Here is a 56740-nt window from a genome sequence, read left to right as displayed (position 1 = left end):
GTGATTCCTGGCGGACAGTCGATTGGTGTAAAATTAAATACAGTTGGCGTATTAGTGGTTGGTCACCACCTAGTCAATACTGAAAACGGAAAGAAATCTCCAGGCGAAATTGCAGGAATAAAAATTGGCGATATCATTACAGAAATTAATGGAAATAAGATTGAAAAAATGGCTGATGTCGCGCCATTCGTTCAAAGTGCAGGGCAGGATGGAAAACCGCTTGAAATGGCAATCAGCCGTGAAAGCGGTAAATTTACAACGAAATTGACTCCTTTGAAGGATAAAGGAGAAAACAGCTATAAACTTGGTTTGTATATAAGGGATTCGGCTGCGGGCATCGGAACGATGACATTTATTCACCCGCAATCGAAGAAATATGGTGCGCTTGGTCATGTTATCTCGGATATGGATACAAAGCAGCCAATTGTCGTAGAAGATGGACAAATTGTCCGCTCTACGGTGACTTCCATTGAAAAGGGGAGCAACGGTGACCCCGGTGAAAAACTGGCCCGTTTCTCATCAGATCGTGAAATTGTAGGAAATATTAAAAAGAATAGTCCTTTTGGAATTTTTGGTGAATTGAACAAAGAATTAAAAAATGGAATATTGGATAAACCACTGCCAATTGCCTTATCCCATCAGGTAAAAGAAGGGCCAGCTAAGATTTTGACAGTGGTCAATGATGACAAAGTAGAAGAATTTAACGTAGAAATTGTTAGTACAATTCCGCAAAAGTTTCCGGCGACAAAAGGCATGGTCATCAAAGTGACCGATCCAAAACTGCTTGAAAAAACAGGTGGAATCGTCCAAGGAATGAGCGGCAGCCCAATAATTCAGGATGGAAAATTAATCGGCGCTGTCACCCATGTGTTTGTGAATGATCCGACCTCCGGTTACGGGGTTCACATTGAATGGATGTTAAATGAAGCCGGAATTAACATATACGAAATGCCGAAAAATAAAGCAAGTTAAATGATAAGCAAAATGGGATAACTTTCCTATTTTGCTTTTTCTTTGATATAGATTTTTCGACAAAAATTAGTTATAATTTGGAAAAATGGCGTTTTTAGTCGAATTAACGAGAAAAATTAAGAAAAGATAAGATTTTATCACTATTTTAAGAAATATTAAAAAAATGAGAGGATTTTTTGTTGCATTGTCGAATTTCTAATTTAGAATAGAATTAGAGGATTTTTGACATTTACAAGATAGAGTATTGTGATAAGTTGAGGAGGAACCGGAGTTGAAGAAGATAAAAGTATGTGTCGTGGATGACAATAGAGAACTTGTAGGGTTATTGGAGGATTACATTTCTTCTCAAGATGACATGGAAGTGGCAGGTGTAGCCCATAATGGCCAGGAATGCCTGGATATGTTAAACACGATTGACCCAGATGTGCTTGTTCTTGATATTATCATGCCTCATCTTGACGGGCTGGCAGTACTGGAGCGCCTTCGCGAGTTGAAAAAAGGAGTATTGCCAAATGTCATTATGTTAACAGCTTTTGGCCAGGAAGATGTTACGAAAAAAGCAGTGGAGCTTGGTGCCTCCTATTTTATCCTAAAGCCTTTTGATATGGAGAATTTAGGCAGCCACATTCGTCAGGTCAGCGGCAGCAGAAGCTCATTCTCCGCACGGAAGGGTTCCGCCTCCACCTATCGAACACAGCCGGATGCAAAACCAAAGAATCTCGATGCCAGCATCACAAGCATTATCCATGAAATTGGTGTACCTGCTCACATTAAAGGGTACTTATATTTGCGCGAAGCCATTTCGATGGTATTTAATGATATAGAACTGCTCGGCTCGATTACAAAAGTGTTATATCCTGATATTGCAAAAAAATATAATACAACCGCAAGCCGCGTGGAACGGGCCATCCGCCATGCCATTGAAGTAGCGTGGAGCCGAGGAAATATTGATTCCATTTCATCCCTATTTGGCTATACCGTCAGCATGTCCAAAGCAAAGCCGACTAATTCCGAATTCATTGCGATGGTGGCTGATAAACTGCGTCTGGAGCATAAGGCTTCTTGAAAGGAATAATAATAAAAAAGCCTCATTAGTTTGAGGCTTTTTATTGTGCAATTTTTCTAGTTCATTTTATCTTTTTCCAATTCTATTAATTTTTGAATGAGAATATGCTGTGGCATATGCATAATCTGTTCTAGTGGGACTTTTAGTTTTTCGGCCAGTTTGACTGCAGTTTCAGGTGATATTTGTAAAGGTTTCATACAAGACCCTCCAATCTGTTTAAGGAAGTGAAAAAATGACACAAATATTTGCTCACCGCGGTTTTTCCGCAACGCATGCTGAAAATACAATGAGTTCCTTTCTGGCGGCTGAAAAAGCGGGTGCTGACGGGTTAGAGCTTGATGTCCAATTAACAAGTGATGGCGAAATCGTTGTTATTCATGATGAAAAAATTGATCGGACTACAAATGGGAATGGCTTTGTGAAAGACTTTTCATACAAAGAAATCAGGAAATTTAACGCCAATAACAAAGGATTTAAAAAAGAACCAATTCCAGCTTTGGAAGAAGTTCTGGAATGGATGAAAACAAACAAGCTCTTATGCAATATTGAGTTTAAGAACGGTCTTATTCCATATGAAGGAATGGAACAAAAGGTGATAGAAATGGTAAGGAAATATAATCTGTCGGATCGGATTATCATTTCTTCCTTCAACCATTATAGCATTGTTAACACATATCGTTTAGCGCCGGAAATTGAAACAGCCCCTCTTTTTATCGAAAGCATATACATGCCGTGGATTTATTCGCAATCAATAAGGGCCAGTGGAATTCATCCAAAGCATTCTACAATACCGGATCAAATTGTCAAAATGACAATGGAAAATGGTATCGCTGTACGACCGTATACGGTTAATCGCGAGGCGGATATGCATCGTTTGTTTAATGTGAATTGTACAGCAATTATCACAGATAACCCGGTTAAGGCTAGAAAGGTTCGAAAACAGTATGAAAAGAGACCGTGACCACGGCCTCTTTTATTTTTTAGTTCTCGCATCCTTAAATCGAGCCTGTACCTTATTTCGTTTACGGTCGCGATAAAGGATAAATCCTGCTACAAAACCTAAACCGCCTAAAAGTAAGAGTAATCCGACGATAAATTGAAGCCATAATTTCGGAAAGGGTGCTTGCAGAACCCCAAAGGTCATGTCACGCATTAATTTAATTCCAACCGCTGCCAAAAATCCAGGGATGACTAAAATGATGAGGGCAATAATCCGCTTCATAAAAATATCCTTCCGCTTTTTATTTAAGCATATCACATAAAAATAATAGTACATGGTTTTAATTTGTCAAGATGCGGGTTACGGTTTACAATTAATCTGAAAAAAATTGCATAATAATCAATCTAGAATAGAAAAATTTTGCGTACTTTGATACATAGGGGCGGATTTCATGCAAAATATCATGATAGTCGGGGCCGGAAAAGGCGGAAGTGCCATCTTAAAAATTTTAAAAGAATCGGAAGTGCTTAATGTCTCTGTCGTAATTGACCGGAACTTAGACGCCCCCGGTATCCTTTTAGCCCAAAAGGAAGGAATCAAAACCGGAACGGATTGGCAGCCATTTATAACCGAAAACCTTGACATCATCATTGAAGTAACAGGCGATGAAAACGTTTTTCAAAAATTACGAAACGAAAAGAGTCAAAAAACGATTTTAATCCCAGGCAGTGTCGCCTTTCTTGTCTCTAAATTAATGGAAGAAAAAGAAGAGCTAATTGAAAAGCATCAATATGAATCCTATCTTCAGGAGCTTATCTTTAATTCGACCAATGATGGAATGGTGGTTATTGACCATCATGGATATATCATTCTTTTTAATCGAAGAGCCGAAGAAATGATGGGGGTAGACAAAGAGGAGACAATCGGGCAGTATGTCACAGAAATCATCCCCCATAGCCGGCTGCCGATTATTTTGCAAACTAGAAGAATCGAAACAAATCAGGAGATGGTCTTGGGGAATGGCCGCAAGATTATCACAACTAGGATTCCGATTGTTGAGGAGAATGGAACTTTAATCGGTGCTCTCGCCGTTTTTAAGGATATAACCGAAGTGGTAAAGCTTGCAGAGGAAATCACTGATTTAAAAGAGATTCAGACGATGCTCCAAGCGATTATTCATTCTAGTGACGATGCCATTTCCGTCGTGGATGAAGAGGGCCGGGGAATCCTTATTAATCCCGCCTACACAAGATTAACAGGCCTCACGCAGGAGGAAGTAATCGGAAAACCTGCAACAGCTGATATTTCCGAAGGTGAAAGCATGCACATGAAGGTACTGCAAACGAGAAGGGCTGTGAGAGGTGTGCCAATGCGGGTAGGACCGCACAAACGGGAAGTCATCGTCAATGTGGCGCCAATCATCGTAACCGGAAAATTGAAAGGCAGCGTCGGGGTCATCCATGATATGTCAGAAATGAAATCGCTAAGCAGGGAATTGAACAGGGCCAGGCAGTTGATTCGTAAGCTTGAAGCAAAATATACATTTGAGGACATTATCGGAAAATCGGATGAAATGATGCTTGCCATTGAGCAGGCCAAATTGGGAGCAAAAACCCCTGCAACAGTTCTGCTGCGCGGTGAATCAGGGACAGGTAAAGAATTGTTTGCCCATGCGATCCATAATGCGAGCGACCGAAAATATAACAAGTTTATCCGAGTGAATTGTGCAGCTATATCCGAATCGCTGCTTGAAAGTGAACTGTTTGGCTATGAAGAGGGGGCGTTTTCAGGAGCGATAAGGGGAGGGAAGCGAGGGCTGTTTGAGGAAGCTAATAACGGAAGTATTTTTCTTGATGAAATAGGCGAGCTGTCGGCCAATACCCAGGCGAAGCTCCTCCGAGTTCTGCAGGAAAATGAAATTATCCGTGTAGGTGGAACTAAACCAATGACTATCAACGTACGAATCATTGCAGCTACTAATGTCAATTTAGAAAAGGGTATTGCGAAGGGAAGCTTTAGGGAAGACTTATACTACCGTTTGAATCGTATGCCTATCCACATTCCCCCATTGAGAAAACGGAAAGAGGAGATCCCCTCATTATCAGAACGGCTGATTCAAAAAATTAACCGTGATTATGGCCGGAACGTAGAAGGGATTACGCTTCCTGCTTTACATTTTTTGATGGAATATGACTGGCCGGGGAATGTCAGAGAACTGGAGAATATACTTGGCAGAGCGATTATTTTTATGAACTATTCCGAAACGCTCATTGATGTCCCTCATTTGCCACAACTAACAAGTAATATGGTACATAATGATCATTCCGATGATTGGATACAGGGTTCCATCTCTTTGGAGGGCACATTATCAGAAATGATAGAAAAACATGAGGCAAAGATTATCCTGCAAACATTGGCCCGTCTCAACGGAAATAAAACACAAACGGCGAAAGCCCTTGGACTTTCAGTGAGAAACTTATATTATAAGCTAGAAAAATACAATCTTGAAAATAATAGCATGCAATAAATTTCAAGGTGTGAAATTTTTTGCATGTTTACATTCTGTTAAATAAAGCGTTTTCATAAAAAGAGCTTTGGCATGATTATTGCATATTAAATATATGGAGTTGCAGGAAAGGTGAAAGGGTTGATGATAGCTTGCTGCTTGAAACATTGATTGACAAAGCAACCCAAAATGATGCTAAAACAGTTGCAGTTGCGGCTGCAGAAGACAAGGAAGTGATTGAAGCAGTCCTTGATGCGCTAAATCGTAACTTGGCACATTTTTTACTATTTGGTGATCAAGAAAAAATCAAGTCCATCCTTCAATTGAAAGGAATAGATGCAAATAGCGAGAATCGTCTTACGATTATCCATACTGCCTCATTAGCCGAAGCGGCTGATTCCGCTGTTAAAGCGGTCTCAAGCAAAGAGGCTCATGTGTTAATGAAGGGGAATCTTCCTACTAATATTATTTTAAAGTCAGTTTTAAATAAGGAATTTGGCTTACGGACAGGGAGTGTGCTATCTCACACGGCTGTATTCGAAGTGCCCGGATTTGAACGGTTTATTATCGTAACGGATGCAGCTATGAACATTGCTCCTGATTTACAGCTGAAAGTACAAATTGCCAAAAACGCTGTTGCCCTGGCTAAGGCTATTGGGATTGAAACCCCAAAGATCGCGCCCATTGCGGCAGTCGAAGAAGTAAACCCTGCCATGCAGGCAACCTTGGATGCTGCTGCGTTAACCATGATGAACAGAAGGGGACAAATAAAAGGCTGCCTTATTGATGGCCCGCTTGCATTGGATAACGCCATCTCTACACTTGCTGCCGAGCACAAAGGGATTCAAAGCGAGGTTGCAGGGGAAGCTGACATTCTATTGGTACCTGCGATTGAAGTGGGAAATGCCTTATATAAATCATTAATTTATTTTGCAAATGCCAAAGTGGGTGCCGTCATCTCTGGAGCAAAAGCACCAATCGTCTTGACTTCAAGAGCTGATTCGGCTGAGAGCAAGCTATATTCGCTGGCATTGGCATTGTGTTCTGTATAGTACAAGTACGCTTATTTTTCAGAGGAGGAATTAATATGGAAATTTTTAAATACCTAGAGCAATATGATTATGAGCAGGTAGTGTTCTGCCAGGATAAACAATCCGGATTAAAAGCGATTATTGCCATTCATGATACAACCTTGGGACCAGCACTTGGCGGTACACGGATGTGGACATATGAATCAGAAGAAGCGGCAATCGAAGATGCGCTAAGACTTGCTAAAGGGATGACATACAAAAATGCGGCAGCAGGATTAAATCTTGGCGGTGGTAAAACGGTTATCATCGGCGACCCGCGCAAGGATAAAAACGAAGAAATGTTCCGTGCTTTCGGGCGTTATGTTCAGGGCTTAAATGGACGCTATATTACAGCGGAAGACGTTGGAACAACTGTTGCGGACATGGACTTGATCCATGAAGAAACCGACTATGTTACTGGTATTTCTCCCGCATTCGGTTCATCGGGAAATCCTTCTCCGGTAACGGCATATGGTGTATACCGTGGAATGAAAGCCGCAGCGAAGGCAGCATTTGGTTCTGATTCCCTTGAAGGAAAGGTAGTCGCAATCCAAGGGGTTGGAAATGTAGCTTATAGTCTTTGCCGTCATTTACATGAAGAAGGTGCCCAGTTAATCGTTACTGATATAAATAGGGAAGCCGTTAACCGTGCAGTAGAAGAATTTGGCGCCCGTGCAGTGGACCCAAATGAAATCTATGGAGTAGAGTGTGATATTTATGCTCCATGTGCGCTAGGTGCAACGGTTAATGACGATACGATCCCACAATTGAAAGCAAGAGTAATTGCTGGTTCTGCTAATAACCAATTAAAGGAAACTCGTCATGGCGACCTCATTCATGAAATGGGAATCGTATATGCACCTGATTACGTCATAAATGCGGGCGGAGTCATTAACGTTGCGGATGAATTATATGGCTATAACTATGAGCGCGCTATGAAAAAAGTAGAAACCATCTACAACAGCATTGAAAAAGTGATTGAAATTTCTAAGCGGGATGGTATTCCAACCTACGTGGCAGCAGACCGCATGGCAGAGGAACGGATTGAAAGAATACGCAATTCCAGAAGCCAATTCCTGCAAAATGGCCACAATATTTTAAGTAGAAGAAGAACCAGATAGAAACAACTGAAATACTTTAGCAAAGCGCTGAATGGGGAAATTCAGCGTCTTTGCCTTTAATATTCGAAAGTCAAGTGTTTCAGAAGTAAATTGGAGGTTTATCCGTTGCCAAATAAAGAATATCGAATTCTCGTCATTAACCCCGGTTCCACCTCCACAAAAATTGGAGTATTCGATAATGAAATTTCCATTTTTGAAAAAAACCTTCGACATGACATGGAGATTCTTAATACTTTTGCTAATATTATTGACCAGTATGAATTCAGAAAAAATGTGATTTTGGAGACACTGGATCATGAAGGAATCAATCTTTCGAAATTAAATGCTGTCTGTGGTAGGGGCGGCTTGCTTCGTCCAATTGAGGGCGGAACATATGCAGTTAACAGCCAAATGCTAGAAGACCTTAAGAAAGGTTATTCCGGTCAGCATGCATCTAATCTCGGCGGTATCATTGCCTTTGAAATAGCTTCGGGACTTAATATTCCTTCCTATATCGTCGACCCGGTTGTTGTCGATGAGCTTGACCCCATCGCCAGAATCTCAGGCTTTTCATTAATCGAAAGAAAAAGCATTTTTCATGCGTTAAATCAAAAAGCTGTCGCCAGACGGGCTGCCAAAGAGCTTGGAAAAAAATACAACGAATTAAATTTGATTGTTACCCATATGGGGGGCGGAATTACTGTCGGAGTACATAAACAGGGCAGGGTCGTCGATGTCAATAATGGCCTCCATGGCGATGGCCCCTTCAGTCCGGAGCGTGCCGGAACAGTTCCGGCGGGTGATTTAGTTGCTTTATGCTATTCAGGTGAATATTTCAGGGAAGAAATGATGAAAAAGCTGGTCGGCCAAGGCGGGCTTGTCGGATACCTTGGTACAAATGATGCACTGCAGGTTGAGCAACGAATCGCGGTTGGAGATCAGGAGGCAAAGCTGATCTATGAGGCAATGGCATACCAGGTGGCAAAAGAAATTGGCTCTGCCAGCGCTGTTCTGTCCGGAAAAGTAGATGCTATTTGTTTAACAGGCGGCTTGGCATATGGTAAAGAATTTGTAAAATCAATTATTGATCGGATTAAATGGATTGCAGACGTAATTGTCCACCCGGGTGAAAATGAGCTGCAGGCGTTAGCGGAAGGGGCACTTCGTGTCTTACTCGGCGAAGAAGAGGTTAAGGATTATCCAGGGAAATTTAAAACAGTGAAAATTTAGGGGAATTTGGGAGGGAACCAAATGGCACAAGAATATGATTTAGTCATACTTGGCGGAGGGACCGGCGGCTATGTAGCGGCGATCCGCGCCTCACAGCTTGGTTTGAAAACGGCAATTGTTGAAAAAGGCAAACTTGGAGGTACCTGTCTTCATAAGGGCTGTATTCCAAGTAAGGCACTGCTCAGGAGTGCGGAAGTGTTTGCAACAGCAAAGCGCAGCGATGAATTCGGTGTGATCACTGGAGAAGTTTCGGTTAATTTTGGCAAGGTTCAAGAACGAAAAAACAAAATTATTGACCAGTTGCATAAAGGTGTCCAGCATCTAATGAAGCAGGGGAAAATCGATGTATTTGAAGGAATTGGCCGGATATTGGGACCTTCTATTTTTTCGCCGATGCCAGGGACCATTTCCGTTGAAATGAACAATGGTTCTGAAAATGAAATGCTCATCCCGAAGAATGTCATTATCGCGACCGGGTCAAGACCGCGGACATTGCCAGGTCTTGACATTGACGGCGAATACGTCATGTCCTCTGATGAAGCCCTTCAGCTTGAAGCCCTTCCCAGCTCGATCATTATTGTGGGGGGGGGAGTAATTGGAATTGAGTGGGCCTCGATGCTTTCCGATTTTGGCGTAGAGGTAACTGTTCTTGAGTATGCAGACCGAATTATACCGACGGAGGATCACGAGATTTCGAAAGAAATGCAGCGTTTGATGAAGAAGCGGAAGATTAATATTATCACAAGCGCAAAAGTTCTTCCTGAAACATTGGTGAAAGATAATGGAGTGGCCATCTCGGCAGAGGTAAAGGGTTCGGTGAAAGAGTTCAAAGCGGAAAAGCTGCTTGTATCAGTAGGGCGGCAGGCCAATACAGAGGGCATTGGACTTGATAATACAGAGATTCAAATTGAAAAAGGTTTTATTGTAACGAATGAGGTTTTTCAAACAAAAGAATCCCATATATATGCCATTGGTGATGTGATAGGCGGGCTGCAGCTTGCCCATGTTGCCTCCCATGAAGGGATTATTGCTGTGGAGCATATTGCTGGTGAAAAAACGTCACCGCTTAATTATGACCTAGTTTCCAGATGCATTTACAGCAGTCCCGAGGTTTCCAGTGTCGGTATTACAGAGAATCAAGCAAAGGAAAATGGGCATAAAGTAAAAGTGGGGAAATTTTCTTTCCGTGCTATTGGGAAAGCCCTTGTATTCGGTGAAGCAGATGGATTTGTTAAAATTATTGCTGATGAGGAGACCGATGATATTTTAGGGGTGCATATGATTGGTCCTCATGTTACTGATATGATTTCGGAAGCCGGCCTTGCAATGGTGCTTGATGCTGTACCATGGGAAATTGCCCACACCATCCATCCTCATCCAACCCTTTCGGAAGCAATTGGCGAGGCGGCATTGGCTGTTGATGGGAAGGCCATACATGGATAAGTTTTTGGGAGAGAAATGATTTAAAGCGAACAAACGGGAGGAATGAAGTTAATGGTGGAAAAGCGTCATGAAGCTTTAGGCTTAAGAGATGAAAAAGTGCTGGAAATGTTTGAAACGATGCTTTTGGCCCGCCGTATCGATGAGCGGATGTGGCTGTTGAACCGTGCAGGTAAAATACCATTTGTAATATCCTGCCAAGGGCAGGAGGCTGCACAAGTAGGTGCTGCCTTTGCCCTAGACCGGGAAAAAGATTATGTATTGCCCTATTATCGTGATATGGGTGTCGTATTAACGTTTGGGATGACTCCAAAAGAGTTGATGCTGTCAGGTTTCGCCAAAGCAGAAGACCCTAACTCCGGAGGGCGGCAGATGCCGGGACATTTTGGGCAAAAGAAGAATCGGATCGTCACCGGTTCATCGCCTGTAACTACGCAAGTTCCTCATGCGGTGGGGATTTCACTTGCCGGTAAAATGGAGAAGAAGGACTTTGTTTCCTTTGTTACGTTCGGGGAAGGATCCTCAAACCAGGGGGATTTCCATGAGGGTGCCAACTTTGCTGGTGTTCATAAACTACCGGTCATTTTTATGTGTGAAAATAATAAATATGCGATATCTGTGCCAATTGAAAAACAATTGGGTTGTGAGAAGGTTTCTGACCGTGCCATTGGTTACGGCATGCCCGGCTATACAGTAGACGGCAATGACCCGTTAGAGGTTTATAAAGTTGTTAAGGAAGCGGCCGAGCGCGGGCGCCGCGGCGAAGGTCCGACTTTAGTTGAAACTGTTTCTTATCGTTTAACTCCGCATTCTTCTGACGATGATGACCGCTCATACCGGGCGCCTGATGAGGTTGCAAAGGCAAAATCGCAGGACCCAATCATCACCTTTGGTGCATATCTGAAGGAAACCGGCGTGTTGAATGATGTATTGGAGCAGGAAATCAATGACCGCGTCATGCAGATCGTCAATGAAGCCACTGACTATGCAGAAAATGCACCTTATGCAGCGCCAGAGGATGCATTGAAATATGTATATGGGGATCGTTAGGGGGAAGAAATATGGCAGTTATTTCATATATTGATGCAGTTACTATGGCCATTCGCGAGGAAATGGAGAGAGACTCACGAGTTTTTGTTCTTGGTGAAGATGTGGGGAGAAAAGGCGGCGTTTTTAAGGCTACACAAGGACTGTATGAACAATTTGGTGAAGATCGCGTAATTGATACGCCGTTGGCGGAATCAGCGATAGCCGGTGTCGGAATCGGGGCCGCCATGTACGGAATGCGGCCAATTGCGGAAATGCAGTTCGCTGATTTTATTATGCCCGCAGTAAACCAAATTATTTCCGAGGCGGCAAGGATCCGCTATCGTTCTAATAACGATTGGAACTGTCCAATTGTCATCCGCGCTCCATATGGCGGCGGCGTTCATGGAGCTTTGTATCATTCACAATCAGTTGAGGCCGTATTTGCAAATCAGCCAGGCTTAAAAATTGTGATGCCATCCACCCCATATGATGTAAAGGGACTTTTAAAAGCGGCCATTCGCGATAATGACCCGGTGTTATTTTTCGAACATAAACGGGCCTACCGCTTAATTAAAGGTGAAGTGCCTACTGAAGATTATACCCTGCCAATTGGTAAAGCTGATGTAAAGCGTGAAGGAGAGGACATCACTGTTATCACTTACGGGCTTTGCGTGCATTTTGCCCTGCAAGCGGCAGAGAAATTAGCCAAAGACGGCATATCTGCGCATATTTTGGATTTGCGTACCGTTTATCCGCTAGATAAAGAAGCGATTATCGAAGCAGCATCGAAAACAGGTAAGGTACTGCTCGTCACGGAGGACAATAAAGAAGGCAGCATTATGAGTGAGGTTGCCGCCATTATTGCCGAGAACTGCTTATTTGAACTGGATGCCCCGATTAAAAGGTTAGCCGGCCCAGATGTTCCAGCAATGCCATATGCGCCAACAATGGAAAAATTCTTTATGGTCAATCCGGATAAGGTCGAAAAAGCAATGCGCGAGCTTGCGGAGTTTTAGGTTTAGGAGGATGAAATAGTGGCAGCTGAACAAATTAAAATGCCGCAGTTAGGCGAAAGTGTAACGGAAGGTACAATCAGCAAATGGCTAGTCTCTGTTGGAGATAAGGTAAATAAATACGACCCTCTGGCAGAAGTCATGACAGATAAGGTTAACGCGGAAGTTCCTTCTTCTTTTTCAGGTGTAATTAAGGAACTCATTGCTTCCGAAGGTGATACAATGGCTGTTGGGGAAATTATCTGTACCATCGAAACGGAAGGCGGCGCTCCTGCTCCGGAGGCAGCTGTTTCCGCACCTGAACTAAAAGCGGCTGTAGGGAACGGTATTGCCACTCCTGTTGATCAGGGGAATCGGGCCAGGTATTCGCCGGCTGTTCTTAAGTTGTCGCAGGAGCATGGCATTGATTTAACGCAGGTTTTAGGTACTGGTGCTGGGGGCAGGATAACTCGTAAGGATTTATTGCAAATCATTGAGTCTGGTAATATTCCAGCAGCAGGACAAAAAGCGGAGGCACCAGTGCAAGCAGCTAGTAAACTGCCTGTTCAGGAGGTTGTGGCTCCTAGTCAGCCTGCTCAAGCTTCAATTGCACCGGCACCTGCCGTATCGGTTCCGGTGGCAGCAGGGGATATCGAAATTCCAGTTACCGGCGTTCGCAAAGCGATTGCTACGAACATGCTGCGCAGCAAGCATGAAATACCGCATGCCTGGACAATGGTGGAAGTCGATGCCACGAACCTTGTTGACTACCGCAATTCCATAAAAGATGAATTCAAGAAAAAAGAAGGCTTCAATTTAACATTCTTTGCTTTCTTTGTAAAAGCCGTTTCTCAGGCTCTAAAAGAATTCCCACAAATTAATTCGATGTGGGCCGGCGACAAGATTATTCAGAAGAAGGATATCAATATTTCGATTGCAGTCGCCACAGATGACGCTTTATTCGTGCCTGTCATCAAAAATGCCGATGAGAAAACGATTAAAGGTATTGCCCGTGAAATCTCTGACCTTGCCGTGAAGGTGCGGTCCGGAAAGCTTCGTCCGGAGGATATGCAGGGTGGTACGATAACAGTCAATAACACCGGATCTTTTGGTTCTGTCCAGTCAATGGGCATCATTAATTACCCGCAGGCCGCGATCCTTCAGGTCGAATCCATTGTGAAACGTCCTGTTGTCATGAATAACGGGATGATTGCAGTTCGTGATATGGTAAATCTTTGTATGTCTTTAGATCACCGTGTTCTTGACGGGCTTGTTTGCGGCCGGTTCCTGGCTAGGGTGAAAGAAATCATCGAAAACATGTCTAAAACAACAACCTCTATTTACTAAAAAATTTGCCGGCAACAGCCGCCATTCAAGTTTTGATTGGCGGCTGTTTATTTTTTAAGTTTTGAAAATGTTTGCCTGAATCGAGGTTGTACCCTAAAATAGAATTAATTGAATATTAGTTCAATAATATGCGGAAGGGGGATGAGGAGTTTGGAAAATATACGTAATCAATCTTTCCCTGTAAAAACAATAGATGATTGGAAGGAACAGGCCGAGAAATCATTAAAAGGGAAAAAGATTGAATTATTACAAAGTACCACCTATGAAAACATTGTTTTGAAACCGCTTTATACCGAGCAGGATGAACAACAGGTACCTGACTATCCTGGAGGATCTGATTTTAGAAGGGGAATTGCCCCATTAGGATATGTAACAGACGAATGGAAAGTTGCCCAGAAAATATCTTATCAAACACCCGAAGAACTTAAACAAAAGCTTCAAGAGGCCCTTGAAAAGGGACAAACAGCAATTTCTTTTGAAGTTTCGAAAAACAATAGTTTTCCAGATTTATTGGGTGGTTTAGAGAAAGAATACCCATTTGCTATCAACGCCAGATGGGAATTGAATGACATTTTAAAAAATCTTGCCGGCCAGTATAGTGATGGAACAAACCTTACAGGCTACATAGGCAATGACCCCGTTTCCCTATTTGCAGAAGTTGGAGCAATCGAAGAGGAATTACTTAAAGAACGGACAAGTCAAATCCTGCAAGCAGATGGAAAGTTTCCTTATTTACGTACTGTTCTTGTCGACACCACTCCGTACCATAATGGCGGAGCTAACGCTGTTCAAGAGCTCGGGATTGCCGCAGCCACAGGAGTCTATTACTTACAAGAGCTTCTTGATAATGGCATGAACATTGAAAAAGCTCTATCAAAAATAGTTTTCCAATTTTCCATCGGCAGCAACTTTTTTATGGAACTCTCCAAGCTTAGAGCAGCCCGCGTAATCTGGAAGCGGATTGCGGAACTTTACGGTGCCGAAGCGGAAGCAAGGGGTATGCAGATTGCCGCCACAACCTCATCTTTTACAAAAACTATCTTTGACTCTCATGTCAATATCCTTCGTTCCGCCAACGAGGCATTTGCCGCTGTTTTAGGGGGAGCCCAATATTTGCATGTGGAGCCGTTTAATGAATTGACTGGGCCTACTTCTTTCTCCGAACGGATTGCTCGCAACATCCAGCTAATTTTAAAAGAAGAAGCACACTTGCAGAAGGTGGTTGACCCTGCAGGCGGCTCTTGGTATGTGGAGACGCTGACCAATCAGCTAGCGGAAAATGCATGGGAATTTTTTAAGGGAATTGAGGCTGCGGGAGGCATTTTGGAGGCATTAAAGTCAAACTGGCTTCAACAGCACATTGCTGCTGTTTATGAAAAAAAGAACCTCGATATTCAAATAAGAAAGCAAAGTATCGTCGGGACAAATGTTTATGCCAAATTGGATGAAGCGGTACCTATCCAAAAGCAGCTAATGAAAATGGCCGCAGCCACAAAGGACTACGAGGCCATCCCTCAGCACAGATTAGCAGAACCATATGAGGAGCTTCGCTTCAAGGCAAACCAATTACAGGAAACAACAGGTGCTGCACCTTCAGTCGGCATGCTATGTCTAGGCGAACTAAAGCAGCATAAACCAAGACTTGATTTCATGAAGGGCTTTCTTGCAGCCGGCGGAATCCATCCTGCTGAAAGCAAGCCGGTCCACACGATAGAGGATGCCAGACAATTTATCATAGACTTAAAAACTAACTTTGTCTGCATTTGCGGAACAAATGAACAGTATGAGCAAATCGGACATGAGATGCTGACAGCGTTAAAATCTGAATTTCCAAACCTAATCTTCCTTCTGGCCGGGCTTCCTGATAAAGAACTGCAGGCCCAGTGGCACGAAGAGGGGCTTAAGCGGTTTATTCATGTAAAAAGCAATTGCTGTGAAACCATCGATGAAATCCTATCTGACATGGAGGTGAACTCTCTTGAACAAACAAAAGCCTGATTTTCAAAACGCAAAACTGTTTGAGAACCAGAATTTTATCACGGAAGAAGCATGGCAGGAAAAAGTTGATAAAGAGATTTCCTCCTCCCTTGATGATTTACTGTTCGAGACCAATGAACAAATCATGCTAAAACCGATTTATACAAAGGAAGACCGAGACGGGACAGAACAGCTCGGCAGCCTGCCGGGGCTTCCTCCATACACAAGGGGACCATATCCGACCATGTATGTGAACCGTCCTTGGACAGTCAGGCAGTATGCCGGATTCTCCACTGCCGAAGAGAGTAACGCCTTTTACCGCCGCAATCTGGCGATGGGGCAAAAAGGCTTATCGGTGGCATTTGACCTGGCCACTCACCGCGGATATGACTCTGACCATCCAAGGGTAGTCGGTGACGTTGGGAAAGCTGGGGTGGCAATTGATTCAGTGCTCGATATGAAAACTCTCTTTGACGGAATTCCGCTCGATCAAATGTCCGTTTCCATGACGATGAATGGCGCCGTTCTCCCGGTACTGGCTTTTTACATCGTAACGGCCGAAGAACAGGGAGTCAGCCAGGAAAAACTGTCCGGAACGATTCAAAATGATATTCTAAAAGAGTACATGGTCAGGAATACGTATATTTATCCGCCAGAAATGTCGATGAAGATCATTGCCGATATCTTCGAATATACGTCCAAATACATGCCTAAGTTTAATAGCATTAGTATTTCTGGCTATCATATGCAGGAGGCCGGGGCACCTGCCGATATCGAACTCGCTTATACGTTAGCAGACGGCTTGGAATATGTAAGAACCGGACTTAAAGCCGGAATCGACATTGATTCATTTGCCCCAAGACTGTCCTTTTTCTGGGCCATCGGTATGAACTACTTCATGGAAGTGGCCAAAATGCGGGCAGCAAGATATATCTGGGCAAAAATGATGAAATCCTTCCATCCGAAAAACGAAAAATCAATGGCACTCCGCACCCATTCGCAAACATCAGGCTGGAGTTTGACCGAGCAGGATCCGTTTAATAATGTAACCCGGACGCTGATTGAAGCGCATGCGGCGGCAATGGGCCACACCCAATCCCTGCACACAAATGCGTTGGACGAAGCGATTGCCCTGCCGACCGACTTTTCAGCGCGGATTGCCCGTAATACGCAGTTGTTTTTACAAGAAGAAACTGGCATAACCAAGGTTATCGATCCATGGGCAGGCTCCTACTATGTGGAAAAACTGACGGATGAATTAATCAAGCGGGCTTGGACACATATCGAGGAGATTGAAAATCTCGGCGGAATGGCGAAGGCTATTGAAACCGGGCTGCCGAAAATGAAAATTGAAGAGGCGGCGGCAAGACGGCAGGCACAAATCGACTCTGCAAAAGAAACGATTATTGGTGTTAATCGCTACCGGCTTGAAAAAGAAGAGCCAATTGATATTTTGGACATTGATAATACAGCTGTCCGTTTAAAGCAAATTGAAAAACTAAATTCCTTAAAAGCAAATCGGGACTTTCAGAAAGTGGAAGAGGCTTTAATAGCTTTAGCCAATGCGGCTGCTTCCGGCGAAGGGAATTTATTAGAGCTTGCTGTCAAGGCGGCACGCGAAAGAGCGACGCTAGGCGAAATTTCCGATGCGATAGAAAAAGCAGCGGGTCGTCATAAAGCAATTATCCGTTCCATTAGCGGCGTCTACAGCACTTCTTTTACAAACGAAGAAGAAATTGCCGAAGTCCAAAGAATGACAGAAGAATTCCTTGAAAATGAAGGCAGACGGCCGCGGATTCTGATTGCGAAAATGGGGCAGGACGGTCATGATCGCGGGGCGAAGGTCATTTCTACGGCATTTGCCGATCTTGGCTTTGATGTCGATATCGGCCCGCTCTTCCAAACACCGGAGGAAACAGCCCTGCAAGCGGTGGAAAATGACGTTCACGTGATCGGAATGAGTTCACTTGCTGCTGGTCATAAGACGCTCCTTCCGCAGCTTATTAATGAATTGAAAAGATTAGGCCGCGAGGATATTTTGGTTGTTGTCGGCGGCGTTATCCCAGCTCAGGATTATCAATTCTTATATGACAATGGTGCGGCGGCCATCTTCGGCCCTGGTACGATTATTCCAGTAGCTGCGCAAAAGGTAATCAAGGAGATATATAGACAGCTTGGGTACGAGGAAGTGGCAAATTAAATGACGGGTGAACAAAGACCGGAATGGGCAAACCCCGAAGAGCCGGATAAATTTTCAACTGTCATCAGGAAAGGCAAGGAGCAGGAAACAGGAGAAGTGACTTTTCAAAAAAATGTCCGTTTTCAAAAACGCGGATCGACTGAGCCCTCGCTAGACGAATTGTATGAAGGGGTCCTTAAAGGTGATCGAAGCCTGCTTGCCCGGGCGATTACCCTTGTGGAAAGCAACGCTGAACAGCATTTTCAAAAAGCACAGGCGCTCCTGCAAAAGCTGCTGGTTCACTCTAGTAAGTCAATTCGCATCGGTATTACCGGGGTGCCTGGGGCTGGAAAAAGCACATTTATTGAGGCGTTCGGAACCTATCTATGTGAACTTGGACTAAGAGTTGCCGTTTTGGCGATTGACCCAAGCTCAAAGATTAGCGGCGGGAGCATCCTCGGTGACAAAACCCGAATGGAAACATTGGCCCGGAATCCAAAAGCGTTTATCCGTCCCTCGCCAACGGCTGGGAAGCTCGGCGGGGTTCACCGGAAAACAAGGGAAGCAATGCTGATTTGTGAAGCAGCTGGCTTTGATGTCATACTAATTGAAACGGTCGGTGTAGGCCAAAGTGAAGTTATCATTCGTGATATGGTCGACTTTTTCATGCTGCTTGTCCTAACAGGTGCTGGTGACGAATTGCAGGGAATGAAAAAAGGCATTATGGAACTGGCCGATTGCCTCATCGTCCACAAAGCGGACGGGACGAATAAGCAAAATGCCGAGAAAACGAGGAAAGAATATAACCGTATCCTGCATTTTCTCCAGCCGGCCACAAAGGGATGGGGAACGAAAGCCTATACCTGTTCGTCTTTGACCCACGAGGGAATCGCAGATATCTGGAAGCTCATCCAAACCTTCGAAACGACGGTGAAAACCTCAGGCGTTTTCGACGAAAGAAGAAAATTTCAATCAAGAGAATGGCTGTATTCGATGATTACCGATACTCTTCACTATCATTTCTTTCATCACCCTGGTGTGAAGAATTTGCTTCCTAAGTATGAAAACGAAGTCATCACCGGGGACGTAACGGTGGCCACAGCCGTGGAAAAGCTTTATGAGACATTTATAAACTCTAATCAATAGCTGTCGATTCATCGGCAGCTTTTCTTTTTCACGTCAGGAATAATCATTTGAAAAAAACATATTTTAACTGTTATGATGTAGGTATGTAAGACATAAGGAGTGAATTCAATGAGCATGGATTTTAATATTTTTATGAACGATGTTGTCCGCCAGGCGCGTCAGGAAATCTCCACTGCCGGATACCAAGAGCTAAAGACAGCCGATGAGGTTGAAGAGGCTTTAAACCAAAAGGGTACAACTCTAGTCATGATTAATTCTGTTTGCGGCTGCGCCGGCGGTATTGCCCGTCCAGCGGCAGCATACTCCGTTCATTATGATAAGCGCCCAGATCACCTAGTAACGGTTTTTGCCGGTCAGGATAAAGAAGCGACAGAAAAGGCAAGAAGCTATTTTACAGGCTATCCGCCATCCTCTCCTTCCTTCGCCTTATTAAAGGACGGAAAGATTTGTTCCATGATTGAAAGACATCAGATTGAAGGCTATGACCCAGCAACGGTGGTTGCCAAGCTTCAGCAGGAATTTGATAAATATTGCGAAGAAATATAATAATTTAACCCAAGAAAGGTTAAATATACCTATTAAACACCTCTTCATAAAAGAGGTGTTTTTTTATGAAAATACACATAAAAAAATGGTTTGTGCCCATTTTAACTAGTATAAAAGGTACGCTCAATTTTTTGAATATTTTTATATTAGAAAAATATCTTTTCAAAAATTCATTGCTGTGTTAATATCCATTTTGTTGAATAAAAATTCAAGTCATTATATAATTTCAAATTTTAATAATCAGGAGGGACATCATGAAAAAGACATTTTTATTTCTAACTATTATTTTTTCATTAGTCGTTATGGCTGCTTGCGGCCAAAGTAATAAGGACGGAGCCAACGGTGAAAAATCGTCGGACAAAAAATTACTAACAATGGCAACATCGGCTGATTTTGCTCCATTTGAATCTAGAAATCCATCAGGTGACATTGAAGGTTTCGATATTGACCTGGCAAATGCGATTGCTGACGAATTAGGATATAAGCTTGAAATTAAAGACATGAAGTTTGATGGCTTAATCGGAGCATTGCAGGCAAAACGTGTTGATATGGTCCTTGCTGGAATGTCAGCAACTGAGAAGCGTAAAAAGAATGTAGATTTTTCAACCGAATATAATCGTTCAGGTGAAATGTTCATTACTTTAAAGGATTCTAACATTAAAACAGTAGATGATTTAAAAGGAAAAACACTTGGTGTTCAATTAGGAACCATCCAAGAAGAGGGTGCTAAGGAACTTCAAAAGAAGATTAACTTTACATCAAAGCCATTAGACAATGCTACAACTTTAATTCAAGAACTATTAACTAAGCGAATCGATGCCGCTTATTTAGATAAGTCAGTGGCTACCGGTTATATTAAAGAGCAAAATTTAGCGGGATTTGATGATCCTACAAGCAGTTCACCAGGGATGGCCATCGCTTTTCCTAAAGGCAGTGCGCTTGTAAAGGATGTTAATAAGGCTCTTGATAAATTGGAGCAAAATGGAAAGCTGCAAGAATTGAAAGATAAGTGGTTAAAAGACCAACAATAATAGCATTTTTTTAAAAGAAAATATTTGAGGTGAGGTGTAAGGCATGAATTTGGATTTTAGCCAAATTGTGCCTTATATTCCTTTTATACTAAAAGGAATATGGGTAACATTAAAATTTGTCGTTGTCGCCATTATATTTGGATTTGTTCTCGGTACCATTCTGGCATTATTGAAAATTTCCAGAGTCAAGGCTTTAAATTGGCTTGCAGATATATATACATCCATTTTCCGCGGAACGCCATTGATTTTACAACTAATGTTAATTTATTTTGCGGTTCCGCAATTAACAGGTTACGATATTGATCCATTCCTATCGTCTATTCTGGCATTTGGGCTGAATTCATCTGCGTATGTGTCAGAGATTATCAGAGCGGGCATTCAAGCCGTGGATAAAGGTCAGACAGAAGCAGCCCTGGCGCTCGGTGTTCCTTATCGCCTGATGATGAAGGACATTATTTTGCCGCAGGCCCTTAAAAATATTTTACCGGCCCTTATGAATGAATTTGTTACCTTAACAAAGGAATCGGCGCTTGTATCAACAATCGGCTACTTGGATTTAATGCGCCGTGCCCAGGTTGTGGGAGCAGATACGTATCATAATTTTGAACCATTAATTTTTGTCGGACTGATCTATTGGGTCCTCGTTTTCGTTTTAACAACTGCTGGCAAACTGGTTGAAAGGAGGCTGAAATATAGTGATTAAAGTAGAGAACCTCTATAAACAGTTTGGCGATAATGAAGTCTTAAAAAATATTTCAACCAGTATCGAAAGCGGTGAGGTAGTCTCCATTATCGGACCATCAGGGTCAGGAAAATCAACCTTTCTTCGCTGTTTGAATTTGTTGGAGGAACCGACAAAAGGGAAAGTGTGGATTAATAATCAAGACATTACCGACCGAAAAACGGATATTTCGAAAGTCAGACAGGAAATCGGCATGGTCTTTCAGCATTTCTATTTATTCCCTCATATGACTGTTTTGCAGAACTTAACGTATGCACCGATGAGAGTTAAAGGTGAATCTAGGGAAACTGCTGAGAAAAAAGGCCGCGAACTATTAGCCAAAGTGGGACTGTCTGAAAAAGAATCAGCCTATCCTAATAATCTTTCAGGGGGGCAGAAGCAGAGGGTGGCCATCGCCCGTGCCCTTGCCATGGAGCCAAAGTTAATGCTATTTGATGAACCGACATCTGCACTTGACCCAGAGATGGTCAAGGAAGTTCTTAATGTTATTAAGGACTTGGCTCATACAGGTATTACGATGGCAATCGTTACCCATGAAATGGGATTTGCGCGGGAAGTTTCCGACCGGATTATGTTTCTTGATGAAGGGAAATTGTTAGAAGAAGGCTCGCCGGAAGAGTTTTTCAAAAATCCAAAGACCACTCGTGCAAAGGACTTTTTAGAAAAAGTTTTATAAATTGTTGATCGTAGAAAATGAATAAGAATGTTAGATTGATGCAAACTAGGGGAAAAACGGCAGGAGGATGATTATGATCAAAATCTTTTCGTCAATCCTGATGGCACTTTCCCTATCCCCCATCTGGCCATTGGGTCCGAACCCATTGCCTGGGGATCCATTTGTGATCGTGAATAAAAGTAATAATGAACTTGCCTTTATTAGTGAGAATAGAGTCCAAACCGTAGTTAGTGTCGGGACGGGAAAGACAGAGGATTTAACGCCGGAGGGCCTGTTTACCATTACGGTAAAAGCAGAGAATCCATACTATCGCCGCAGCGACATTCCAGGGGGCGATCCGAAGAATCCGCTAGGTTCGCGGTGGCTTGGCTTTGACGCAAGGGAGACTGATGGCAGAATCTACGGTATTCATGGCACCAATCAGCCGGCTTCCGTTGGAAAATATGTTTCACAAGGCTGTATCCGCACCCAGAATGAGGTTATTACCTCATTATTCCCGTTGATACCGCTTGGGACAAAAATTTTAGTAACATCATCCAATAAATCATTTGAAGCACTGGCAAAGGAAAGCGGTGCTATCAAATAAGAAAAAGGGACTGTCCGTCAATGCGGACAGTCCCTTTTTGTTATGATAAGAACTGGGCAATTCCAATTAGAAGAGTGGAAGCCAGCATAGCAAAGAGCATTAAATAAACAATAATTTTTCTGGATTTTTTGTTATTCAAAATGAATGCCTCCTTTTGGTTAAAAGGTTTTAACTACATTGTACTTGGAAAAGCCCAAAAGGACAACGGAACAACTCAGCAATTTAGGAAGGATTTATGAACTTTTTCACGAATAATGTTATTGTCGAATTTATGTTAAAATTGAAAAAAGGGGATTTTAAAATGATTAAAAAAATCGATCATATTGGAATTGCTGTAATGTCTCTTGAGGCGACCCTTCCTTTTTATACGGAAGTGTTAAAGCTCCCTCTTTTAAAAATTGAAGAAGTGGTCAGTCAAAAGGTAAAGGTTGCATTTTTGCAGGCCGGCGAGACCAAGCTTGAGCTTCTCGAACCTACTTCAGAGGAGAGCACGATTGCCAACTTCATTGAAAGACGCGGCGAGGGCATACACCATGTAGCTCTTGGGGTGGAATCAATTGAAGCAAGAATTGCGGAAATGAAGGAGCATGGTATTAGGATGATCGATGAGGTGCCAAGGCCAGGGGCAGGCGGGGCAGATATTGCCTTCATGCATCCAAAATCGGCATCGGGCGTTTTATTTGAGCTTTGCGAAAAGAAACAGACAAAGGGGTAACAAAATGGATATCTATGAAGTGTTAAACGAGCTGTATGACAAACGCCGGGAGGTAGAACTCGGCGGCGGTGATGAACGGATTGAAAAGCAGCACGAAAAAGGGAAGCTGACAGCCCGCGAGCGGATTGACCTGTTAGTCGATAAGGGGACGTTTGTTGAATTAAATCCATTTATTGAGCACCGCACAAACGATTTTGGGATGGAAGACCAAAAGGGGCCTGGCGATGGCGTTGTAACTGGATATGGAAAAGTGAACGGACGTCCAATTTATTTGTTTTCACAGGATTTTACCGTTTTTGGCGGCGCTTTGGGGGAAATGCATGCCAAAAAGATTGCTAATGTAATGGATTTGGCAGCCAAAAATGGCACCCCGTTTGTCGGTCTGAATGATTCCGGCGGTGCCCGCATCCAAGAAGGGGTTGTATCCTTAGACGGCTACGGACAAATCTTTTACCGCAATTCTATTTATTCGGGAGTCATTCCGCAGATTTCCGTCATCATGGGCCCATGTGCCGGCGGTGCGGTTTATTCACCCGCAATTACCGATTTTGTATTCATGGTGGAAAAAACGAGCCAAATGTTCATTACTGGGCCGAAGGTTATTGAAACCGTTACTGGGGAGAAAATTTCGGCAGAAGACTTGGGCGGTGCCGGTGTACATAATACCATCAGCGGGAATGCTCATTTCCGCGGTGCAACCGAGGAAGAAGTTTTGGCAAATGTACGAAAGCTGCTGAGCTACTTGCCGCAGAATAATGAAGAAAAACCGCCAAGAGTGGAAGTGGCAGAAGAGGAAGATTACCGTCCTGATTTGACGGATGTGATTCCCTTCGATGCTGTCCGCCCATACGACGTAAGAAATGTTATTGAACAGGTTGTTGATGCGGATTCTTTCATGGAAATTCATAAGGATTTTGCCAGAAATATTGTTGTTGGGTTTGCAAGAATTAAAGGGGAAACAGTGGGACTTGTTTGTAACCAGCCAAAAGTAATGGCCGGCGGTCTTGACATCGATTCTTCTGACAAAGCAGCCCGATTCATTCGCACCTGCGATTCTTTTAATATCCCGATTATCACCTTTGAAGATGTAACTGGCTTCTTTCCGGGCGTTAAGCAGGAGCATGGCGGCATCATCCGCCACGGGGCAAAAATTTTATTTGCTTATTCAGAAGCGACCGTTCCGAAGTTGACGGTAATTCTGCGTAAAGCCTACGGCGGCGCGTATGTGGCGCTTAACAGTAAGTCAATCGGAGCCGACCTTGTCTTTGCCTGGCCGAATGCGGAGATTGCCGTCATGGGTCCACAGGGAGCAGCTAATATTATTTTCGCAAAGGAAATCCAAAACAGCGATAACCCTGAACAGACTAGGCAGCAAAAAATAGAGGAGTACCGTGAGAAATTTGCGAACCCTTATGTCGCGGCATCCAGGGGAATGGTGGATGACGTCATCGACCCGCGCGAAACTAGAATCAAGTTGATTCAAGCATTAGAGATGCTAAGGTCGAAGAAAGAATCGAGACCATATAAAAAACACGGAAATATTCCGTTGTAGATTTTTTGGGACCATTTTTAATGGTCCTTTCATTTGTAGACTCGTTTGAAAAAAAGGTATACTGAAAAAGTAAAGTACATATATTGGAGGCTTCGGCAAATGATTAACCAAGAACGTCTTTTAAATGAATTTTTAGAGCTGGTCCAAATTGATTCAGAAACTAAACATGAGGCCGAAATTGCTAAAGTGTTAAAGAAAAAGTTCAGCGACTTAGGACTTGACGTATATGAGGATGATACAACTTCTATAACTGGCCATGGCGCTGGCAACTTGGTCTGCACCCTTGCTGCAACGAAAGAAGGGGTAGACCCAATTTATTTTACCTCTCATATGGATACAGTTGTGCCTGCCAGGGGAGTTAAGCCTTCGATAAAAGACGGTTATGTAGTGACCGATGGAACGACCATCCTTGGAGCAGATGATAAGACAGGTTTATCTGTTATGTTAGAAGTGATTCGTGTGATGAAAGAACAAAACATTGCGCATGGCCAAATCCAGTTTGTGATTACCGCTGGGGAAGAATCCGGCCTTGTCGGGGCAAAAGCTCTTGATCCTACGCTAATGAAGGCAAAATATGGCTACGCGCTTGACAGCGACGGGTTAGTCGGAAACGTGGTTGTGGCCGCACCGACCCAAGCGAAAATTAAAACGGTTATCTATGGAAAAACAGCCCATGCCGGGGTTGCACCTGAAAAAGGTGTTTCTGCTATTACGATTGCGGCAAAGTCTATCGCGAGAATGTCGTTAGGGCGAATTGACCACGAGACAACTGCCAATATTGGACGCTTTGAAGGCGGCCAAGCGACAAACATTGTCTGCGACCGGGTTGATATTTTGGCTGAAGCCCGTTCTTTGATTCCTGAAAAAATGGAAGCGCAGGCTGCGAAAATGAAGGAAGCCTTTGAAACAGTTGCTTCAGAAATGGGCGGACGTGCTGAGGTGGATGTGCAAGTTATGTATCCGGGCTTCAAATTTGGTGAAGGCGACCAGGTGGTAGAAATCGCTCGTAAAGCAGCTGCTAAAATTGGCCGCAGCTGCGAGCTGCAGCATAGCGGCGGCGGCAGCGACGCGAACGTCATCGCAGGCTTCGGTATTCCAACCGTGAACCTCGCTGTCGGTTACGAAGAAATCCACACTACCAATGAGCGCATGCCGATTGAGGAGCTATACAAGCTTGGGGAAATGGTCTTGGCGATCATTGATGAAGTGACGAACCAATAAAGTTTTTTGAAGGGGAACCTGATTTTTATGGGTTCTCCTTTTTGATATACTATAGTCAAAGGGGGTGGCTCTGAATGAAGGAAATGTACCCAAAAAACGGGCGGGTCATTTTACATGTGGATATGAATAGCTTTTATGCTTCCGTGGAGATGGCATACGACCCTTCCCTCAAAGGAAAGCCGCTTGCCATTGCCGGAAACGTTGAGGAGCGCAGAGGGATTATTGTCACCTGCAGCTATGAAGCGAGAAAATTTGGCGTGAAAACAACGATGCCCCTTTGGGAAGCGAGAAAGCTTTGCCCGCAGCTGATTGTCAAATCACCCAATTTTGACCGTTACCGGGCGGCCTCGATGGGCATGTTTACTATCCTCAGACAGTACACAGACCTAGTTGAGCCCGTATCCATTGACGAGGGCTATATGGATATTACCGAAAGCTTTGAGTTCGGCAGTCCTATCGAAATCGCCCAAACCATTCAAAAAAGAATCCTTGAGCAGCTGGATTTACCCTGCAGCATCGGGATTGCCCCTAATAAATTTTTAGCCAAAACGGCTTCAGATATGAAAAAACCGATGGGAATCACGATTCTTCGCAAACGTGATATCCCCGCCAAACTCTGGCCTTTAAATACAAACGAAATGCACGGTGTGGGTAAAAAGACGGCCGAAAAACTAAAAACCATCGGCATTCATACCATTGGCGAACTGGCAAAAGCTAATGATATTCAGCTAAAAACACTGCTTGGCATCAATGGTATTCGTTTAAAAGAGCGGGCAAATGGAAATGACCACCGGCCTGTCGACCCCGAATCGATTGATGAATTTAAAAGCATCGGCAATTCCACCACCTTGCCACGAGACGTCAGCAACCAGCAGGAGCTTTTTCAAGTCTTGGATTCGCTCGCCGAGACGGTATCCGTCAGGCTGAAACGAAAAAATGTCCTGGCAACTACTATCGGTATCACGATTCGGTACAAGGATAGAAAGACCATCACACGGAGTAAAAAGCTTGCTAATCCAATCGGCCAAAAAGAGGAACTTGCTTCATTAGCCAAGCAACTACTTTTAAAACATTGGAGCGGGGATCCGGTTAGATTGTTAGGAATCACCGGAACTGATTTAGTGGAACATGACAACGCCTATAAACAGCTGGATTTGTTTTCCTATGAAAAGGACGCCAAAAAAGAGCCGCTTCTTAAAACCCTTTCCAGCCTTCGTGACAAATATGGAAAAAATATCATTGAAACCGCTGGATCCCACCATATAGAACCTGACCAAAATAAAGGTACTGCGACTAGCTTTAACAAAGATTTTTTACAAAATCATAAAGAAAGCTCCACTTAGCCTAATAGGAAGGCCTAGTGGAGCTTCTATTTTTATTGTTTACAAATATCGACATACATTTCGTTCACCGGCCACCAGAAAAAGCCATCCTTCTCCAGCAGCTCATCTGCCTCTTTCGGCCCCATAGAGCCTGACTCGTAATTTGGATAGGCAGCCTTCTCACTTTCCCAAACCTTCGAGATTTTATCTACGAACGCCCACGAGTAGGCAACTTCGTCCCAATGGGTGAAGTTAGTGGCATCACCGCGCATGCAATCGTAGAGCAGCTTTTCATAGCCTTCCGGCGTGTTCATCGCATGAATACCGGTATTGGCAAAGCTCAATTTTACCTCTTGGGCATCTAAATGGCCGCCGGCTTTTTTTGCATTCAGATGCAGGGTGATTCCTTCTTCCGGCTGAATATGAATCACCAATAGGTTTGGATTGAGCATTTTTTCCGTCTGATAATACAAATTCATCGGGATGTCTTTAAATTGAACGACAATTTTAGTTGTTTTGGCGGTCATTCTTTTTCCGGTTCGAATGTAAAAAGGAACACCGGCCCAGCGGAAATTGTCAATCATAATTTTCCCGGCGACAAAGGTTTCAGTATTGGATTCTTTATCTACATTCGGCTCATCACGGTACCTTGGAACCTGCTTATCACCAATTGTACCCTCGCCATATTGGCCGCGGACAAAGTAATTCTTTACCTGCTCACCCTCAATGGACCGAAGTGACCGGAAGACACGAACCTTTTCAGAGCGAACTTCATCTGTCGTCAGTTTGATCGGCGGCTCCATTGCAAGCAATGCCACCATTTGCATCATATGGTTTTGCAGCATATCTCGTAAGGCACCGCTTGATTCATAATAGCGGCCCCGTTCTTCGACGCCGAGCGTTTCACTGGAGGTCACTTGAATATTGGAAATATACCGGTTATTCCAAAGCGGTTCGAAAATCGCATTAGCGAAGCGGATCACTTCAATATTGCGGACCATTTCTTTTCCTAAATAATGGTCAATCCGGTAAATTTCCTCTTCTGAGAAAGCAGTCCTGATCTGCTTGTTCAATTCCTTTGCCGATTCAAGGTCATGTCCAAACGGTTTTTCAATGACAAGCCGCTTGTAGCCTTTTACATCGGTAAGGCCGTCTGAATTTAAATGAAGCGCAATCGGTCCGAAGAACTCAGGCGCCATGGCCAAATAGAAAATGCGGTTGCCTTCAAGGCCGTAGTGGCCGTCTATTTCATCCGCCAGATTTTTTAAAGCGGCATAGGAATTGGAATCCGCCACATCGTGACTTTGATAGTAGAAATGGGACACAAACTCATCAAGGTTTGGCTTCTCTCCTAATGCAGCAATGACAGAATCCTTAACGGACTGCTTGAATTTCTCATGCGGCTGCTGGGTTCGGGCAATTCCAATCACGGCAAATTTGTCTAAACGGCCGCGTTCATATAATCGATAAAGGGATGGAAACAGCTTTCGTTTGGATAAATCCCCGGTTGCTCCAAAAATCATGATTAATGATGACAGATTTTGATCCATTATGTATTAACCTCTTTCCTAGCGATAATAGCTTTTATATAATCTTAGATTTCGCTAATATCTAAAATAGCATGTATCATTTTTGGAGGAAACAAATAAGCATTGGTTTACACTTTATGATATAGTTACGATAATAAAACAGGTACGGAAGAGAGAGGAGTTTTTACTGTGGATGTCTTTTTCTTAGGAACAGGGGCAGGCATGCCGGCCAAGCTTCGCAATGTGACATCAATTGCCCTCAAGCTCTTGGAGGAGCGCGGTTCTGTTTGGTTGTTCGATGCCGGCGAAGCAACCCAGCACCAAATCTTACATACATCCATCAAACCGCGGCGAATTGAAAAAATATTCGTTACCCATTTGCACGGCGATCATATTTATGGATTGCCCGGACTGTTATCGAGCCGGTCATTCCAGGGCGGGGAAACAGAAGTTACAGTTTACGGACCGAAAGGGATTCGGGACTTCCTTCAAATAAGTCTTTCTATCAGTCAAACCTATTTAAAGTACCCGTTGAAAGTGGTCGAAATTGAAGAAGGAATTGTTTTTGAAGATGAGCAATTTTCGGTGGAAGCCCGCCTGCTCGACCATGGAATTATGTCTTACGGATATCGGGTGGCTGAAAAAGACAGACCAGGAACCTTGCTGGCAGATAAATTGAAGGAAGCAGGCGTACAGCCAGGACCAATTTTTAAAAAAATTAAAGATGGGGAAATCGTTACGCTTGAAGACGGGCGGGTGATTGAACCTAACGAGTTTCTCGGACCAGCCCAAAAGGGCCGGGTTGTGACGATTCTTGGTGACACAAGATTCTGCGAAAACGCGATTTTCTTGGCTAAAGGGGCAGACCTGTTAGTTCATGAAGCAACGTTTGCCAAGGGGGAAGACCAGCTGGCATTTGACTACTTCCATTCGACGACCCATCAGGCAGCCAAAGTGGCGAAACAAGCGGAAGCAAAGCAGCTTTGCCTGACGCATATCAGTTCGCGTTATGACCGGCATGCGTGGCGGGAATTAGTCAAAGAGGCAGCAGAAATCTTTCCAAATACGGATATTGCCGAGGACTTTAAGGAAATTAACATTCCATTAAAAGGTGAAAAGCACTTACCATAATCGGTAAGTGCTTTTCTGCTTAAACCCAGCCGCGTTCATACTGCTTTGGACCGTCGATAGAAACTCCGAGCTCTTTTGCTGCTTTTCTAGGCCAGTATGGATCACGCAGCAATTCGCGGGCTAAAAAGATTAGGTCAGCCCGTTCGTTTTGCAAAATTTCTTCGGCGTGCAGAGGTGATGTGATCAATCCAACTGCTCCTGTTGGAATGTCTGCTCCATATTTAATCGTTTCGGAATATTTTACTTGGTAGCCTGGATAGACATCAATCCGCGCAGGGACAACCGCACCTGAACTGACGTCAATTAAATCCACACCTTGCTCTTTCATCCAATTGCCAAAGGTTATATAATCTTCGGGGGTTAACCCATCCTCATGGTAATCGTGGGCAGAAACGCGGACAAACAGCGGTCCGTCCCAAACTGTTTTAACAGCATCAATTACCTCCCGCAGGAAACGGTAGCGATTTTCGGCAGATCCGCCATATTCGTCCGTCCGTTTATTGGAAAGCGGGGATAAGAATTCATTAATCAAATAGCCATGGGCTCCGTGAATTTCAATCACATCAAACCCGGCTTTTTTAACCCGTTCTGCTCCTTTTTTAAAGGCTTCAATAGTTGCTGCGATATCGTCCTTCGTCATTTCCTTCGGCGTTTTTGAATCTTCGTTAAAAGCGATAGCAGAAGGGGCTAATATCTCGCCTTCTAAAACAGCTTTTCTGCCGGCATGGGCAAGCTGGATGCCAATTTTGGCGCCATGTTCTTTAACAAGCCCGGCAAGCTCCTGGAAGCCTGCGATATGCTCATCGTTCCAGATCCCCAAATCCTGCGGCGAAATCCGTCCCTCCGGACTGACTGCCGTTGCCTCGACAATGATGAGGCCAACCTGCCCGACGGCTCTTGATGTATAGTGGGTGCGATGCCAGTTTTGCAGATGACCATCTTCATTATGGCTGGAGTACATGCACATCGGCGCCATGACAATCCGATTTTTAAAGGTAACCCCCTTAACAGTGTAAGGAGAAAATAATTTTGCTGCCATTTGCGAACCTCCTAATTTTCAAAAATAAGCCACTATTAGTATAGCAAATACTGGTTATTTCATGAAAAATCCTGCTTACTCATGATCCCTTAGCTTGCTTAACGGATAAGTTGTTCCCCTCCAAACAATCCCGCCTCGTTTGAAGGTCAGCCAGCTTGCCCGGATGATGGAATAAATAAACAATAAGGCGGTAAGGGGCAAAACCAGAAACAAGGCAGGGGAGAATACCGTCATTCTTCTGATAATCATGAAGTAATGAATGCCGCTTAGGAGAATATTTCCTAAACTAAGCAGGGCAATGGTTTTATTTCCGGAAAAAATCGTAATAAAAGGGAGAACATTAGTGGTGAATACTCCGAAAATAGCAAAAAACACCATACTGATTCGATAGTTTAATCCGGCGAAGGTGTTTTTTTCGAGACCAACGAAAGCTTCATGAAGGCTGCCGTACCACTCCACTTCGATTAGTTGGAGTGCCGTTACAATTCTCTGCCGATACCCTTCCTTTTTTAAAAGCATTCCCAGCTGCAGGTCATCGTCGGGCCGCATCTTGATCCGTTCATGCGTGCCAAATGTTTCGTAAGCTTCTTTGCAAATTAGGTTAAAGGCGCCAATGCCTGTTCCGGTTTTCGATTTTGGATTATTCGCCAGCCAAGGGCGTTTAAAATAGGAAAACCCAAACAAGAAAAAGGCGACGAAGGTTTTCAGCCAGAAGCTTTTTGCGGATAAATTCGGTGCGGCAGTTAAATGGTCAAGCTGGTGCTTCTCTGCATAATGGAGCGCCTTGGCGAATGCTTCTTTTTCGTATTTGATATCAGCATCGGTGAACAACAGCCATTTACCTTGTGCAATTTGCGCACCAGTGAATAAGGCGTGGTTCTTGCCAAGCCAGCCATCGGGAAGGTCGTGAACATGGACGACCTTTATTCTTGAATCCTGGTGTGCCAATTGCTCCATTGATTTTCCGGTTTCATCAGTGGAGCGATCATTCACCAGGATCCACTCGACATTTTTATAGGTCTGTTCAAGCTGGCTTAAAATACTTGCTTTAATATGTTCCTCTTCATTCCGAGCCGCGACAACGACCGATAATAATGGCCCCCAATCAAGAGGCTCCTCATCTTCTAACGAATCTAATTTTCTTAAGCCGATTATGGCATCTAAGAGAAAAACAAGCCAAACGAAGAGGCCTAATGAAAACAATAGAATAAGTATGTTTTCCATTTCCACAATCCTTTATTTTGCGTCTTACTCTTAGTTTACCAAAATTAAAAAGTCTCTTCCTAACGTTTCCCAACCTGCAGCTGGCTGCACAAGGCATCTCCCATTCTTTTAGATTGGGCTGCCGCAGCTTTAATACAGGAAATGAACGCTTGCTGCACGCCGTTTTCCTCAAGGACACGAATGCCTGCCTCAGTGGTTCCGCCAGGGCTTGTCACTTCCCGGCGTAATTGCTCCGGTGATTTGGAAGAGTTTTTGACCATTTCTGCGGCGCCGATTAACGTCTGCACAATCAGCTGCTTCGCCATTTCTTTTTCCAGGCCGATTTCAACCGCGCTTTTTTCCATCGTTTCAATTAAGTAATAAATATAGGCTGGGCCACTTCCGGACAGGCCTGTTACCGCATCAAGCTGGACTTCCTCTACAAACTCCGCCAATCCGACGGTTCCGAAAAGCTGTCGGGCTGTTTCAAGCTGTTCCTCTGAAACACGAGCATTAACGGCAATCGCCGTTGCGGATTTCCCGACTGCTGCCGATGTATTTGGCATTGCCCTTGCAATGGATAGTGGCTTTCCGGCGAGCGCTTCAATTGATTCCGTCGAAACACCTGCAAGAACGGATACAATCAGCATTTCACCACGCAGATGGTCACGAATATAATCGATTGCACTCGCTGCATCCTTCGGTTTCATCGCCAGCATGACAATGTCCGCCCCTGAAAAAAGAGCATTTAAATCGTACGTTCCAACAACACCATAACGATTCTCCAAGTCATTTAATCTTTCTTGGTTTGAGTTGTTGGTCACCCAAACATTTCTCCGGTCCATTAAACCATTTTCCAGAATTCCTGAAATAAGGGCTTCCGCCATCGAACCCGCACCGATAATCGCCATCTTTTTCATGAAAAAATTCCCCCTTTTCACCGTGAATAAAATACAAAAGACCCTTCATCCGTAAAGGACGAAAGGTCTTAGCTTCCGTGGTACCACCTTCATTTGCCGGCTGCTATTTTTCGCAGTTGGGCTTACTCAACACCGTTAACGCCGGGATACGTTAGGTTTGCCTAAATGCTCATAAGGTAGGTTCGATGTTCAAGAGGGCGGTGAAGTCTTTCAGCCTCCGGACTTCACTCTCTTTCGCCGTTTTCCATCTACTGGCCTTACTCATTGCATGTCAACGAATCAAATTTTAATAGTGATTATGCAGGAAAAATGGCTTGTCTGTCAAGAGATAAATTTGCCAATTTTTTGTTTTTTCGAAAAAGTTATGTAAAAATAATGACAATGGTAAAAAAAATCGGTACACTTTATTTTATTATAAGACAATACATAACTATCATACTTCATGCATAATTATTCTTTATTCAAAAATAACGTTAGGAGTTTTTCAGATGACAGAATGGAAAGACGGTGTTGCCAAAATGTCACTGCCGACCCCATTTCCAGTCGGGGATGTCAATGTATATTTAATAAAAGGGGAACGGCTGACCCTAGTAGATGTAGGACCGAAAACCGAAAAAGCATGGAACTCCCTTACTCAGCAGCTGGCTGAATTAGGATTGCAACCGGAAAATATTGAACAGGTAATCCTTACCCATCACCATCCGGACCATTGCGGTCTGCTTGATTTTTTTCCAGACGAACTTGATGTGTACGGTCATCCGTTGAATGAGCGCTGGATTCAACCAGCGGAAACATTTTTACAGGAACAAGAGGCATTTTTCAAAGAACTGTTTGAAGAGTTTGGGCTGCCAAATGAGTATTTTCCGTTGACATCTTTTTTCAGGGAAGGCCATAAATTCTTATGCAATCGTCCGTTGACTGGGCAGCTTGTGGAAGGGATGAGACCGCTGGGCCTGTCGGAATGGCAGGTCATTGAAACACCAGGGCACGCCCAGAGCCAGATTGCCCTTTATCGGGAAAAGGATGGCGTTCTGATTGGCGGCGATTTGATCATCGCTCATATATCCCCAAATCCATTGCTCGAACCGCCGGCACCAGGCCAAAAGGAGCGGCCAAAGCCTCAGCTGCAGCATAATCATTCGATGCAAAAATTGCTGTCGTATCCGATTCAGGTGGTAAAATCCGGGCACGGCGAAGATGTCTACGAATTAGCAGAGCTTGTTGAGAAACGGCTTATCCGTCAGCATGAACGTGCGATGACGGTCAACAGCTGGCTGAAGGAAGAACAGCTGACCGTTTTTGAAATCTGCAAACGGCTATTCCCGAGTGTTTATAAACGTGAATTGATGCTGACGATATCGGAAACCGTCGCCCAGCTTGACTATTTGGCATCCATCGGAGAAATTAGTAGTAAAGATACTCATCCCGTTCTTTATTACGCCAATCTTTAAGGCGGGTGGGATGACCCTGATGAGGTGTTTTATTGATGAACGGAAGATTGAAGGATAAAAATATTGTCATAACTGGTGCTTCCGGTGGAATTGGAGCGGAAATTGCGAAACTTTGTGCCGCGAGCGGCGCCAATCTCGTTTTATTGGCCAGGAGCATCGATAAGCTCCAGCAGCTTAAGATAGAGCTTGAAAAAAGGTATTCTGCCAAGGTTGAAGTGTTTCAGCTGGATGTAGCGGATACGGATCGAGTGAAGAAGGTTTTTGAGCAAATTTTTAAGGGATTCGGCCGTGTCGACATTCTTGTAAATAATGCCGGGTTTGGTGTTTTTCGTGAAGCCCATGAGGCATCGATTGATGAAGTGAAGGGCATGTTTGAGGTGAATGTTGTCGGGCTGATGGCGTGCACGAGCATGGTCTTGCCTAGGATGCGTGAGCGACGATTTGGTCATATTATCAACATCGCTTCTCAGGCTGGAAAAATTGCCACCCCGAAATCAAGTGTTTATTCGGCTACTAAGCATGCGGTGCTTGGCTATACGAATGCATTAAGGATGGAGCTTGATGACTACAACATTCAGGTAACCTCGGTGAATCCAGGCCCGATTGCCACGAACTTTTTTAACATCGCCGATGAACAGGGCACCTATGTAAAAAACGTCCAAAAATTCATGCTCCAGCCGGAGTATGTGGCCCAGAAAGTCGTTGACAGCATGCTGACGAAAACACGGGAAATCAACCTGCCGCGCTGGATGAACATGGGCAGCGTGGTTTATGTACTGTTTCCGCGGTTGTTTGAGCGGATTGGGAAGAAGATGCTGAATAAGAAGTAGTTTTAGCCTCTATTTTATTAGGGGCTTTTTCTATTTTAGCCAGTTAAATAATCATACACCATATCATTTACAACCTCATATAAATCGGCAGTGGGGTCTTCGTCTTTCGTTTGCAGAATCCGAGTAACCAACTCCTCCAACTCTTTATCGCCAATCGGTGAAGAATCCGCCTCATAATACTGTTTAAAACAATTCTTGATCATTTTCACAATCAGCTTTTTATCCATTCACATGCACCTCACCTTCATTATATCGCTTTTTTGCACTTTAGCCATATTTGGTAAGCCTTAAAAAATTTCCATTGAATACGAACGCATATTCGCTTAAGATAATAGATATAATATTGAAGAACAAATGTTCGAATTTTGAAACTGTGAGGGATAATCATGGTTGATTACAACACGTTACCGCACAATAAAATTTTATGTGTCGACATGAAGAGCTTTTATGCCAGCTGTTCAGCTGTCATGGAGGGGCTTGACCCGCTGGATTGTTACATTGCGATTGTCGGCGACAAAGAACGGCAGGGGAGCATCGTGCTTGCCGCTTCCCCAAGATTGAAAAAAGAATTTGGCATCAAGACGGGCTCACGGCTATTTGAAATTCCAAACGATCCGCGAATTCGGCTGGTCGAACCGAAAATGGCCACCTATTTACGTATTTCAACAGAAATCTCCCGTGTGTTTAACCGCTATGTTCCAAAGGAAGCCATTCACACCTACAGCGTCGATGAAAGCTTTATTAAAGTGGACGGCGCCCTGCATTTGTGGGGTGATGCCCAGACGATTGCAAAAAAAATAAAGGACGATATTGAGCGGGAATTCCAGCTCCCATGCGCGGTCGGAATTGGCCCCAATATGCTGCTGGCAAAGCTCTGTCTTGATTTAGAGGCTAAGAAACACGGGGTTGCCGAGTGGACCTATGATGATGTGCAGACAAAACTTTGGAAGGTGTCGCCGCTTCGGGAAATGTGGGGAATCGGCAGGCGGGTTGAAAAAACGCTCAACGGCATGGGCATTTTCACAGTCGGTCAGCTCGCCCGCTATGACTTAGAACAGCTGGAGAAGAAATTCGGCATCATGGGCAATCAGCTTTATCATCATGCCTGGGGAGTCGATCTTTCCGATTTGGGCGCGCCGATTATCGAGGGGCAGATCAGCTTTGGAAAAAGCCAAATCCTGCTGCGGGATTATAAAGACGAAGAGGAAATTAAACATGTCATTTTGGAGATGTGTGAGGAGGTTGCCAAGCGAGCGAGAACAAGGCGGAAGGCGGGGCGGACGGTCAGCCTTGGCGTCAGCTACAGCCAGGATGAATTCGGCGGCGGCTTTAACCGCTCGAGAACCGTTCAGCAGCCGACCAATGTGACGATGGACCTTTACCGCGTCTGCCTCGAACTATTTCACGAGCACTATAACGGCAAAACCGTCCGGCAGATTTCCATTGCGCTTAGCAATATTGAGGACGACTGCGAGCTTCAGATTGATCTGTTTGACCAAGGTGCTTATAAACGACGTGAGCTGGGCTATGTTGTTGATTCCGTCCGCAGACGCTTTGGCCCGGGCTCTCTCCTGCGTGCTGTTTCCTATACCGCTGGAGGAACTGCCAAGCACCGGGCCACGCTTGTGGGCGGGCATAAGATGTAAAATAACTGGTTTGCGCAAGTAAAAGCGGATTATCCGCAAGTAAGAAGGGCTTATCCGCAAGTAAAAAGACGCTATCCGCAAGTAAAAAGACGCTATCCGCGAATAAAGACTAGAGAAAGAAGGCGAGGCAAATGATTCGCGACCGTGGCAGAATTAAATGGACGTCGATGATGCTGCCTGAGCATGTGAAAATGCTCAGGGATTGGGTAAAGGAAGATCAGTATGAACAGCAGAAAGAAATGGATGAGCAGCAGCTTGAGCTCATGAACGAAATCTTGGCAGAAGCCATCGAATTTGACCAGTACGTGACAATTACCCATTATCGGAACCGAAATTATGAAATTGTCATTGGAAAAATCCATTATTGGAACGAAATCGCGCACAGGCTGCATGTGATTGACCGCTTTCAAGAAGTACATCGAATTCCCATCGATACTATTGCCGACGTTCGAATGACGGACATATAAAAGAGCGACTCCAACTAGAAAGCCGCTCTTTTTTCACCTTATTTATTCTTCCTTAGGCACCCGAACCTGAGACTCGAAATTTCCTTTATGCGAACCATCGCAGAAAGGTTTGTTTTTACTCATTCCGCACCGGCAAAGAGAAAAGGAAGGTTTTGTTGTATACACATTCCCCTCGCCATCCAACAATTCCACATCGCCTGTAATTCTAAGTGACCCATTATCGTTAACTTTAATTGTAACCTTTGACATCCGAAGCACTCCTTTAAAAAATATTCTATTATCCATGAGAATAACTGGTTTAATAGGGAAATGCAACCAAATGGTGGCGAGCAAAATAAAAACAGCCCAAACCAACATATGCTACAATCATCATATGCCTAAATGAGGAGAGTGTTAAACGTGGAAATCATCATAACCGAAGAGGCTGCCAAAAAAATCAATGAGCGGACAGCGGGACGTGAAGGCTATTTACAGCTTAAATACGATACGGATGGCTGCGGCTGAGCAGTCAGTGGTGTTGCCGCTCTGTGGTTCACAGGCGAATTAGACGATACTGAAGTTGAAATTGAAACGAATGACAGGCCAGTGTATATCGAAAAACACAAAATGGTGTTCTTCGACGAGCAAATGAAAATTGATTTTTCGACAGCCAGCAATTGCTTTCAGTTAAAAAGTCCGCAGCAAATCCTGAACGGAAGGATGAGCCTCGTCATAAAAACAGACTGATCCATTATGGACAGTCTGTTTTTAGCATGGGTAGGCATGGAGGACGTATTTTTCCAAAAATTCATCCACGACCCGCTTATAGTCATCCGGGTTTTCGTTAAAGGATTGGGCGTGGACGCCTTCCTCTGCAATATAAAGCATTTTCGGGCCTTTTTTTTGTTCGAATAAATCATGGGTCATCGATGGCAGAATATAATCATCCTTCTGGCTATGGATAAATAAAACCGGATGCTTGATGTTTTCGATAGCCGAAATCGGTGAAACATGGCGGATGGAATACTTATCGCGCAGGCGCAGGAAAGCATCCCCAATCGGAAGCAGCAGCCCTGGAAAAATCTTAAAATCCCTTTTAATGAGATGGGCCACCTGATCTTTAAAGTCAGAAAATGGACAGTCTGCAATGTAAAAATCGGCCCCATCTTCAAGGAGTCCGGCATACAGCAGCATCGTTGCCGCCCCCATCGATTCTCCGTGAATCCCGAGTAGCAAGTCCGATCCTTTTTCTTGTTTCAGCCAGTCGACCACTGCTTTTAAATCAAATTTTTCGTAATGGCCATAGCTCGTGGTTTTGCCGCCGGATTCCCCGTGGCGGCGATGGTCGTAAATCAGGGTATTAAAACCGCGCTCGAGGAACAGGTTCATGTATTTCACTGAATTCATTTTGTTTTCCGTTACGCCGTGCGATATGATCACATAGCGATTGGTCTGATGGGGTTCCACTAGCAAGGCTTTAATCGCATAGCCGAACGGAGAGGGGATATCCACATCTCGTTTAGGCAGGGACTCAAATTCATCGGGATTGAACCTGCCCGCCTCCTTTTCCCGCTTTAAAATGAAATCCTCATCCTTCTTCTTCATATACATGATTCGGTTGGTAAAAAACAAACCGATCGCAAGCCAAAAAAATAACAAAATAAACAGGGTTCGAAAGGCCTTCTTCAAATTTGGCACCTCCAGATGGTTGGTAATCCATATTTTAACATAAGAAAAGCCGCAGCATCTAATGGGCGGCTTTGAATGAAAGGCATGATTATGATTCTGCGTTTTGGCGCTTTGTCGGATGAAGGGCTTTTTCCATTTCTTCTGCAGCAATCATCCGCTTGCCGCCTCCTGCAGAGTCTGCGTAGTTTTTCCCTTGCATGCTGTTTCCTTTATCGCGCTTTTGGCTCATGAACAAATCTCCCTTCAATGGTCTTATCATCTATAAGATGCTTAAACACAGGGGCATTTATTCACGAGACGGTTTGGCTATGAAGACTGAAATAGCCGCTTGTGATTTCCCTGGAGATATGGGGACGGACGATTTCAATGGCATCGACAAGCTTTTGGAGATCAACTCCTGTATCTATTCCCATCCGCTCGAGCATGTAGACGACATCCTCTGTTGCTGTATTTCCGCTTGCACCTGGGGCAAATGGGCATCCGCCCAGCCCGCCGGCAGATGTATCAAAGCGGTCTACGCCTGCTTGGAGAGAAGCAAGGATATTAGCCAGCCCAAGTTTTCTGGTGTCATGGAAGTGGGCAGTAATAAGGGTTTCTTTAAACTCCGCATTAATTTTTGAAAATAACGAGTAGGCTTCGTGTGGCGCGGCCATTCCAATCGTATCGGCAACGCTTAGTTCATCGGCACCGGCCTCGACAAATTCACGGCATAGCTTCAATGTTTCTTCCTCTTCAATTTTACCCTCATATGGGCAATAAAAAGCAGTTGAAATGCAGGCACGGACAAAATAATTTTTTTCCTTAAGCTCTTTAATAATCGGTTTTAATTCAGTCATGCTGTCAACAGTTGATTTGTTGATATTTTTTTGATTAAACGTATTGCTAACGCCGACAAACACAGCGACGGCTTGACAATCGGTGGAGTAGACCCGGTCGATTCCCCGGCGGTTTGGGGCGAGGACAATGTTTCTAGTTGTATCAGCAAGGCTGTCGGCCACAATTTCCTCTGCATCGCCCATTTGCGGCACCCACTTCGGCGATACAAAGGAGGTCAGTTCCATTTCTTTAAGTCCCGCGTTTCTCAAGGCAGCAATAAATTGTTTCTTAATTTCTGTCGGCACAAACAATTTTTCATTTTGCAGGCCGTCGCGCGGCCCAACCTCAATAATGGTTGCCTTTTTCGGTAAAGTCAGCATTTCGTTCCCCCTCGTCCTGTCATAATTCCATTGTAACGGGGTCGATTTTTTAAAAGCAAGAATTTTAACAAAAATGGTAATTTTCTGTGTTAAAATAAGGTGAGAAATTCCATAAGGGGGAGAGGTCATGAGTCAAACCGAAGTTGTAATTGTTAGCGCTGTCAGAACCGCGCTTGGCAGTTTTAATGGTGGATTAAAAAGTGTAAGTGCGCCTGAATTAGGAGGAGTTGTCATCAAGGAGGCACTTCAGAAGGCAGGAGTGAAACCGGAGCAGGTCGATGAAGTGATTATGGGGAATGTCCTTCAGGCTGGCCTTGGGCAAAACCCGGCTAGGCAGGCGGCGTTTAATGCAGGAATTCCAGAAACTGTTTCCTCGATGACTATTAACAAAGTGTGCGGATCAGGTTTAAAAGCTGTGCACTTAGCGGCACAAGCTATTTTGGCAGGAGATGCGGAAATTGTGGTCGCCGGCGGAATGGAGAATATGAGTCAGGCACCGTACATATTAAAAAATGCCCGCGAAGGCTTTAAAATGGGTGACCAAAAGCTGGTTGACACGATGACATCAGACGGACTTACTTGTGTATTCAATGACTATCATATGGGGATCACAGCGGAAAACCTAGCGGAAAAATATTCGATTACAAGAGAAGAGCAGGATGAATTTTCCGCATGGAGTCAGGAAAAAGCAGTGAAGGCGATAGAAGAAGGACGGTTTAAAGAGGAAATCGTTCCGGTTGTGATTCCGCAGCGAAAAGGTGAGCCGGTTGTATTTGCCGTGGATGAATATCCGAAAAAGGGTACCACTGTGGAAAAATTGGCTGGACTGCGTCCTGCGTTTAAAAAGGACGGTACGGTAACAGCGGGAAATGCATCTGGTATTAATGACGGCGCAGCAGCTTTAGTGGTAATGAGCAGAAAAAAGGCGGATGAACTAGGCTTGAAGCCGCTTGTAACGATTAAGGCAAATGCTAGCGCTGGAGTAGATCCAAGCATCATGGGAATTGGCCCGGTTCCGGCTGTGAAAAAAGCGTTAGAGAAGGCTGCTGTTTCCTTGGAAGAGCTTGAGTTAATCGAAGCAAACGAAGCTTTTGCGGCACAGTCGCTGGCAGTGGACTGTGAGCTTCACTTTAACAAGGAAATCTTGAATGTAAACGGCGGTGCGATTGCACTTGGGCATCCGATTGGTGCAAGTGGGGCGCGAATTTTGGTTACACTTATCCATGAGATGAAGCGGAGAGATGCCAAGTTAGGACTTGCCACACTGTGTATTGGCGGCGGCCAAGGAGTGGCAACGGTCGTGGAAATGGCGTAATAGAGTAAAGCAGGCTGACCTATGAGGGAGCCTGCTTTTTATATGATTTTCGAAATAGTAGGTTGTATAATGGAATAAAAGTAGTTTTTGAAGGAGCATCAAACCTATGAAGAAAAAACAACAACAACCTAAACGTCAGCCGAAGAAAGACAATGCTGCAGTAACGCTTAAAGATATGATGAATCCCGATTTAATAAAAAAGTTAAAAGAGCAGCAGGAGCAGCTCAAGGCAGAAGAAGATAGAAAACGCGAGGAAGAAGAGCAGAGAAAACGGGAAGAAAGAAGATTGAAAGAAAAGAACAAATCCTTTGAAGAGCTGTTAAATGAGAGCGGCATGAATTGGAAGGAATTTAAATAAAAGGAGAGCGGATGCTCTCCTTATTTATTACCGATGCTCCAAATAAACACTACCCTTAGTCAACTCTTTAATCACCGCAACCTCCTCATCAGTCAACGGCTGACTTCTAACTGCAGCAGCATTGCTTCGAATCTGTTCCACGCGGCTCGCTCCCGCCACAACCGAGGCGACCGCAGGATGAGCTAGATTATACTGCAACGCAACTTCTGTAAATGAACGGCCTGCCCCCACTTTTTCCTTCAAATGAGGCAAAACCTCACTCAATTCATCTAAACTATAATCGAGATACCCTTTCCCTGAAGCCTTGTTTAGCAGCTTGTCACTCAACAGCCCTTTGGCCAGCGGTCCGCGTGTGACAACGCCCACGCCATGTTCAGCCAATAGCGGCAATGCCTCTTCCTCCGGACGGCAATCAAGGATACTGTACTGCATCATCACCGAAACAATATGTGATGTCTCCACATATTCACGGATGACATTCGGACGGATTGAGGAAATTCCGTAATAGCGGATCACTCCTTCAGAAACTAGTTCTTCAAAAGCTTCTATTGTTTCATCAATCGGGTCATCAATCGTGCCGCCATGTAATTGATAGAGATCAATATAATCTGTTCCGAGCCGTTTCAAACTATTTTTCACCGCTTCTTTGATATAGACCTTCGAGGGGTCCCACGTCCAGCCAGAATGATCCGGCTTCCAGCGGTTCCCGACCTTCGTAGCGATAATCACCTTTTCGCGGACACTTTTCAACGTCTTCCCGACAATTTCTTCGTTAACCCCAAAATCATATAAATCCGCAGTATCGAAATAATTGATCCCTTCCTCAAGAGCCGCTTCAATAATTTCTTGAGCCGCTTTTTCATCAGTTCCAATTGACATACAGCCAAGTCCAAGTTCCGTCACATACAAGTCAGATCTGCCCAACCTTCGCTTCTTCAAAAAAATCCCCCCTCATCTTTCTATAATTTTAATCAAGAACGGGGGAGACTACAAACAACAGGATCTATTTTGGCTTGACGTTTTGCACCCAGTCGGAAACATTCTCAAACTCTTTCCGATATTCCTTTAGCTTTTGCAGTACTTCCCAGCCTTTGCCGACAAGGATAATCCCCTTTTCATGCACATACACCTTCATCCCATACGCCTCCCAATCAAGTATGGTAAAATGTATGACGTGAATGAACCGGACTAGAACAGGAGTTGACGATAATGAGCAAGCTTGAGGAAAAAACACTTAAAAGCGAAGAAATCTTTTCAGGGAAAATCATCAGCCTTCACTTACAGGAAGTAGAACTGCCGAACGGAAAAACATCAAAGCGGGAAATTATCAAGCATCCAGGGGCGGTAGCCATTTTAGCCGTCACCCCTGAAAATAAAATCATCATGGTCGAGCAATATCGTAAAGCACTTGAACGAACCATCGTGGAAATTCCTGCTGGCAAGCTTGAAAAAGGCGAAGAACCGGCCAGCTGCGCCCGCCGGGAATTGGAGGAAGAGACCGGCTACGTGTGCGAAAGCCTTGAGTTGCTTACATCTTTTTTTACCTCGCCGGGCTTTGCCGATGAAATTGTCCATGTTTACCTCGCAAAAGGCTTAACGAAAAAAGAAGATTCCGCAGCCCTTGATGAGGATGAGTTTGTCAATTTGGAAGAATTGACGCTGGAAGAAGCCCTTCAATATGTGAAAGAACAAAAGATTTATGACGCAAAAACGATTTACGCAGTCCAATACTTACAACTACAAGAGGCGTTGAATAAATAATGAACCGCTATTATGTGGATTTACATATTCATATTGGCCGGACCTGGACGGGCAAGCCTGTTAAAATAACCGGGGCCAAATCTCTTACATTTACAAATATTATTGAACATGCACGCCATGTAAAAGGGCTAAACATGGTCGGAATCATTGACAGCCATTCTCCGGAAGTCATTTTGGAAATGGAGAGCTTAATTCAAAGTGGAGAGGTTTACGAGCATGAGGATGGGGGCTTGATATTTGGCGACTTGACCGTCATTCCGGGCTCGGAATTGGAAATTTATGATGAAAACTGCCACGGCCCGATTCATCTTCTTTGCTATTTCCCAACACTCGCTGTTATGAGAGATTTTTCTAATTGGCTGTCGGGCCATTTGAAAAATATCCAGCTCAGCTCGCAAAGGATTTATATCACCGGCATGGAGCTGCAGAAAAAGGTCAAAGAAATGGGCGGCATTTTTATTCCGGCTCATGTTTTTACACCTTTTAAAAGCCTATATGGAAAAGGGGTTAAAAAGTCTCTCGCAGAGGTTCTCGACCCCAACAAGATTGACGGAATTGAGCTGGGCCTAAGCTCTGACACACAAATGGCTGACCAGTTAGGCGAACTGCACAATTATACGTTTGTGACTAACTCGGATGCCCATTCTCTGGCAAAAATTGCCCGTGAGTATCAGGTGGTGGCGATGGAGGAACCAACCTTTAAGGAACTGTTTAAGGCCTTAAAGGGTGAGGATGGGCGTAAAGTAATTGCTAACTTCGGTCTGGATCCCCTGCTCGGCAAATACCATAAAACCGTTTGCGCCGAGTGTCTGAATCCGCTTCAGGAAGATGACCAAATTTGTGATTTGTGTGGTCATAGCAAAATCATTAAAGGAGTGGCTGACCGAATCCTTGAACTAAAAACTGCCGAAACGAGCCCGCCCGGACGCCCGCCTTATGTTCATCAGGTGCCGCTCGAATTTATCCCCGGCCTAGGACCGCGCATGCTGGAAAAACTCGTCAATCACTTCGGAAGCGAAATGGCCATTTTACACGAGGTTCCTTTTGAAGCATTAAAAGAGGTCGTTCCTGAAAAAATTGCGGACTTGATTATGAAAGCACGTGAAGGAAAAATAAACCTTGCAGCTGGCGGCGGGGGAAAGTACGGAAAAATTGCGGATCAATAACTGCGACAGCGCATATGAACTATCTATTAAGCTCGCCAATAGGCGAGCTCTCTTTTATGAAGGATTCATAACGCTCGAACGATTGAAAATATGAAGTGCTCGGTCGTTATGGGGAGCACATAACGACCGAACGGCTGAAAAAAACAAGCCCCCGGTCGTTATGAAGGGTTCATAACGCCCGAATGGCTAAAAAAACCAAGTGCCCAGTCGTTATGAAAGGATTCATAACGCCCGAACGGCTGAAAAGACCAAGCGCTCGGTCGTTATAAAGGTCTCATAACGCCCGAACGGCTGAAAAGACCAAGTGCCCGGTCGTTATGAAGGGTTCATAACGCCCGAATGGCAGAAAAGACCAAGCGCTCGGTCGTTATGAAGAGCTCATAACGACCGAATGTCTAAAAATACATATACCCGGTTGTTATAAAAAGTTCTATCAGCACAAATACCTTAAGAATTTTGGCTGTTAAAGTTATAAAATAGTTTTTCTAATTAAAAAACTGAATTTTTTATGGAATCTAGCAATTTTAATCATAGAAAAACTAGACTGGCATAGAATGTATTAATCATTAGCAAATGCCAGGAGGAACCGCAAATGAAAAAACGTTTGTACCCATCCAATGCAGTAAGTTTCCGTGAGCATTCCTCAATTTTCTTATTTATTGTTGTCCTGTTTTTTATGGGGGTTATTTTTGGAGCAATCGTCGTCAATAGTATGAGCTTTACGCAAAAGGAAGATTTATTCTATTATTTATCGCAGTTCTTTGGACAAGTCTCCACAGAAAACGCAGGCGAGAATAGCGATTTGTTCTTGCAAAGCTTCCTTCATAATAGTAAATTCATAGGATTAATTTGGATTCTGGGAATTTCCATTATCGGGCTTCCTGTTATTCTCATTCTTCTGTTTGTCAAAGGAATGGTGGTAGGCTTTACAGTTGGGTTCCTTGTCAGCCAAATGGGCTGGAAAGGGTTTCTGCTGGCAGTCTCCTCGATTCTGCCGCAAAACTTAATTATCATCCCAGTCTTTATTATCATGGCGGCCTTGTCAGTCATTTTTTCATTGAGAATGATTAAGAAGCAATTTATGAAGCAGTATGCAAAGCCTTTAGCGCCTTTACTGAAGGGATATATTTTCGCCCTCATCGCGGCAGTCGTGTTTATTTCAGCAGCGTCAATTGTTGAAGCATATTTATCGCCATGGCTGATGAAAACAATGATTACCTCAATTAGTATATAATTATTATTAAATAATAATATATATAAACTCCACTTTATAATAATTTTATTTTGAATCTCCTTCCCTATCTGTTATAATGTGAATTAACAGTGGCGTGGGAGGGGCTTCAGGATGGAAACTAGAATTGAGAGAATAAAGAAGCAGTTGCATTCAGCAAGTTATAAGCTAACACCTCAGCGTGAAGCAACCGTCAGAGTTTTATTAGAAAATGAAGAGGATCATTTAAGCGCGGAAGATGTGTACCTCCTCGTTAAAGAAAAATCGCCTGAAATAGGCTTGGCAACTGTTTACCGGACTTTAGAATTATTAACGGAGTTAAAAATTGTCGATAAAATAAATTTTGGTGACGGTGTCTCCCGTTATGACCTTCGTCAGGAAGGTGCTGCCCATTTTCACCACCACCTTGTTTGTATCGAATGTGGTGCTGTTAGTGAAATTCAGGAGGACTTACTTGAAGATGTCGAAGCAGTGGTAGAAAAGAGATGGAATTTTAAAATAAAAGACCATCGTCTTACCTTTCATGGTATCTGCCATCGCTGCCAGGATAAAGTCAAAGATGAAGAACAACCCAAACAGCATAAAATCAAACAGTCCTTTGAATGAAAAGGGCTTTTTCTTTTTTTATAAGCATGCGAAAACCTGATGCAGCAAGGTATAAAACCTGTCCATTTTGGCATACCTTGTTAATAGAAAACTATTTTGGGGGAACGTAACATGCTCTCTTTTATGAAAATCATTCTGCAAACCGTAAAAGTATTTATCATATTCACAGGGTGCACGATTCTTTTTTATTATGGTATCATGTGGGTATCTGAAGAATATCAAAACTATCACCGCTATGACGAACCCGAAGGAACGGCGCTTAAGGTCTCAAATACAATGAGCGAAAGCGATTCTTCTCTAGTAGACCGGCTGATATTTTTTTATTTAAATGGGGAGTAAGGCAATGGAACAGCATTTACAGGAATTCAAGCAATATATGGGCGTTGAAAAAAGACTGGCCCTAAATACATTGCTGTCATATGAGCGCGATTTAAAAAGCTACCTGGACTATTTAAACAAGGTAGAACTGATTCCTTCATTAAATGATGTACAGCGGGTACATATCATTCATTTTTTGGAGTTTTTGAAGGAGCAGGGGAAGTCTGCTAAGACATTGGCAAGACACATTGCTTCCATTCGCGCATTTCATCAGTTTTTATTAAGAAGTAAAGTGGTTGAGGATGACCCTACCGTGCAGATTGAAACACCGCGGATGGAACGGTCGCTTCCGAAGGTGTTAACCCTAAAGGAAGTGGAACAGCTGTTAGATACTCCTAAAACCAATGATCATTATGGTTTAAGAGACAAGGCTATGCTTGAGCTTCTTTATGCAACAGGAATTCGCGTCAGCGAGCTGATTGACTTGGATATCGAGCATGTCCAATTGACGATGGGGTTTATCCGCTGCAGGGGCAAAGCGGATAAAGAGAGGATCATCCCAATTGGCAAAACGGCTGCCGATGCCGTCAAACACTATCTTGACCAGGGTAGACCCCATTTTGTCTCCTTAAAACATGCTGATAATGCCTTATTTTTAAATCATCAAGGAAAGCGCCTCTCTCGTCAGGGCTTTTGGAAGATTTTAAAGAAATTGGCGCTTGAAGCAGGTATTGATAAAGAGCTAACACCGCACACACTGCGTCATTCCTTTGCAGCCCACTTGGTTGAAAATGGGGCTGATTTAAGGGCCGTCCAGGAAATGCTCGGCCATGCTGATATCTCGACAACACAAATTTATACTCAAGTTACGAAGCCTCGTTTGACTGATGTTTATCGAAAATTTCATCCGAGAGCTTAATAGATTGATAGAGTCATACAAATGTCATAAGCTGCCGAAAAAACGGGCAGCTTTTTCCTTGTAATTTTCCCTGCATTTAGTAAAATAAAGGAGGTCAGACTTCCGACGAATGCTCGGCTGCTTTTTAGAGTAATAGAGCCTAAATAGGACAACATATTGTTGTGAATTGTTTCTTTTTTAGAAGATGTGAAAACGTTGTCAATGCTGTGTGGCCAGTTAACAGGCGGCCATATCCGTTGAACAATTAAGGAGGAAAAGAGTAAAATGACGGCTAATACATATAAACGTATTTTTATTGTCGTAATGGACTCCGTAGGTATTGGTGAAGCCCCTGATGCCGAAAAATTCGGCGACAAGGGGGCCGATACGCTTGGACATATCGCGGAAAAAATGAATGGGCTCAACATGCCCAATATGGGGAAGCTAGGTCTGAGTAATATTCGTGAACTAAAAGGAATTCAAAAGGCGGAAAAACCTCTTGCCTTTTATACAAAAATGAAGGAAGCCTCCAATGGAAAAGATACCATGACAGGGCATTGGGAAATCATGGGTTTAAATATCAAGACACCTTTCCGCGTCTTCCCGGATGGTTTTCCAGAGGAGCTTGTTTCGGATCTTGAACAGCGGACAGGAAGAAAGGTCATCGGCAATAAACCGGCAAGCGGAACGGCAATCATCGATGAACTCGGCGAGGAGCATATGAAAACAGGTGCATTAATCGTCTATACATCGGCCGATTCCGTCCTGCAAATTGCGGCCCATGAAGAAATTATTCCGATTGAGGAGCAATATCGTATTTGTAAAATAGCCCGTGAATTAACCCTGGATGAGAAATATATGGTTGGAAGAGTCATTGCCCGACCGTTTGTAGGAGAACCGGGCAGTTTTAAACGGACGCCGAACCGCCATGACTATGCCTTAAAGCCTTTTGACAGAACCGTCATGAGTGAATTAAAGGATGCCGGCTTTGATGTGATAGCAATTGGAAAAATATCCGATATTTTTGATGGTGAAGGTGTAACCAAATCATTAAGAACAGTTTCGAATATGGATGGGATGGATAAATTGGTTGAAACCTTTGATATGGACTTCACAGGCATCAGCTTTTTAAATCTAGTTGACTTTGATGCCCTGTATGGCCACCGCCGTGATCCGGAAGGGTACGGGCGTGCCCTGGAGGAATATGATGCCCGGCTTCCTGAGGTATTCGCCAAAATGAAGGAAGATGACCTGTTAATTATTACGGCGGACCATGGAAATGACCCTGTCGCCCCTGGGACAGACCATACCCGTGAATATGTGCCACTTCTTGTCTACTCAAAAGGTAAACAAGCGGGCCGTGAACTTCCTTTACGTGATACCTTTGCCGATGTAGGCGCAACCGTTGCTGAGAACTTTAACGTGAAAATGCCGAACTATGGGAAAAGCTTCTTAAACGAATTAAAATAATGAAATGAATGCTTCTAAAAAGGGAGAATGAGGATGGATTACGAAAATATTCAAAAGGCAGTCAGCTTTTTAAAAGAAAAATATGAGAAGGTCCCGAAAATAGGTCTTATTCTAGGATCAGGTCTCGGTGTACTGGCAGAGGAAATCGAGCAGCCGTTCAAAATACCATATAACGAAATTCCCGATTTTCCAGTTTCAACTGTTGAAGGCCATGCCGGACAGCTTGTGTTTGGTTTGCTTAACGGAATAGAAGTTGTTGCGATGCAGGGCCGGTTTCATTTTTACGAAGGCTATAGCATGGATAAGGTAACCTTTCCTGTAAGAGTGATGAAGGAGCTGGGGGTCGAGATTTTAATTGTCACGAATGCCGCCGGTGGGGTAAATGAAAGCTTTACGCCGGGCGACTTAATGATTATTACCGACCATATAAATAATATGGGCACAAACCCGCTGATTGGGCCAAATGACAGCCATTTCGGTGTCCGCTTCCCAGATATGTCGGAAGCCTATACAAAGGAATTGCGGACAATCGCTAAGGAGATTGCTTCCCGCTTAAATATTGATGTGAGGGAAGGTGTTTATTTTGGAAATCCCGGACCCGTTTATGAAACACCTGCTGAAATCCGAATGGTTCGCACCCTTGGCGGGGATGCGGTTGGAATGTCAACTGTGCCGGAGGTTATCGTTGCCCGTCACAGCGGCATGAAGGTGCTCGGCATTTCCTGCATTTCCAATATGGCAGCGGGGATCCTCGACCAGCCATTAACCCATGACGAGGTTATCGAAACAACAGAAAAAGTAAAAGCAAATTTCCTTTTGTATATTAAAGAAATTGTAAAGAGTCTTGCTTAATTTTGATGGTAAAGTGGTGAATAAAAATGAGAATGGTTGATTTGATTGAGAAGAAACGTGACGGACATGAACTGTCTACAGAAGAGATTAATTTTATCATTCAAGGCTATACCGAGGGATCCATCCCTGATTATCAAGTAAGTGCTTTTACCATGGCGGTTGTTTTTCGAGGTATGACGGAAAAGGAACGGGCTGATTTAACGATGGCGATGGTGAAATCAGGTGATCAGATTGACTTATCGCAAATCGAGGGAATCAAAGTCGATAAGCATTCAACTGGAGGAGTGGGCGATACGACAACACTAGTTCTCGGCCCACTTGTGGCATCAGTCGGTGTTCCGGTTGCGAAAATGTCCGGACGCGGGTTGGGGCATACTGGGGGAACCATTGATAAACTAGAATCAGTGGCTGGCTTCCATGTGGAAATTGACAGTTCGGAATTTACCGAGCTAGTGAATAAAAATAAAATTGCTGTCATTGGTCAAAGCGGGAATTTGACGCCTGCTGATAAGAAACTGTATGCGCTGAGAGATGTAACGGGAACTGTTGAAAGCATTCCGTTGATTGCCAGCTCGATTATGAGCAAAAAAATTGCCGCTGGTGCGGACGCGATTGTTCTTGATGTGAAAACAGGAGCAGGAGCATTTATGAAGACCCTTGAGGATTCAAGGGAATTAGCTCGTGCGATGGTCGGGATCGGCAACAAGGTCGGCCGGCGAACCATGGCGGTGATTTCCGATATGAGCCAGCCACTCGGGTTTGCCATCGGAAACTCTTTAGAAGTAAAAGAAGCAATTGACACCTTAAAGGGTGAAGGTCCTGAGGATTTAACAGAGCTGTGCTTGACCTTAGGCAGCCATATGGTGTTCTTAGGAGAAAAGGCGCCGTCACTAAAAGAAGCGCGCTCCTTATTGGAGGAGGCAATCCAAAACGGGTCGGCTCTTGAAAAATTAAAGATATTCTTAAGCTCCCAAGGCGGAGATGCAACTGTAGTCGATAATCCGGAAAAGCTGCCACAGGCAAAATATACGTTTGAACTGGAAGCCAAAGAGGACGGCTATGTTTCCGAAATTGTTGCTGATGAAGTAGGGACCGCAGCCATGCTTCTCGGGGCAGGCCGGGCAACAAAGGAATCTGTGATTGACCTCGCAGTTGGCCTCGTCCTCAGAAAGAAAATCGGCGACCAGGTAAACAAAGGTGAATCCCTAGTCACCATTTATAGCAATTTCGAAGACATCAAAGAAGTATCAGAAAAGCTTTATGAAAATATTAAAATCTCTTCATCCAAAGTAGAAGCACCGACCCTCATATACGAAGAAATAACGGAATAAATAAAGTCTTAGACGGGTGTCAGGCACCATGTGAAATTTTCACGTGGTGCCTGACACCTTTTTATGTATAAAGTTGGTAATTTTGGAAAAAATGTTGGCTATAAAGATTGGAGGGTTTTGTGATGAAGCGTCGTTTAGTCTATTTAATAGTTATGCTATTTATGTTTACAAGTTTAGGGGGGCCTCATGCCTTTGCGGCGGAGGAGAAAAAAGCGGAGGAAAAGCAAGGGACTGAGATTGTCACGGGTGTCCGTTCCGCTATTTTAATGGAAAGAGATACCGGAAAGATTCTTTATGATCAAAATGGCAACGAGAAGTTACCTCCTGCTAGCATGACAAAAATCATGACCATGTTATTAATCATGGAGGCGATTGACAAAGGAAAACTGAAGTGGGATGAGAAAATCCGCACAAGTGAGTATGCCGCTTCAATGGGAGGCTCGCAAATTTTTCTTGAACCGGGCGAAGAAATGACCACCAAGCAAATGCTGCTAGGGATTGCCATCGGTTCAGGTAACGATGCTTCTGTTGCGATGGCCGAAAGAATTGGCGGTTCCGAAGAAGCATTCGTTGACATGATGAATGCAAAGGTAAAGGAACTAGGCTTAAAGCAAACTTTCTTTAAAAATACCACTGGCCTGCCAGAAAGCGGTCATTATAGCTCTGCACATGACATGGCCGTATTGGCAAAAGAATTATTGAAATATGAAGACATTACGAAATTCACGGGAATGTATGAAGCCTATCTCCGTGAAAATACGGATAAAAAATTTTGGCTGGTTAATACAAATAAATTAGTTCGTTTCTATCCAGGAGTGGATGGCTTAAAAACTGGATTTACGGCTGAAGCAAAATACTGCTTAACAGCAACTGCACAAAAGGATGGAATGCGAGTCATTGCTGTAGTATTTGGGGCTCCAACATCCAAGGACCGCAATGCCCAAGTCACAAAAATGCTTGACTATGCGTTCAGCCAATATCAAACACATCCAGTATACAAAAGAAATCAAACCATTGGTGAAGCAAAAGTAAGTAAAGGCAAGGACAAAACAGTCAAGGCTGTAACAAGCGAGCCGCTTTCTCTTCTAACGAAAAAGGGAGAAAAGACCAAGGACGTGAAGCAAAAGATAACTCTTGAGAAGAAACTAAAGGCTCCCGTTCAAAAAGGTGACCGAGTAGGAACCATTAAGCTAATTAAAGATGGCAAGGTGGTTTTGGAAAGTCCTCTGGTTGCCAAAAGTACTGTCCAGGAGGCAGGTTGGTGGACCCTTTATAAACGTTCCTTCGGCATGTTTACAAAGGCTGGAAAATAAGGGGAATGTCGAATCGCAAAACGAAATCACTACTTTTAGCGAAAATCGACTAGTTTTGTATGTTGAGAAGGAAATGAATGGACAAAAGGCGAATTGACTCACTATACCTGAATAAGGAGGACGAAGGATAGTGAGTCTTAACATTGAACTTGAAACTAAACACGATGTTTTGCTGATTCGTTTAAGCGGTGAATTGGACCACCATACAGCTGATGAGCTTCGCGAAAAGGCCTCAAGTGTAATTGAAAACAATGGAATCCGCCACATTGTCTTGAATCTGGCACAACTAACCTTTATGGATAGCTCTGGGCTTGGTGTTATATTAGGCAGATATAAGCAAATTAAACAGGTGCACGGTGAAATGGTCGTTTGCGCAATTTCCCCTGCAATCCAAAGATTATTCGATATGTCGGGCATGTTTAAAATTATCAAAATGGAACCGACTGAAGAATTTGCATTGCAGAGATTGGGGGTGGCCTAACATGAAGAACGAAATGACTCTTCAGTTTAGCGCATTAAGCCAGAATGAATCCTTTGCCCGTGTAACGGTTGCTGCCTTTATCGCCCAGCTTGACCCGACTATGGATGAGCTGACAGAGCTAAAAACGGTTGTTTCAGAGGCAGTTACAAATGCAATTATTCATGGGTATGAAAATGACCCGAATGGAATTGTTTATATTCATGTTTCAATAGAGGATAGTTTCATTGAATTGTCCATTAAGGATAATGGATTAGGTATAGCAGATGTGGAAGAAGCTCGTCAGCCATTATTTACAACAAAGCCGGAACTCGAAAGATCCGGCATGGGCTTTACCATCATGGAAAATTTTATGGATGAGTTAGAGGTCTTCACACAGCCTGGCAGCGGGACCGAGGTTAGACTACGAAAGCATTTAAAATCTAGCAAAATGCTTTGCAATTAAGGAGACTTGCCGATGGATGTGGAGGTCAAAAACGAAAAAAATCAAACGTATTTAAAGGATCATGAAGTCAAGGAGCTCATTCAAAGAAGCCAGGGCGGGGATCAGGAAGCGCGCGATTTAATCGTTGAAAAAAATATGCGGCTTGTTTGGTCTGTTGTTCAGAGGTTCCTGAATAGAGGCTATGACCCGGATGACCTATTTCAAATCGGCTGTATCGGTCTATTAAAATCAGTTGATAAGTTTGACCTATCTTATGATGTCAAGTTTTCTACGTATGCTGTCCCGATGATCATTGGAGAAATCCAGCGGTTTATCCGTGATGATGGTACGGTCAAGGTCAGCCGATCGCTGAAGGAGATGGGGAACAAAATCCGCAAGGCCAAGGATGAGCTGTCGAAAACACTTGGCAGAATTCCAACGGTTAATGAGATATCAGAATACCTTGAGATATCACCTGAGGACGTCATACTTGCCCAGGAAGCAGGCAGGACACCTTCATCTATTCATGAAACAGTCTATGAAAATGATGGGGATCCGATTACCCTGCTTGATCAAATTGATGATGGGAACGACGGCAAATGGTTTGATAAAATTGCATTAAAAGAAGCTATCCGCGAGCTTGATGAGAGGGAGCGGCTAATTGTCTATTTGCGCTATTATAAGGACCAAACCCAATCAGAAGTAGCAGTAAGACTGGGAATTTCCCAGGTTCAAGTTTCAAGACTAGAAAAAAAGATACTTTTGCAAATGAAAGACCGAATGGATCTCTAATCCATTTGGTCTTTTTTTTTTTTTGCTAATAGGAAAGTATAAATTCAACTACGCCTCATGAACCGTCCTATCGGACTCGCCAATCGGCGAGTTTTCATTTTTAAAAAATCATTCCATTTTTTGTTTTCATAAAAAGGCAGTTTTTACCCATACTACATATACGAGAAATCTTTGTGTGGGAAGTGATGTTTTGGAAAAAACAATCTACATTCGCATGCGGAATCGTGTTCAAGTCCCTCCGGAGGGAAAGGTTTTATTAAAAGATGCTGCTCAGATGATTGCCACTGAAGGGGTCCTTCATGATTTACAATCGATGGAGATTTACCAATTAAAAAAAGAGGACGGAAATATTGTTGTGATCGATATCATGAAAGTCATTCGGTTAATAACGGCCAGGTTTGAGGATGTTGAGGTCCAAACAATCGGACCGGCGCAGACGATTATTGAAGTAGTAGCCAAGAAAAAAGGAGTTTCGATTCCTTTTTTTCTTTTAATATGGTTTCTTTTATTTTTCGGTTCGGCCATGACACTGATGAATTTTCATGATGATGTCAGTATGAAAAGTGTGCAGGAGAAAATCTACACAATCATTACAGGTAAGAAGGAAGCAAAACCGCTGCTATTTCAAATTCCCTATTCAATTGGCTTAGGACTTGGCATGATTCTCTTTTTCAATCATGTCTTCAAGAAGAGAATTAATGATGAACCAAGTCCGCTCGAGGTTGAGATGTTTAATTATCAGATGGATTTGGATAATTATGTGATTCTCCATGAAAATAAAGAAAGTATGAAACGGGTTCATGACGATTAAAATTATTGCTGTTATGTTTCTGGGAATTGCCAGTGGGTTGGCCGTTGGCTCGGGATTTGTTGCATTTCTTACCGTTCTGGGGGTGATCCCCAGATTAACACAGCTTACCAAAACGATGAAAATGATTTATCAGTATGAATGGGGAGTCGTTATCGGGGCCTTAACGGGAGTTTTTGCCAGCTTAAGGGACCCCGTATTGGATATATCCGCTTATTTCTTAATCCCCTTGGGGCTTTTTGGCGGTGTCTTTGTTGGGATGCTGGCTGCAGGTCTTACAGAGGCTTTAAACGTTTTCCCAATCCTTGCTAAGCGAATACATTTAGATGGGAAGATTGTCATTTTAATAATGGCAATTGTTTTAGGAAAAATATTTGGTTCCATCTTTCAATGGCTTTACTTTGTCCATCATTAAAATCTTTAAAAGGGAAGGACATCAAAGTATGAGCATCAAACGGAATGTTATTTTAGTAACAGATGGCGATGAACACACCAGGAGGTCTTTAGAGCAAGTTGCCAAGACGGTCGGCGGACGCTGTATTACACAGTCCAAGGGAAATCCCTCCAAATTGTCGGGGCCGGAGCTTGTCAAACTTATTAAGAAAGCACCCCACGACCCGGTTCTTGTTATGTTTGATGACAGCGGCATTGTTGGAGAAGGCGCCGGAGAAAAGGCCTTAAAATACGTGGCGGAACATGAGGACATCAATGTTCTCGGCGTCGTTGCTGTTGCAGCCAAATCTAGGCACGAGGAATGGACAAAGGTGGATGTAAGTATTGATCGGGACGGGGAATTAACACCATATGGAGTAGATAAATATGGTATACCTGAACTGGAAATTGGGAGACTAAATGGAGATACCGTTTATTGCCTGGATCAATTAAATGTACCGCTAATTGTAGGAGTAGGGGATATCGGCAAAATGGCGAGACACGATTCCTACAAGCTTGGTGCGCCGATAACAGAAAAAGCTGTAGAACTTATCCTTGAAAGGAGTGGATTTTATGACGACGACACAATCCAAAGTGGAACATTGGCCGATTCCTGAATCAGTGAATGAAGTGGAAAACTACATGAAGCAGAGTGTCGGCTTAGGGATAAGCTTTGATTTGGGCGTCAGGAAATTAACAATCTTAAAGAAAGAAATCCAAAT

61 protein-coding genes and 1 pseudogene (2 of these 62 cut by a window edge) are annotated in these 56740 nt (G+C 43.7%); 48 read left to right on the top strand and 14 right to left on the bottom strand.

Features of this window, described 5'->3' with window-relative positions; genetic code table 11:
- Positions 1 to 972, top strand: the 3' portion of a protein-coding gene (gene spoIVB, locus V5M37_RS21235; protein ID WP_423799044.1) for a SpoIVB peptidase. 318 nt of this gene lie to the left of the window's left edge; the window shows 972 of its 1290 coding nt (coding positions 319-1290); its start codon lies off the left edge, out of view; it ends in the stop codon at positions 970 to 972.
- Between the two features lie 271 nt (positions 973 to 1243).
- Positions 1244 to 2038: a sporulation transcription factor Spo0A gene (spo0A, locus tag V5M37_RS21230; protein ID WP_423799043.1), complete on the top strand. Its 795-nt coding sequence runs from the start codon at positions 1244 to 1246 to the stop codon at positions 2036 to 2038.
- Between the two features lie 56 nt (positions 2039 to 2094).
- Here the strand turns inward: spo0A and V5M37_RS21225 are convergent, their stop codons facing one another.
- Positions 2095 to 2235: a YycC family protein gene (locus V5M37_RS21225; protein ID WP_423799042.1), complete on the bottom strand. Its 141-nt coding sequence runs from the start codon at positions 2233 to 2235 to the stop codon at positions 2095 to 2097.
- A 35-nt stretch (positions 2236 to 2270) separates the two neighbouring features.
- Between V5M37_RS21225 and V5M37_RS21220 the strand changes: the two genes are divergently transcribed.
- Positions 2271 to 2999, top strand: coding sequence for a glycerophosphodiester phosphodiesterase (locus tag V5M37_RS21220; RefSeq protein WP_423799041.1), 729 nt, complete (start codon positions 2271 to 2273; stop codon positions 2997 to 2999).
- Between the two features lie 12 nt (positions 3000 to 3011).
- Here the strand turns inward: V5M37_RS21220 and V5M37_RS21215 are convergent, their stop codons facing one another.
- On the bottom strand, positions 3012 to 3260 hold the full coding sequence (locus V5M37_RS21215) for a DUF2627 domain-containing protein (RefSeq protein ID WP_423799040.1): 249 nt from the start codon (positions 3258 to 3260) through the stop codon (positions 3012 to 3014).
- A 169-nt stretch (positions 3261 to 3429) separates the two neighbouring features.
- Between V5M37_RS21215 and V5M37_RS21210 the strand changes: the two genes are divergently transcribed.
- From V5M37_RS21210 to V5M37_RS21135, 16 genes are all read left to right on the top strand, one after another.
- Positions 3430 to 5505, top strand: coding sequence for a sigma 54-interacting transcriptional regulator (locus V5M37_RS21210; protein WP_423799039.1), 2076 nt, complete (start codon positions 3430 to 3432; stop codon positions 5503 to 5505).
- Positions 5506 to 5636: 131 nt separating this feature from the next.
- Positions 5637 to 6536 carry a phosphate butyryltransferase gene (yqiS, locus tag V5M37_RS21205; protein WP_423799038.1) on the top strand — a complete coding sequence of 300 codons (900 nt, stop codon included), beginning with the start codon at positions 5637 to 5639 and terminating at the stop codon, positions 6534 to 6536.
- A 35-nt stretch (positions 6537 to 6571) separates the two neighbouring features.
- Entirely contained in the window at positions 6572 to 7675 is a 1104-nt protein-coding gene (gene bcd / locus V5M37_RS21200; protein ID WP_378584019.1) for a branched-chain amino acid dehydrogenase, read from the top strand.
- A gap of 105 nt (positions 7676 to 7780) precedes the next feature.
- Positions 7781 to 8884, top strand: coding sequence for a butyrate kinase (gene buk, locus V5M37_RS21195; RefSeq protein ID WP_423799037.1), 1104 nt, complete (start codon positions 7781 to 7783; stop codon positions 8882 to 8884).
- Between the two features lie 21 nt (positions 8885 to 8905).
- Positions 8906 to 10327, top strand: a complete 1422-nt coding sequence (gene lpdA, locus V5M37_RS21190; RefSeq protein WP_423799036.1) for a dihydrolipoyl dehydrogenase — start codon at positions 8906 to 8908, stop codon at positions 10325 to 10327.
- 42 nt (positions 10328 to 10369) lie between these two features.
- The gene (locus V5M37_RS21185; protein ID WP_423799035.1) at positions 10370 to 11374 is read left to right on the top strand and encodes a thiamine pyrophosphate-dependent dehydrogenase E1 component subunit alpha; all 1005 of its coding nucleotides are present in this window, start codon (positions 10370 to 10372) and stop codon (positions 11372 to 11374) included.
- Positions 11375 to 11385: 11 nt separating this feature from the next.
- Positions 11386 to 12369, top strand: a complete 984-nt coding sequence (locus tag V5M37_RS21180; RefSeq protein ID WP_423799034.1) for an alpha-ketoacid dehydrogenase subunit beta — start codon at positions 11386 to 11388, stop codon at positions 12367 to 12369.
- Between the two features lie 18 nt (positions 12370 to 12387).
- Entirely contained in the window at positions 12388 to 13692 is a 1305-nt protein-coding gene (locus V5M37_RS21175) for a dihydrolipoamide acetyltransferase family protein (protein ID WP_423799033.1), read from the top strand.
- 141 nt (positions 13693 to 13833) lie between these two features.
- Positions 13834 to 15690, top strand: a complete 1857-nt coding sequence (locus tag V5M37_RS21170) for a methylmalonyl-CoA mutase family protein (protein WP_423799032.1) — start codon at positions 13834 to 13836, stop codon at positions 15688 to 15690.
- Between the two features lie 37 nt (positions 15691 to 15727).
- Positions 15728 to 17869, top strand: a complete 2142-nt coding sequence (gene scpA, locus V5M37_RS21165; RefSeq protein WP_423802660.1) for a methylmalonyl-CoA mutase — start codon at positions 15728 to 15730, stop codon at positions 17867 to 17869.
- Positions 17870 to 18994, top strand: coding sequence for a methylmalonyl Co-A mutase-associated GTPase MeaB (gene meaB / locus V5M37_RS21160; RefSeq protein ID WP_423799031.1), 1125 nt, complete (start codon positions 17870 to 17872; stop codon positions 18992 to 18994).
- A gap of 108 nt (positions 18995 to 19102) precedes the next feature.
- Positions 19103 to 19540 carry a BrxA/BrxB family bacilliredoxin gene (locus V5M37_RS21155; protein ID WP_213144926.1) on the top strand — a complete coding sequence of 146 codons (438 nt, stop codon included), beginning with the start codon at positions 19103 to 19105 and terminating at the stop codon, positions 19538 to 19540.
- Positions 19541 to 19794: 254 nt separating this feature from the next.
- Positions 19795 to 20571 (top strand): transporter substrate-binding domain-containing protein, encoded by a 777-nt coding sequence (locus V5M37_RS21150; RefSeq protein ID WP_423799030.1) that lies wholly within the window; start codon positions 19795 to 19797, stop codon positions 20569 to 20571.
- Positions 20572 to 20614: 43 nt separating this feature from the next.
- Positions 20615 to 21274 (top strand): amino acid ABC transporter permease, encoded by a 660-nt coding sequence (locus tag V5M37_RS21145; protein ID WP_213144928.1) that lies wholly within the window; start codon positions 20615 to 20617, stop codon positions 21272 to 21274.
- Positions 21267 to 21989: an amino acid ABC transporter ATP-binding protein gene (locus V5M37_RS21140; RefSeq protein WP_213144929.1), complete on the top strand. Its 723-nt coding sequence runs from the start codon at positions 21267 to 21269 to the stop codon at positions 21987 to 21989. The genes V5M37_RS21145 and V5M37_RS21140 overlap by 8 nt, the downstream gene beginning before the upstream one ends.
- Before the next feature lie 73 nt (positions 21990 to 22062).
- Positions 22063 to 22575: a L,D-transpeptidase gene (locus V5M37_RS21135; protein ID WP_423799029.1), complete on the top strand. Its 513-nt coding sequence runs from the start codon at positions 22063 to 22065 to the stop codon at positions 22573 to 22575.
- Between the two features lie 40 nt (positions 22576 to 22615).
- On the opposite strand, the gene prli42 is transcribed toward V5M37_RS21135, so the two are convergent.
- A complete protein-coding gene (gene prli42, locus V5M37_RS21130) occupies positions 22616 to 22714 on the bottom strand; it encodes a stressosome-associated protein Prli42 (protein ID WP_213144931.1) in 99 nt (32 codons plus the stop codon).
- 162 nt (positions 22715 to 22876) lie between these two features.
- On the opposite strand from prli42, the gene mce reads away from it, so the two are divergent.
- The 4 genes from mce (at position 22877) to V5M37_RS21110 (ending at position 27406) form a co-directional block, all read left to right on the top strand.
- On the top strand, positions 22877 to 23290 hold the full coding sequence (gene mce / locus V5M37_RS21125; RefSeq protein WP_423799028.1) for a methylmalonyl-CoA epimerase: 414 nt from the start codon (positions 22877 to 22879) through the stop codon (positions 23288 to 23290).
- A 4-nt stretch (positions 23291 to 23294) separates the two neighbouring features.
- Positions 23295 to 24842 (top strand): acyl-CoA carboxylase subunit beta, encoded by a 1548-nt coding sequence (locus V5M37_RS21120; protein ID WP_423799027.1) that lies wholly within the window; start codon positions 23295 to 23297, stop codon positions 24840 to 24842.
- A gap of 99 nt (positions 24843 to 24941) precedes the next feature.
- Positions 24942 to 26063 carry a tripeptidase T gene (locus tag V5M37_RS21115; RefSeq protein WP_423799026.1) on the top strand — a complete coding sequence of 374 codons (1122 nt, stop codon included), beginning with the start codon at positions 24942 to 24944 and terminating at the stop codon, positions 26061 to 26063.
- Between the two features lie 74 nt (positions 26064 to 26137).
- Complete coding sequence (locus V5M37_RS21110; RefSeq protein WP_423799025.1) at positions 26138 to 27406, top strand: DNA polymerase IV; 1269 nt, start codon at positions 26138 to 26140, stop codon at positions 27404 to 27406.
- A gap of 32 nt (positions 27407 to 27438) precedes the next feature.
- Here V5M37_RS21110 and zwf read toward each other — a convergent pair whose 3' ends face one another.
- Entirely contained in the window at positions 27439 to 28935 is a 1497-nt protein-coding gene (gene zwf, locus V5M37_RS21105) for a glucose-6-phosphate dehydrogenase (RefSeq protein WP_423799024.1), read from the bottom strand.
- Between the two features lie 168 nt (positions 28936 to 29103).
- Between zwf and rnz the strand changes: the two genes are divergently transcribed.
- On the top strand, positions 29104 to 30045 hold the full coding sequence (gene rnz, locus V5M37_RS21100; RefSeq protein WP_423799023.1) for a ribonuclease Z: 942 nt from the start codon (positions 29104 to 29106) through the stop codon (positions 30043 to 30045).
- Positions 30046 to 30064: 19 nt separating this feature from the next.
- Here the strand turns inward: rnz and namA are convergent, their stop codons facing one another.
- The 3 genes from namA to proC form a co-directional block, all read right to left on the bottom strand.
- The gene (namA, locus tag V5M37_RS21095) at positions 30065 to 31084 is read right to left on the bottom strand and encodes an NADPH dehydrogenase NamA (protein WP_423799022.1); all 1020 of its coding nucleotides are present in this window, start codon (positions 31082 to 31084) and stop codon (positions 30065 to 30067) included.
- Positions 31085 to 31159: 75 nt separating this feature from the next.
- Positions 31160 to 32308, bottom strand: coding sequence for a glycosyltransferase (locus V5M37_RS21090; RefSeq protein WP_423799021.1), 1149 nt, complete (start codon positions 32306 to 32308; stop codon positions 31160 to 31162).
- 59 nt (positions 32309 to 32367) lie between these two features.
- Positions 32368 to 33207 carry a pyrroline-5-carboxylate reductase gene (gene proC / locus V5M37_RS21085; protein ID WP_423799020.1) on the bottom strand — a complete coding sequence of 280 codons (840 nt, stop codon included), beginning with the start codon at positions 33205 to 33207 and terminating at the stop codon, positions 32368 to 32370.
- A 488-nt stretch (positions 33208 to 33695) separates the two neighbouring features.
- Here proC and V5M37_RS21080 point away from each other — a divergent pair, with 488 nt between their 5' ends.
- Both V5M37_RS21080 and V5M37_RS21075 read left to right on the top strand, forming a co-directional pair.
- Positions 33696 to 34658, top strand: coding sequence for an MBL fold metallo-hydrolase (locus tag V5M37_RS21080; protein ID WP_423799019.1), 963 nt, complete (start codon positions 33696 to 33698; stop codon positions 34656 to 34658).
- Between the two features lie 35 nt (positions 34659 to 34693).
- Positions 34694 to 35488, top strand: a complete 795-nt coding sequence (locus tag V5M37_RS21075; RefSeq protein WP_423799018.1) for an SDR family NAD(P)-dependent oxidoreductase — start codon at positions 34694 to 34696, stop codon at positions 35486 to 35488.
- 35 nt (positions 35489 to 35523) lie between these two features.
- On the opposite strand, the gene V5M37_RS21070 is transcribed toward V5M37_RS21075, so the two are convergent.
- The gene (locus V5M37_RS21070) at positions 35524 to 35715 is read right to left on the bottom strand and encodes a YqzH family protein (RefSeq protein WP_423799017.1); all 192 of its coding nucleotides are present in this window, start codon (positions 35713 to 35715) and stop codon (positions 35524 to 35526) included.
- Positions 35716 to 35874: 159 nt separating this feature from the next.
- Between V5M37_RS21070 and V5M37_RS21065 the strand changes: the two genes are divergently transcribed.
- Positions 35875 to 37134, top strand: coding sequence for a DNA polymerase thumb domain-containing protein (locus V5M37_RS21065; RefSeq protein ID WP_423799016.1), 1260 nt, complete (start codon positions 35875 to 35877; stop codon positions 37132 to 37134).
- 131 nt (positions 37135 to 37265) lie between these two features.
- Positions 37266 to 37601, top strand: coding sequence for a YolD-like family protein (locus V5M37_RS21060; RefSeq protein WP_213144954.1), 336 nt, complete (start codon positions 37266 to 37268; stop codon positions 37599 to 37601).
- 42 nt (positions 37602 to 37643) lie between these two features.
- On the opposite strand, the gene V5M37_RS21055 is transcribed toward V5M37_RS21060, so the two are convergent.
- On the bottom strand, positions 37644 to 37850 hold the full coding sequence (locus V5M37_RS21055; RefSeq protein WP_213120283.1) for a CDGSH iron-sulfur domain-containing protein: 207 nt from the start codon (positions 37848 to 37850) through the stop codon (positions 37644 to 37646).
- 150 nt (positions 37851 to 38000) lie between these two features.
- On the opposite strand from V5M37_RS21055, the pseudogene V5M37_RS21050 reads away from it, so the two are divergent.
- Positions 38001 to 38327: pseudogene (locus V5M37_RS21050) on the top strand (iron-sulfur cluster biosynthesis family protein).
- Positions 38328 to 38348: 21 nt separating this feature from the next.
- Here V5M37_RS21050 and V5M37_RS21045 read toward each other — a convergent pair.
- The 3 genes from V5M37_RS21045 to V5M37_RS21035 form a co-directional block, all read right to left on the bottom strand.
- A complete protein-coding gene (locus V5M37_RS21045) occupies positions 38349 to 39269 on the bottom strand; it encodes an alpha/beta hydrolase (protein ID WP_423799015.1) in 921 nt (306 codons plus the stop codon).
- Between the two features lie 88 nt (positions 39270 to 39357).
- The gene (locus tag V5M37_RS21040) at positions 39358 to 39498 is read right to left on the bottom strand and encodes a hypothetical protein (RefSeq protein ID WP_423799014.1); all 141 of its coding nucleotides are present in this window, start codon (positions 39496 to 39498) and stop codon (positions 39358 to 39360) included.
- A gap of 61 nt (positions 39499 to 39559) precedes the next feature.
- On the bottom strand, positions 39560 to 40465 hold the full coding sequence (locus V5M37_RS21035) for a hydroxymethylglutaryl-CoA lyase (protein WP_423799013.1): 906 nt from the start codon (positions 40463 to 40465) through the stop codon (positions 39560 to 39562).
- A gap of 127 nt (positions 40466 to 40592) precedes the next feature.
- Between V5M37_RS21035 and V5M37_RS21030 the strand changes: the two genes are divergently transcribed.
- Both V5M37_RS21030 and V5M37_RS21025 read left to right on the top strand, forming a co-directional pair.
- Positions 40593 to 41780 carry an acetyl-CoA C-acetyltransferase gene (locus tag V5M37_RS21030; RefSeq protein WP_423799012.1) on the top strand — a complete coding sequence of 396 codons (1188 nt, stop codon included), beginning with the start codon at positions 40593 to 40595 and terminating at the stop codon, positions 41778 to 41780.
- A 106-nt stretch (positions 41781 to 41886) separates the two neighbouring features.
- A complete protein-coding gene (locus V5M37_RS21025) occupies positions 41887 to 42138 on the top strand; it encodes a YqkE family protein (RefSeq protein ID WP_423799011.1) in 252 nt (83 codons plus the stop codon).
- Positions 42139 to 42165: 27 nt separating this feature from the next.
- Here the strand turns inward: V5M37_RS21025 and V5M37_RS21020 are convergent, their stop codons facing one another.
- Both V5M37_RS21020 and mciZ read right to left on the bottom strand, forming a co-directional pair.
- Positions 42166 to 43077 carry an aldo/keto reductase gene (locus tag V5M37_RS21020; RefSeq protein WP_423799010.1) on the bottom strand — a complete coding sequence of 304 codons (912 nt, stop codon included), beginning with the start codon at positions 43075 to 43077 and terminating at the stop codon, positions 42166 to 42168.
- Between the two features lie 64 nt (positions 43078 to 43141).
- A complete protein-coding gene (gene mciZ / locus V5M37_RS21015; RefSeq protein ID WP_423799009.1) occupies positions 43142 to 43273 on the bottom strand; it encodes a Z-ring formation inhibitor MciZ in 132 nt (43 codons plus the stop codon).
- Positions 43274 to 43347: 74 nt separating this feature from the next.
- On the opposite strand from mciZ, the gene V5M37_RS21010 reads away from it, so the two are divergent.
- The 17 genes from V5M37_RS21010 to V5M37_RS20930 form a co-directional block, all read left to right on the top strand.
- The gene (locus tag V5M37_RS21010; RefSeq protein ID WP_423799008.1) at positions 43348 to 43899 is read left to right on the top strand and encodes an NUDIX domain-containing protein; all 552 of its coding nucleotides are present in this window, start codon (positions 43348 to 43350) and stop codon (positions 43897 to 43899) included.
- Complete coding sequence (locus V5M37_RS21005) at positions 43899 to 45065, top strand: endonuclease Q family protein (protein WP_423799007.1); 1167 nt, start codon at positions 43899 to 43901, stop codon at positions 45063 to 45065. Before V5M37_RS21010 ends, V5M37_RS21005 begins: the two co-directional genes overlap by 1 nt.
- A 592-nt stretch (positions 45066 to 45657) precedes the next feature.
- Positions 45658 to 46299 (top strand): stage II sporulation protein M, encoded by a 642-nt coding sequence (gene spoIIM / locus V5M37_RS21000; protein ID WP_423799006.1) that lies wholly within the window; start codon positions 45658 to 45660, stop codon positions 46297 to 46299.
- Positions 46300 to 46410: 111 nt separating this feature from the next.
- Positions 46411 to 46902 carry a Fur family transcriptional regulator gene (locus V5M37_RS20995; protein ID WP_423799005.1) on the top strand — a complete coding sequence of 164 codons (492 nt, stop codon included), beginning with the start codon at positions 46411 to 46413 and terminating at the stop codon, positions 46900 to 46902.
- A 111-nt stretch (positions 46903 to 47013) separates the two neighbouring features.
- Positions 47014 to 47241 (top strand): YqzK family protein, encoded by a 228-nt coding sequence (locus tag V5M37_RS20990; protein WP_213120295.1) that lies wholly within the window; start codon positions 47014 to 47016, stop codon positions 47239 to 47241.
- 4 nt (positions 47242 to 47245) lie between these two features.
- Positions 47246 to 48139 carry a site-specific tyrosine recombinase XerD gene (xerD, locus tag V5M37_RS20985; RefSeq protein ID WP_423799004.1) on the top strand — a complete coding sequence of 298 codons (894 nt, stop codon included), beginning with the start codon at positions 47246 to 47248 and terminating at the stop codon, positions 48137 to 48139.
- 264 nt (positions 48140 to 48403) lie between these two features.
- Positions 48404 to 49588 carry a phosphopentomutase gene (gene deoB, locus V5M37_RS20980; protein ID WP_423799003.1) on the top strand — a complete coding sequence of 395 codons (1185 nt, stop codon included), beginning with the start codon at positions 48404 to 48406 and terminating at the stop codon, positions 49586 to 49588.
- Positions 49589 to 49621: 33 nt separating this feature from the next.
- Complete coding sequence (locus V5M37_RS20975) at positions 49622 to 50440, top strand: purine-nucleoside phosphorylase (RefSeq protein WP_423799002.1); 819 nt, start codon at positions 49622 to 49624, stop codon at positions 50438 to 50440.
- Between the two features lie 26 nt (positions 50441 to 50466).
- Positions 50467 to 51771, top strand: a complete 1305-nt coding sequence (locus V5M37_RS20970; RefSeq protein ID WP_423799001.1) for a pyrimidine-nucleoside phosphorylase — start codon at positions 50467 to 50469, stop codon at positions 51769 to 51771.
- Between the two features lie 122 nt (positions 51772 to 51893).
- Positions 51894 to 53084: a D-alanyl-D-alanine carboxypeptidase family protein gene (locus tag V5M37_RS20965; protein ID WP_423799000.1), complete on the top strand. Its 1191-nt coding sequence runs from the start codon at positions 51894 to 51896 to the stop codon at positions 53082 to 53084.
- A gap of 130 nt (positions 53085 to 53214) precedes the next feature.
- Positions 53215 to 53565, top strand: a complete 351-nt coding sequence (gene spoIIAA / locus V5M37_RS20960) for an anti-sigma F factor antagonist (protein WP_213144969.1) — start codon at positions 53215 to 53217, stop codon at positions 53563 to 53565.
- Between the two features lies 1 nt (position 53566).
- Entirely contained in the window at positions 53567 to 54007 is a 441-nt protein-coding gene (gene spoIIAB, locus V5M37_RS20955) for an anti-sigma F factor (protein ID WP_213144970.1), read from the top strand.
- A 12-nt stretch (positions 54008 to 54019) separates the two neighbouring features.
- Positions 54020 to 54778: an RNA polymerase sporulation sigma factor SigF gene (gene sigF / locus V5M37_RS20950; RefSeq protein WP_213144971.1), complete on the top strand. Its 759-nt coding sequence runs from the start codon at positions 54020 to 54022 to the stop codon at positions 54776 to 54778.
- 190 nt (positions 54779 to 54968) lie between these two features.
- Complete coding sequence (locus V5M37_RS20945) at positions 54969 to 55589, top strand: stage V sporulation protein AA (RefSeq protein ID WP_423798999.1); 621 nt, start codon at positions 54969 to 54971, stop codon at positions 55587 to 55589.
- The gene (locus V5M37_RS20940; protein ID WP_213120304.1) at positions 55579 to 56001 is read left to right on the top strand and encodes a stage V sporulation protein AB; all 423 of its coding nucleotides are present in this window, start codon (positions 55579 to 55581) and stop codon (positions 55999 to 56001) included. Before V5M37_RS20945 ends, V5M37_RS20940 begins: the two co-directional genes overlap by 11 nt.
- 28 nt (positions 56002 to 56029) lie before the next feature.
- Positions 56030 to 56635, top strand: coding sequence for a stage V sporulation protein AE (locus tag V5M37_RS20935; RefSeq protein WP_423798998.1), 606 nt, complete (start codon positions 56030 to 56032; stop codon positions 56633 to 56635).
- On the top strand, positions 56592 to 56740 hold the 5' end (the start) of the coding sequence (locus V5M37_RS20930; protein ID WP_423798997.1) for a spore germination protein. It continues 1339 nt past the right edge of the window; 149 of the gene's 1488 nt are visible here — the first part of the coding sequence; its start codon is at positions 56592 to 56594; the stop codon falls past the right edge of the window. Before V5M37_RS20935 ends, V5M37_RS20930 begins: the two co-directional genes overlap by 44 nt.

The sequence above is a fragment of the Neobacillus sp. SAB-20_R2A genome (assembly GCF_049568635.1).
In the GTDB taxonomy this organism is placed as follows: Bacteria; Bacillota; Bacilli; order Bacillales; family Cytobacillaceae; genus Neobacillus; species Neobacillus citreus.
This window is presented reverse-complemented; position numbering and strand designations above follow the sequence as displayed.

Bases quoted from the DNA above. Each gene is read 5' to 3' on its own strand.
- V5M37_RS21225 (WP_423799042.1), bottom strand. From the start codon at position 2,235: ATGAAACCTTTACAAATATCACCTGAAACTGCAGTCAAACTGGCCGAA.
- V5M37_RS21220 (WP_423799041.1), top strand. From the start codon at position 2,271: ATGACACAAATATTTGCTCACCGCGGTTTTTCCGCAACGCATGCTGAA.
- V5M37_RS21215 (WP_423799040.1), bottom strand. From the start codon at position 3,260: ATGAAGCGGATTATTGCCCTCATCATTTTAGTCATCCCTGGATTTTTG.
- V5M37_RS21210 (WP_423799039.1), top strand. From the start codon at position 3,430: ATGCAAAATATCATGATAGTCGGGGCCGGAAAAGGCGGAAGTGCCATC.
- bcd (WP_378584019.1), top strand. From the start codon at position 6,572: ATGGAAATTTTTAAATACCTAGAGCAATATGATTATGAGCAGGTAGTG.
- lpdA (WP_423799036.1), top strand. From the start codon at position 8,906: ATGGCACAAGAATATGATTTAGTCATACTTGGCGGAGGGACCGGCGGC.
- V5M37_RS21185 (WP_423799035.1), top strand. From the start codon at position 10,370: ATGAAGTTAATGGTGGAAAAGCGTCATGAAGCTTTAGGCTTAAGAGAT.
- V5M37_RS21180 (WP_423799034.1), top strand. From the start codon at position 11,386: ATGGCAGTTATTTCATATATTGATGCAGTTACTATGGCCATTCGCGAG.
- V5M37_RS21170 (WP_423799032.1), top strand. From the start codon at position 13,834: ATGAGGAGTTTGGAAAATATACGTAATCAATCTTTCCCTGTAAAAACA.
- meaB (WP_423799031.1), top strand. From the start codon at position 17,870: ATGACGGGTGAACAAAGACCGGAATGGGCAAACCCCGAAGAGCCGGAT.
- V5M37_RS21155 (WP_213144926.1), top strand. From the start codon at position 19,103: ATGAGCATGGATTTTAATATTTTTATGAACGATGTTGTCCGCCAGGCG.
- V5M37_RS21150 (WP_423799030.1), top strand. From the start codon at position 19,795: ATGAAAAAGACATTTTTATTTCTAACTATTATTTTTTCATTAGTCGTT.
- V5M37_RS21145 (WP_213144928.1), top strand. From the start codon at position 20,615: ATGAATTTGGATTTTAGCCAAATTGTGCCTTATATTCCTTTTATACTA.
- V5M37_RS21135 (WP_423799029.1), top strand. From the start codon at position 22,063: ATGATCAAAATCTTTTCGTCAATCCTGATGGCACTTTCCCTATCCCCC.
- mce (WP_423799028.1), top strand. From the start codon at position 22,877: ATGATTAAAAAAATCGATCATATTGGAATTGCTGTAATGTCTCTTGAG.
- V5M37_RS21120 (WP_423799027.1), top strand. From the start codon at position 23,295: ATGGATATCTATGAAGTGTTAAACGAGCTGTATGACAAACGCCGGGAG.
- V5M37_RS21115 (WP_423799026.1), top strand. From the start codon at position 24,942: ATGATTAACCAAGAACGTCTTTTAAATGAATTTTTAGAGCTGGTCCAA.
- V5M37_RS21110 (WP_423799025.1), top strand. From the start codon at position 26,138: ATGAAGGAAATGTACCCAAAAAACGGGCGGGTCATTTTACATGTGGAT.
- zwf (WP_423799024.1), bottom strand. From the start codon at position 28,935: ATGGATCAAAATCTGTCATCATTAATCATGATTTTTGGAGCAACCGGG.
- namA (WP_423799022.1), bottom strand. From the start codon at position 31,084: ATGGCAGCAAAATTATTTTCTCCTTACACTGTTAAGGGGGTTACCTTT.
- V5M37_RS21090 (WP_423799021.1), bottom strand. From the start codon at position 32,308: ATGGAAAACATACTTATTCTATTGTTTTCATTAGGCCTCTTCGTTTGG.
- proC (WP_423799020.1), bottom strand. From the start codon at position 33,207: ATGAAAAAGATGGCGATTATCGGTGCGGGTTCGATGGCGGAAGCCCTT.
- V5M37_RS21080 (WP_423799019.1), top strand. From the start codon at position 33,696: ATGACAGAATGGAAAGACGGTGTTGCCAAAATGTCACTGCCGACCCCA.
- V5M37_RS21075 (WP_423799018.1), top strand. From the start codon at position 34,694: ATGAACGGAAGATTGAAGGATAAAAATATTGTCATAACTGGTGCTTCC.
- V5M37_RS21070 (WP_423799017.1), bottom strand. From the start codon at position 35,715: ATGGATAAAAAGCTGATTGTGAAAATGATCAAGAATTGTTTTAAACAG.
- V5M37_RS21065 (WP_423799016.1), top strand. From the start codon at position 35,875: ATGGTTGATTACAACACGTTACCGCACAATAAAATTTTATGTGTCGAC.
- V5M37_RS21060 (WP_213144954.1), top strand. From the start codon at position 37,266: ATGATTCGCGACCGTGGCAGAATTAAATGGACGTCGATGATGCTGCCT.
- V5M37_RS21055 (WP_213120283.1), bottom strand. From the start codon at position 37,850: ATGTCAAAGGTTACAATTAAAGTTAACGATAATGGGTCACTTAGAATT.
- V5M37_RS21040 (WP_423799014.1), bottom strand. From the start codon at position 39,498: ATGAGCCAAAAGCGCGATAAAGGAAACAGCATGCAAGGGAAAAACTAC.
- V5M37_RS21035 (WP_423799013.1), bottom strand. From the start codon at position 40,465: ATGCTGACTTTACCGAAAAAGGCAACCATTATTGAGGTTGGGCCGCGC.
- V5M37_RS21030 (WP_423799012.1), top strand. From the start codon at position 40,593: ATGAGTCAAACCGAAGTTGTAATTGTTAGCGCTGTCAGAACCGCGCTT.
- V5M37_RS21025 (WP_423799011.1), top strand. From the start codon at position 41,887: ATGAAGAAAAAACAACAACAACCTAAACGTCAGCCGAAGAAAGACAAT.
- mciZ (WP_423799009.1), bottom strand. From the start codon at position 43,273: ATGAAGGTGTATGTGCATGAAAAGGGGATTATCCTTGTCGGCAAAGGC.
- V5M37_RS21010 (WP_423799008.1), top strand. From the start codon at position 43,348: ATGAGCAAGCTTGAGGAAAAAACACTTAAAAGCGAAGAAATCTTTTCA.
- V5M37_RS21005 (WP_423799007.1), top strand. From the start codon at position 43,899: ATGAACCGCTATTATGTGGATTTACATATTCATATTGGCCGGACCTGG.
- spoIIM (WP_423799006.1), top strand. From the start codon at position 45,658: ATGAAAAAACGTTTGTACCCATCCAATGCAGTAAGTTTCCGTGAGCAT.
- V5M37_RS20995 (WP_423799005.1), top strand. From the start codon at position 46,411: ATGGAAACTAGAATTGAGAGAATAAAGAAGCAGTTGCATTCAGCAAGT.
- V5M37_RS20990 (WP_213120295.1), top strand. From the start codon at position 47,014: ATGCTCTCTTTTATGAAAATCATTCTGCAAACCGTAAAAGTATTTATC.
- xerD (WP_423799004.1), top strand. From the start codon at position 47,246: ATGGAACAGCATTTACAGGAATTCAAGCAATATATGGGCGTTGAAAAA.
- deoB (WP_423799003.1), top strand. From the start codon at position 48,404: ATGACGGCTAATACATATAAACGTATTTTTATTGTCGTAATGGACTCC.
- V5M37_RS20975 (WP_423799002.1), top strand. From the start codon at position 49,622: ATGGATTACGAAAATATTCAAAAGGCAGTCAGCTTTTTAAAAGAAAAA.
- V5M37_RS20970 (WP_423799001.1), top strand. From the start codon at position 50,467: ATGAGAATGGTTGATTTGATTGAGAAGAAACGTGACGGACATGAACTG.
- V5M37_RS20965 (WP_423799000.1), top strand. From the start codon at position 51,894: ATGAAGCGTCGTTTAGTCTATTTAATAGTTATGCTATTTATGTTTACA.
- spoIIAB (WP_213144970.1), top strand. From the start codon at position 53,567: ATGAAGAACGAAATGACTCTTCAGTTTAGCGCATTAAGCCAGAATGAA.
- sigF (WP_213144971.1), top strand. From the start codon at position 54,020: ATGGATGTGGAGGTCAAAAACGAAAAAAATCAAACGTATTTAAAGGAT.
- V5M37_RS20940 (WP_213120304.1), top strand. From the start codon at position 55,579: ATGACGATTAAAATTATTGCTGTTATGTTTCTGGGAATTGCCAGTGGG.
- V5M37_RS20935 (WP_423798998.1), top strand. From the start codon at position 56,030: ATGAGCATCAAACGGAATGTTATTTTAGTAACAGATGGCGATGAACAC.